The sequence below is a fragment of the Mesorhizobium sp. L103C131B0 genome (assembly GCF_000502275.1).
GTDB lineage: Bacteria > Pseudomonadota > Alphaproteobacteria > Rhizobiales > Rhizobiaceae > Mesorhizobium.
This window is the reverse complement of record NZ_AYXC01000006.1, coordinates 1-57,671: the sequence shown is the minus strand read 5'-3', so window position 1 is coordinate 57,671 and position 57,671 is coordinate 1. Positions and strand designations below refer to the sequence as shown.

Below are 57,671 nucleotides of genomic sequence, written 5' to 3'. Positions count from 1 at the left end.
GTGGAAGGTCGTGCGATGCTGGCGAAACGCTGCCGTCTGGGTACCGAGGAACTTGCCGCGCTGCTCGTCAATGCCAGGCGTCACGTTCCGTTCGTACAGGCCAATCTGATCGGCGTCGTCGAGGATGACCCTGCCCTTGTGGACTACTGGCGAACGCACCTGATCGACAACGGCGTGTGGGCCAATGAACCCGTACCGCTTTATCCATATCCGAGTTCGCCAAGCTATCGCGAGCTTTGGGGCGAACCCGACGACCTCGCCTGGGAGCGCGCCCATGATCACTATCTCGCATCATTCCAGAAGTTCAGCGACATCCAGGAAAGGCGCCCGCGTCCGCTGGCGGAACTGGAGGCGACATGTTGCGGACACTGACGCCGCGCTCGCGGCGCATCCTGATGACGGTCGACGCCGTGGGCGGCGTGTGGCGCTATGCGCTCGACCTGGCCAGGGAACTTGTCAACGGCGGCGATAGCGTGGTGCTTGCCGGCCTCGGTCCGCCACCGTCCAGGCAGCAGGCCGACGAGGCGGAGGCTTTCGCGAAGCTGATCTGGCTGAACACGCCGCCGGATTGGATGACCCGCAACGGCGGTGATCTCGACGCGCTGCCGCGGGAGTTGCATGCGCCCATGCGCGACCACGCCATCGACCTTGTCCATTTCAACGCGCCTTCGCAGGCGGCGGGATTCGACGCGCCATGCCCGGTCGTGGTGGTCTCCCATTCCTGCGTGACGACCTGGTTCCATGCGGTCAGAGGACAGGCGGCGGATGGGGCATGGGCCTGGCAGAAGGAGCGCAACAGACGCGGCATGGATCGGGCCGACGCGGTCATCGCGCCGAGCCGCAGCCATGCCGACATGCTAGAGACCTGCTACGGCCCGATCGCGCGCTTGAGTGTGGTCACAAATGGTGCCCGTCCTCTGCCGAAGGCCGAAAAGCATCAACCGCTCGTCTTCGCCGCTGCCCGCTGGTGGGACGAGGGCAAAAATGCGGCGGTGGTCGATCAGGCGGCGTCCCTGACGCGATGGCCTCTGTTTGCCGCCGGTTCGACGAACGGCCCAAACGGCGAGCATGTCAGCTTCAGCCATGCTGTTCCTCTGGGAGCAGTGCCGTCCGATGAGGTGCGTTCGTTGATGGCTCGCGCGGGTATTTTCGTATCGCCATCGCTCTACGAGCCATTCGGCCTGGCCGCGCTGGAAGCCGCCATGTCGGCTACGCCCCTGGTGCTTTCCGATATCGCCACCTATCGCGAACTATGGGACGGGGCCGCGATATTCTTTGACGCGCGCGATCCGCACGATCTCGCTGCCTGCCTCAACCGTCTCTCCAGCGATGCCGAGCTCCGGCGAGAGCTTGGCCAGGCAGCCATCCGACGCAGCCGCAGGTTTAGGCTGACAAAGCAGACAGCGGCTATGCGCGGCGTCTACGACAAAGCGGCCTTAGCGATGGCGGAGCGCTGATCATGCGCTTTGTGTTTTACACCCACTCGGTCGTTTCCGACTGGAACCATGGCAATGCCCATTTCCTGCGCGGCGTCATGCGAGAGCTGGTCCAGCGCCGGCATCAGACTATTGCGCTGGAGCCGGCGAATGGCTGGAGCCGGTCGAATCTGCTGGCTGAGAAGGGGTCGTTCGCCATCGAACGCTTCCGCAAGGATTTTCCCGAACTGATGCCGGTGACCTACGACGCCGGATTTGATCACGAAGCCTGGATTGCCGAGGCCGACGTTGTGATCGTTCATGAGTGGACGGATCCGGAGCTTGTCGCACGTATTGGCCGTGCCCGGGCCGCCGGCGGCAACTTCATCCTTCTTTTTCACGACACCCACCACCGGGCCGTGTCTGCGACCGAGGCACTCTCGGCGCTCCGGCTGGAGCACTATGACGGCGTTCTCGCCTTTGGCGAAACCTTGCGCGAGAGCTATCTGCGCGCCGGCTGGGGCAAGCGCGTCTTCACTTGGCATGAAGCGGCGGACGATCGCCTGTTCAAGCCGCACCCGGAGATCCACCCCACCTCCGATCTGGTCTGGATCGGCAACTGGGGCGATGATGAGCGGACCGCCGAACTCAAGGAGTTTCTGATCGAGCCGGTGCACGATCTCGGCCTTGATGCCGCTGTTCACGGCGTACGCTACCCCAAGACCGCACTTGCGGATCTGGCCACCGCAGGACTGCGCTATGAGGGGTGGATCGCCAATGCCGACGTGCCGAAGGCCTTCGCCGCGCATCGTGTCACCGTTCACGTTCCACGGCGCCCCTATCGCGAGAGGTTGCCCGGAATCCCGACGATCCGCATGTTCGAGGCACTCGCCTGCGGCATTCCGCTGATTTCAGCGCCATGGTCCGATGTCGAGCAGCTTTTCAGGCCCGGTGTCGACTTCCTGTTTGCCGAGAATGGCTCGCAAATGCGGCAACAGCTTCGGACGGTGTTGTCCGACGAGGACTTTGCGGCCTCCCTGGTGACCTCGGGTCTCGAGACCATCCGCTCGCGGCACACCTGCCGCCACCGCGTCGACGAGTTGCTCGGCGTGCTCACGCAATGCGCGAACCGACACACCGCCGTCCCGACAGCCGCAAAGGAAGCCGTCGCATGAAGATCGCATTCTATGGATCGAGCCTTTTGTCGTCCTACTGGAACGGTGCCGCGACGTACTATCGCGGTTTGCTCAAGGCACTTTCGCAATTGGGTTACGAGATCACGTTCTACGAACCCGATGTCTACGACCGGCAGAAGAACCGCGACATCGAAGCTCCCGACTGGTGCACTGTCGTCGTTTATGAGGCGACCCAGCATGCGCTGATGCAGGTCGCGGCACGTGCCGCCGGCGCCGACATCGTCGTCAAGGCGAGTGGCGTCGGTTTCGAAGACGAGGCGCTGCTTCGCGCCGTTCTCGACCACGCCCGCAGCGACGCGCTTGTCGTATTCTGGGACGTGGATGCGCCAGCCACGCTTGCCCAGTTGCGCGACGAGCCGGACCACCCGCTCCATCGTGCACTGCAGGAGATCGACCTCGTGCTGACCTATGGTGGCGGCGATCCCGTTGTCTGGGCCTATCGTGCCATGGGCGCCAAGGAGTGCGTGCCCATCTACAATGCGCTCGATCCCGAAACGCACCATCCGGTCGCCAGCAAAGCGCGTTTTGCCTGCGACCTGGCGTTCCTCGGAAACCGGCTGCCGGACCGTGAAGCGCGTGTCGAATCGTTTTTCCTCGATCCCGCCAGCCAGCTGCCGAAACAGCGTTTCCTGCTCGGAGGCTCGGGTTGGGGCGACAAGCCGCTCCCCACCAATGTAGGCTGGCTCGGCCATGTCGGCACCCGCGATCACAACGCCTTCAATGTCACCCCAAAAGCCGTGTTGAACATCAGCCGCGACAGCATGGCCGCCAACGGTTTTTCACCGGCCACGCGAGTGTTCGAGGCGGCCGGCGCGGGCGCCTGTCTCATCACGGATGCATGGCTGGGCGTGGAACTGTTCCTGAAACCAGGCGAGGAGATCCTGGTCGCGCGTGACGGCGGCGATGTCGCCGAAATAATGCGCTCGCTGACCCCCGGGCGGGCCAAGGCAATCGGCCAAGCCGCACTTCACCGCGTGCTGGCGGACCATACCTACGCGCTTCGGGCGGATGTGGCGGATGCCGTCTTCAAACGTCATTTCGAGCACGGGGCCGTGGAGGCAGCGGAATGACCAAGAAACTGGACATCGTCTTTCTCGGCCTGTCGCTGTCCTCATCCTGGGGAAACGGCCACGCCACGACTTTCCGGGGTCTTTTGAAAGGCTTGCACGGACTCGGTCACCACGTGACTTTTCTGGAGCGCAACGTGCCCTGGTACGCCAATCACCGCGATCTGCGCGATCCGGAGTTCTGCGCCTTGCGCTACTACGAAACCACTGCGGAGCTGCAACGCGACTACGCACAGTGCCTGGAGCAGGCCGACATCATCGTCATCGGATCCTTTGTTCCAGAAGGACGCCAGGTCATCGACATCGTCGCCTCGCTTTGCAAGGGGCAGCTCTGCTTTTACGACATCGACACCCCGGTGACCCTGGCCAAGCTTTCAGCCGACGATTGCGATTATCTGAGTTCGCGGCAAATTCCGTATTTCGATGTCTATTTCTCCTTCACTGGCGGACCAACGCTCAACCATCTGGCGCAAGACTTCGGCGCGCGTCATGCCGAACCTCTCTATTGTTCGGTCGATCCGGAACGGCATCACCCGACAGGAGATCCGATCCGCTGGGACCTCGGCTATCTCGGCACCTACAGCATGGACCGGCAGACAACGCTGAACGCTCTGCTGCTCGAGCCCGCACGGCATATGCCGAACCTCCGTTTCGTCGTGGCCGGCTCCCAATATCCATCCGACATCATCTGGCCGGACAATGTCGAACGCATCGAACATTTGCCGCCAGCCGATCACGCCGCGTTCTATAGCCGTCAGCGCTACACGCTGAATGTCACACGCAGTTCCATGATCACCGCAGGATGGTCGCCCAGCGTGCGCCTGTTCGAAGCGGCGGCTTGCGGCACGCCCATCGTCAGCGACCACTGGCCAGGGCTCGACAGCTTCTTTCCCGCATCGGCGATCCACACCGCCGCGGAGACGGACGAAGTCATCGATATCCTCGTTGGCGAGTCCGAGCGCGCACGCCTGGCCATGGCCGGCCGGGCTCGCAAACTCGTCCTCGCTTCCCACACCGGTGGGGCCAGGGCTCGCGAATTCGTGGCGGCGCTGACCCAACCAACGGCGACGGCCCTCGATCTCGACATTGGAAGTGCAGCATGAACGGCAGACAGGAGAAAACAGCGATGCGACAGACAAGAAAGGCGCACGGGGCAAAGACGGTGCTTGTTGCCGGCGGCGCGGGTTTCCTCGGTTCGCATCTTTGCGAAGTATTGCTCCGCAACGGCTGGCGCGTGATCTGCGTCGACAACTTTCTGACCGGGCGCATGGAAAACATCATCTCGATCATGGACCGGCCGGGTTTCCGGTTGATCGAGCAGGACATCTGCCGGCCATTGGATCTCGGCGAGCCCGTGGATCACATCTTCAACCTGGCCTGCGCCGCCTCACCGCCGCGTTATCAGGCCGACCCGATACACACCACGCGTACCTGCGTGATCGGAACCCTCAACCTGCTCGAACTCGCTGTCCGCAATGACGCGCGACTGCTGCAGGCCTCGACGAGCGAAGTGTATGGCGATCCGGAACAACACCCGCAAAGGGAGGATTACGTCGGTCATGTGAACTGCACCGGCCCACGCGCCTGCTACGACGAGGGCAAGCGCACCGCCGAAACGCTTTGCTTCGACTATCTAAGGGCCGGCAAGGCCGACGTCCGCGTCGCGCGCATCTTCAACACCTACGGTCCGAGAATGGATCCGGCCGACGGTCGCATCGTCTCGAATTTGATCATGCAGGCGCTCGAGAAGCGTCCGCTGACGATATTCGGCGACGGCCAGCAAACGCGATCCTTCTGCTATGTCTCCGACTTGATTGATGGATTGATGCGCCTGATGAACATCGACCCCAATCCGGGCAAGCCGGTCAATCTGGGCAATCCCGGAGAATTCACCATCGTGCGACTGGCGGCATTGGTGAAGGCGATGACCGGCACCAAGTCGGATCTGAAATTTCTGCCCCTGCCGCAAGACGATCCTCGGCGCAGGCAGCCTGATATTTCGCGTGCGAAAACGCTGCTCGGCTGGTCGCCGAGAGTGCCGCTCAACGAAGGGCTCAAGCTGACGATCGATTATTTCGCGGCGCTCGAAGGCACCGGCATCGGCGATCAGATGACAGGCCTTGCCAAAAGGAGACCCGCAGGCGGGCTGCAGAACCTTCCTGCATGACGTGGGCCGCGGCCGGACCTGCCCGGAGATCGTGCGGAACATCCATCCAACCTTGTAGTTTGGCGGGAGGGACCCGATACGGAGGATCATCCTCATGCAACCCAAGCGACCCGCGAAGGATGTCGACAAGATTGCCGAACGCGAGGCGGCTGCCTATCTGCGGCGCTCCTCGATCACCTATCTCGAGTGCTGCGTCAGCCTGATGATGACGCATCTGCAGCGCGAGGAAGTGGCCGCTATTCTCGAGCAGGAAGCAGACATGCTACGAAGGCTGGATTGATCGAAACGCTACACCTGAGAGTCGTCCAGGAACCGTATCAGCCCCGCCCTGTATCGGTCTGCGGTCGCGGCCAGCCTTGCTTTTTCCTGGCCATTTTCGGATTGCGCAGCCGTGCTCCAGAGCCCGATTTGGAACGCCAAATAGCAGGGTTCGAAAAAATCGATGTGGCCATTGTCAATATCGAGCCCCATCCCCTCGACCAATGTCGTCACATCGCTGTCGGACAGTCCATATTCGACACGGGCGCCGGCAATGTCCCACTCTATCGGCTGGCAGCCAATCAAATCGTGTGCCCGGCAATGGTCGACGGCATCTGTCTTGACCACCGAGCCGTCGGCACAAACGAGAAACTCCCACGCGTGAAGCTTTCCGTCGATTTCCACCGGCTGCAGAACATGCGCAGGGGTTTTTTTCGAGAGCCAGCCGCGCAACGTCGCCGCTCGGTTCTCGCCCAGGGCTTCAGATGTATTGGAAGCAGCCATTTCCGCGAGTGCGAGCAATGATGCACCCGGTTCGCAGGTTCGGAGATTGAGCGCCCGCCAGGTTAGATAGCGCGTCAACTCCGCGACCAGCCTTCCTCTGGGCAGCGGCGCCTGGTCCATCGTGGTGCCGTCAATCCACCGTTCGACCAGAAAGCCGTGGCAAAGCCCGACCACTTGCGATCCCAACCCGGCTTTCCCCAACATTTCCGCGGCTCGTCTCTTACGCCGTCCGGTTTCGCCGAGGCCGGCGAATTTGACGAGCCAGCGACCACACCCCGCGGACGCCAGGAATTTACGCCGCTCGATGCCGCGCGGGCTCGGCGGCCAATGCTTTTCGTCGACGTAGTGGACGCTCCTCCATTCGCCACCAGACAGTTCGGTCAGGCGTAATTCGGGGCTGCCGACCGCCTCGGCCACCCAGTCGCGCAGCGTGGGAATGTTCGAGCTTTCGGGGAAGGTGCATTCGAGCGCCGTCGCCACATGTTTCGGACAGCGCGACCATGTCTCCCTGGCCTCCCGTGACGCTTCGATGCCCGGGTCGCCAGGATGGCTGGGAAACAGGTGAATGCGGTCCATACCAATACCCAGTTCCCGCAGCCACGCGACGACGGCGTGCATCGAACTGCCGGACAGACCGGGACCCTCGTCTACAACGGCGAAGCATGCCGATGGATTGTTCTTCCAGGAAGCGATCGAGCGCGGATCGGCATTGATGTGCCTGCGGAAAGGATGGCCGACCGGACGAACGCTGAACGGCGCCGGCGCGCCAATCGCGGCAGCCACTATGGCGGCAAGCCCCAGGCCGATGCTGCGGATGCCGATCACGCATGTGTTCGCATCGAGACCTGACTCCTGCGCCGCTCCCAAATAGCTTTCGGGATAAAGCGCGTAATGCGCGTAACCCTCGGCCGAACCGGTCAGAACCTCAGCCTCGCAATCCAACCCGTCCAGCAGTTGGAGAAGTCCCGGGTCGATGCCACCGCCCACGGCGAAACCGCTTCGCCACGACTTCGCCACCTCTGCCGCAACACCAACCAGCAATCTGGCGCCTTGCTGTTGCCGCGGCGAAAAGATGTCGATGCCCCTGTTCTCGAAATCGACATCGGCAAGCGCGCGAACCAGTTCCGATACGCTGATGAATAGCCCGACCAACGCGGCATGGCGTCGGACGCCATGAGCCATGCGGTCCAGACTTTGAGCAATTTCGCTCGCAGCATCGCGAAGCCGTTCTGCGCTCTGCCTCCGCTTCTGGTCGCCGTAAACGATCATCGATCGGTTTTCCAATGCTTTGCCTTGCGGCAACGCAGCGAGCGCTGCTTCGATCCATGCTGTCTTGCGCAATTTTTCGGCAGGCCAAGGAACATTCCGGCACGCTGGTGGTTCGGCGGCAGGAACTTACCTTTGAACAGCATAGGGCGGCAGTTTCGTGGGATCGAAAAAGGTTCGTGTCGGTATCGTCGGGGTCGGCAATTGCGCATCCTCCCTGGTGCAGGGCCTCTCCTATTATCGTCACGCAAAAAGCAACGAACCAATCCCAGGGCTGATGCATGCCGACCTCGGCGGTTACCATGTCGACGACATCGAGATTGTCTGCGCATTCGACGTCGCCAGGAGCAAGGTTGGCCTCGACGTCGCTGAAGCAATCTACGCCGCCCCGAACAACACGTTCCGCTTTGCCGATGCGGCGGCAAACGGCGTTCGCGTCGAGCGCGGACCGACACTTGACGGCATCGGAAAATACTTGCGCGACGAAATCGAGGAGGCGCCGGAGCCGGTTGCCGACGTCAGCGAAATCCTGCGCAACAGCGGCGCCGACGTGCTGGTCTCTTACCTGCCGGTGGGCTCCGAGGAGGCGACGCGCTTCTACGCCGAATGCGCGCTTGAGGCCGGCTGCGCCTTCGTCAACTGCATACCCGTTTTCATCGCCTCACGTCCGGAATGGCGCCGGCGCTTCGAGCAGCGAGGGCTGCCGCTGGTCGGCGATGATATCAAGAGCCAGGTCGGGGCGACCATCGTTCACCGCCTGCTGGCCAATCTCTTCCGCGAGCGCGGCGTGCGCATCGATCGCACCTATCAGCTGAATTTCGGCGGCAACACCGACTTCCTCAACATGCTGGAACGCGAGCGGCTGGAATCAAAGAAGATTTCCAAGACCCAGTCCGTGGCCAGCCAGTTCGATGTTCCCCTGGAGCCGGGCAATATTCATGTCGGACCCAGCGACCACGTACCGTGGCTGACTGATCGCAAATGGGCCTACATCCGGGTGGAAGGGACGACCTTCGGCGGCGTGCCGCTCAACGCCGAGCTCAAGCTGGAAGTCTGGGATTCTCCAAATTCAGCCGGCGTGGTTATCGATGCGATACGCTGCGCCAAGCTTGCGCTCGATCGCGGCATAGCGGGAGCACTGACCGGCCCCTGCAGCTATTTCATGAAGTCGCCTCCCGAACAGTTCACCGACGCCGAAGCGCGGCAGCGCACGCTCGCCTTCATCGCCGGCAAGGACGAGCCTTTGCTGGATGCCGCGGAATGACGACAACGTTCTTTTTGATCCGTCATGCAGCTCACGACAATGTCGGCTCCTATCTTGCAGGACGGATGGACGGCGTTTGCCTTGGCGAGGCTGGGAAGGCGCAGGCCGCGCAGCTTGGTGGCCGAATGGCCCGGGAGCCTATTGAAGCCATCTTGTGCAGCCCGCGTGAGCGTACGCAAGAGACGGCCGTGCCGATCGCGCTTGCCTGCGGCGTCGGTGAAATCGCGATCTGCGCCGAACTCGACGAGATCGATTTCGGCGATTGGTCGGGAAAGACTTTCGACGAGTTGAATGGCGATGCCGGTTGGCGGGCGTGGAACGACCAGCGGCAGGAGGCCAGGACACCGAGCGGCGAGACCATGCTGGATGTCCAGGAGCGGATCGTCGCACTGATGAACGCAGTGCGCGAGCGGCATCCGAATCAGTGTGTCGCCCTGGTCAGCCACGCCGACGTGATCAAAGCCGCCGTCTGCAAGGTGCTTGGCTTGCCGGTCGGCGACTGCTTCCGCTTCGACATCGATCCAGCCTCGATCACGACGATCGTGTCGGGTGACTGGGGCTCCAAGCTCCTGCGAATGAACGAAGCTGCCTGACGAGGACTTTCCGGATGCAGATGGTCATTTTCGGTCTCACCGTTACATCATCATGGGGCAACGGCCATGCCACGCTCTGGCGCGGACTGATCCGCGCCCTGGGTCGGCTGGGATGGTGCATCACCTTCTTCGAACGCGATACCCCCTACTATGCCGGGACGCGTGATCTCGATCGGCTCGATGGCGGCAACGTCGTCATTTATCCGGACTGGGAAGACATCCGTCGCGTTGCGGAGCGGGCAATGAAGCAAGCGGATGTCGTCGTCGTTACCTCCTACTGTGCCGACGCCGTGGAGGCCTCGCGGCTGGCGCAGCAGACAGGTCGCGGATTGCGTGTCTTCTACGATCTCGACACTCCGGTCACGCTTGCCCGCATCGAGCAAGGCGAGCGTCCGCCCTATTTCGGACCTGAGGGTCTTGCCGATTTCGACCTCGTTTTGAGTTACACCGGCGGCTCTGCGATCGAGGCGCTTAAGTCGGTTTTAGGCGCGCGTCACGTGGTGCCTCTCTATGGGCATGTCGATCCCGACCAACACCGGCCGGCAGAGAAGCGGGCCGAATTCGCCGGTGATCTGTCCTATCTCGGAACTTACGCGGCGGATCGCCAGGCCGGCGTCGAAAAGCTGCTGGTCCGCCCGGCCGCGCGCCTGCCCGACCACCGTTTCATCATTGGCGGCGCGCAATATCCGCAGGAATTCCCATGGAGCGACAACATCTTCTTTGTCAGGCATCTTCCGCCAGCCGACCATCCGGCTTTCTTCTCATCATCTCGCCTGACACTGAACGTCACCCGGGAGGCGATGGCGCAAAAGGGCTGGTGCCCGTCGGGACGGCTCTTCGAAGCGGCCGCGTGTGGGGCTGCCATCGTCACCGATGCATGGCCGGGCCTGGCCGAATTTTTCGAACCCGGCCGCGAAATCTTGTTGGCGCATGACACCGATGATGTGGTCGCCGCATTGCGATTGCCGGAGCGCGAGCTCGACGGCATTCGAAGGCGTGCCCGCGATCGGGTCTTGGGCGAACACACTTCGGCACGGCGCGCGGCGGAACTGGATCGCATCCTGAACGAGGCCTTTCAAAGATCTCCCGGCGAACCGATGAGGGAAGCGGTCTGATGTTGGGCATCGTACCCGCTGCCGGGCGCGGCAGCCGCATTCAGCCGCTCGGCTTCTCGAAAGAGCTGCTGCCGGTCGGTAGCCGGATCGATGGACAGACCGAGCGTCCATGCGCCGTGAGCGAGTATCTGGTACGGCGCATGGTGCAGGCCGGCGTCGACAAGATTTGCTTCATCATCGGATCGGGCAAATCCGACATCCTTGAATACTACGCCGCCGGCTACGGTGACGCGGCGGCTCTCTTCGTGGTGCAGCCGAACCCCGTCGGTCTGTGCGATGCGATCTTCCGGGCGGCGCCCCTCGTCGCGCCCGACGAGGTCGTCCTGGTCGGCCTTCCCGATACGATCTGGTTTCCCGAGGACGGTTTCCGCCATTTGCCCGACGATCAGCTCTCATTTCTGCTTTTCCCGGTGGATCAGCCGGAATTCTTCGACGCCGTCGTCACCGACGTCCACGAGCGCGTGATCGAAATCCAGGTCAAACGACAGGATGCCGCCACGAACTGGGTCTGGGGTGCGTTCAAGATGCCGGGCCATATCCTGCATCAGCTTGCGGCACTCTGGCGTGAGCGCGAGCGCAGTGACGAATATATCGGCACTTTGGTCAACGCCTATATTGCGGCCGGCGGTACAGCTTTTGGTGTCAGGGCTGGGTCGGACTATGTCGATGTCGGCACTTTCAACGGCTATCGAACAGCTCTGCGGTTGCTTGAAAACGACGCCTCATCCGCGCAGCGCCGGCCCACCATGATCATGCCCGGCGCGCAGTCGCATGTACCCGTCGTTCCTGGCGAAGGAGCCTGAGCCATGCTGCATTCCCATGCCGAAATCCGCCGCCGCATCGATGCGCTCGGCCCATGGTTCCACAACATGGAACTTGCCGGCGTCCAAACCGCTCCCAACCATTTTCTGGGCAACTACCCGCTGATCAAATGGCGCAAATTTGCCAATGCCATTCCCGCTGATCTGAGGGGCAAGGCCGTACTCGATATCGGCTGCAATGCAGGATTTTACTCCATCGAGATGAAACGGCGAGGTGCTGACCGTGTCCTCGGCATCGATTTCGATGACGCCTACCTGGCGCAGGCTCGCTTTGCCGCCGAGGTTGCCGATTGCGAGATCGAATTCCAGAAGCTTTCGGTCTACGACGTCGGCTCGCTGCGCGAGACGTTCGATGTCGTGCTGTTCATGGGGGTGCTTTACCATTTGCGCCACCCCTTGCTCGCGCTCGACCTGATCCGCGAACATGTCGCCCGTGACCTGATGATCTTCCAGTCCATGCAGCGCGGCAGCGCGGATCTGCCCGAGTTGGAAGAAAACTATCATTTCTGGACGCATGACCTGTTCGACCAGCCGCAGTTTCCCAAGCTGCATTTTATCGAGCACCGCTATGCCGACGATCCCACCAACTGGTGGATTCCAAACCGCGCCTGCACCGAAGCGATGCTGCGCAGCGCCGGTTTCGAGATCGTTCTGCACCCCGAGCAGGAGGTCTATTTCTGCCGCGCAGCCGGGGACCCGGCCGGCGGCGGCGCCATCTACCCCTCGAAAGGACAGCTCCATGATTGAAGCCGCCATGATCTGGAACGAGCCCAACAACAAATCGCATTGGGACCCAGAGCTCGATCCCGATTGGAGCCGCTTTGCCAGGATGGCGATCTTGTCGGCTGACGCAATCGCGTCGGAGAACCCGTCTTTGACGAAAGTACTCGGTGGCATCTCGCCGATAGATCCGGGCTTTATCACCCGCATGAAGGAATTCGGCGTGCTGGACCATGTCGATGCCGTCGCCGTGCACGGCTTTCCGCTCGACTGGAACCTGTGGCAGATCCACGAATGGCCACAGAAGATCGGCGAGATCGCGACCGTCACCAACCTTCCCATCTGGGTCAGCGAAGTCGGCGTATCGACCTTCGGCGCGGAAGAAATCCAGGTCTGGGGGCTCAAGCGCACCGCCGAGTTGCTGATCGGCAACGCACCACGCATCCAGTGGTACAGCCTCTACGATCTTCCGCGCGAATGGGAAGCAACGACGCGGCATCGCGAGGCAGAGGGCTCTTCTTACTATCGACATTTCCACATGGGGCTGCTACGCCAGGACGGTACGCCAAAACCTGCGCTGGAGGAGTTCCTGCGCTACACGCCCGCAATGGGGCTGGTGCAGTGGTTTCATTTCGAGGACGCCCGGCTGGACGATGCCGTCGCCTGGATGAAGCGGCTGGGCGTCACCAATATGCGCACGGGGCTTTCCTGGGCAGACAGCTTCCGGCCGAACGCGCTGGACTGGTTTGACCGGCAGATGGAGGCACTCGCCGATTTCGACGTGACGGTCACCTTTTGCTTTACACCGCAGCATCGCGGAATGATGCCCCACCACACCAGCCCACCTCTGGTGCCGGAGGAGTTCGCGGAATTCTGCGCAACCATGATCCGCCGCTATGCGCCCGGCATGACGTCCGCTTCGCTCCCGACGCGGCGGGCCTCGGCAGCGTGAAAGTGTCATGCTGCCAATGCATCAGACGCCTGACACATTGGACGAATTAGCGGCATCATCGACAGGTGGTGCGGCATACGGGACCGAGGCGCAACCAGCCGCGGCGCTCACTGTCCTCAATGTCGCCTACCCTCTCGCACCCGTCGGACCCGATGCTGTCGGCGGTGCCGAACAGGTTCTGTCGATGCTCGATCGGGAGCTGGTTCGCGCCGGCCACCGCTCTATCGTCATTGGCTGCCGCGGCTCCAGCGCGAGCGGTACCCTTGTGGAAATACCGGCTGAAAACGGCGTGCTCGACGAGGCGGCGAAGAGCCGCGCGCAGCAGGCTCATCGCAAAGCGATCGCCGCTGCCCGCGCCCGATGGCCGATCGATGTGGCTCATCTGCACGGTATCGATTTTCATGCCTATTTGCCCGACGATGGTCCGACCCTGGTGAGCCTCCACCTGCCCTTGGACTGGTATCCGGCCGAGGCTCTGCGACCGACGCGCGACGACCTGTGGCTCCATGCGGTCTCGCCCACCCAGCAGCAAACGGCGCCACCAGGGGCCAGACTGGTGGCGCCGATTCCCAACGGCGTTGACATCGAAGCACTGAGCCTGGTGCAGCCGAAGCGAGACTTTGCCCTGGTTCTCAGCCGAGTCTGCCCGGAAAAGGGCATTCACCTGGCCCTGGACGCGGCCAAACAGGCGGGCGTGCCCCTGGTCATCGGCGGCAAGGTCTACCCCTACGAAACACATACGCGCTACTTTCGCGACGAGGTCCAATCCCGTCTTGATGCTCGCCGCCGCTTCCTGGGCCCGCTCGGTTTTAACGCCAAGAGGCGCTTTCTCAACGCAGCCCGCTGTCTGGTCATTCCAAGCCTCGCCGCCGAGACAAGCTCGCTTGTCGCCATGGAGGCCCTCGCCTGCGGTACCCCGGTGGTCGCATTCCCGAATGGTGCGCTTGCGGATGTCATCGAGCACGGCAGGACGGGCTTTCTCGTCAACACAGTCGACGAGATGGCCCAAGCCATTCTTGCGGCGCCCAGCCTGGACGCCGAGGCGTGCCGGGTGGAGGCGCGACGGCGGTTTTCGCTGGAACGGATGATCTCGTCGTATATGGCTGCCTATCAGGCGCTGGCACAACTTGGCACAGATTGCCGGCGCTTCGCTGCGGCACCGTGAGAAAAGCAGTGTTGCGCAGCGAAATCATCGATGACCCCGTAAAATTCGATGCCTTGACGCCGCACTGGTGGAAACTGTGGGAGCAGAGTTCCTCTGCGACGCCGTTCCAATCCCCCGCCTGGCTGGTGCCATGGTGGCGCGCATTCGCACCCGGTGAACTGGCGACAGTTGCGGTCTGGCGTGGCGGCGATCTGGTCGGGCTGGCGCCACTCTATCTCGAGCATGGAACGGCCGGTTCGAAGCTGCTTCCGGTCGGTATTTCGCTCAGTGATTATCTGGACATCCTGGCTGTCCGGGATATCGAGGCGGCGGTTGTCGCCACCATTGCCGAAACGATCTGCTCGGTCGGGTGGTCACAATGGATCTTGTCTGATCTGCCGCAAAACAGTGCCGGTCTTACGATCGCGCATCCCGGTTTAACGGTCGAGAGGCCGGTAATTCATGCAGCCTGTCCCGTGCTTGCTGTTGCCGGCGACGACACGTTGGCCGGCTGCGTTCCCGCTCGGCGCAGGCGCCAGTTGCGCCGGGCGCGCCAAGCGGCGTCCAGACGCGGCCGGCTCGCGTTGGCGTCAGCGCGGGGCGATCAGAACTTCCTGAACCAATTGATCCGCCTGCACCAGGCACGCTGGGTTGGACATGGAGGTGGTGTATTGGCCGACCCCGCCGTGCAGCACTTCCATGGGCTTTCACTTCCCTTGCTCGATGCTCACGGCCTGGTCCGATGCTGGTTGCTCGCGATCGATGGCACGACTGTCGCCGCCTATTACGGATTTCACCACCGCGGCCGCGCCTATGCCTATCTCGGCGGCCTAGATCCTGCATATGCCGAGGAGAGCCCAGGGGCGATCCTGATCGGCCACGCGATCGCGGAGTCGATCCGCGAGGATGCGCGCGAGTTCGACTTCCTGCGCGGCCAGGAGGCCTACAAATATGGCTGGGGCGCCGTCGACAGGTGGACGATGCGGAGGATCTGGACGCGGAGTTGATGTCATGAGTGTGCACGCGCAGCGCCGGACATCGGTCAGACGGGCGGTCGAAGATTGCATGGCCGATGGTGCCTGCGCCGAAGCTGTTCTCGTCAGGCTGGCGCTTCACCTGCCGCCCACAATTGAAGCGGCGGAATTGGCGGAGTTCGTGCTGAAAGTCCGTCCGGCGGATACCGGCGATGCTGAAAGACTGCGAAAGGTCGCTGGACTGCTGCGCCACAGACCGGGCGTCCTTGCCACTTTGCGAGCGACAGGCGGCGCCGTTCGGCATGAACGCGGTAACGGCGAGACGGATATTGCCGTCGTCACGCGGCTGGCCTCGAGTTTTGATGCCGCGGCAGCAATTTCGACAGCCGCAAGTGTCCAGTTAGGATCCCTTGGCGATGACGAGCGGCTGACAGCCATGACCGACGAAATCGTTGAATGGCTCGAGGCGCGAGAATTCACCGGAATTGAACGAGACATTCTCGACATCGGTTGCGGCATCGGACGTTTCGAGCGCGCGCTGTCCAATTCCTTCAAGCGGATGGTCGGCATCGACATATCATCGCGGATGATCTCTATCGCCTCCGAGCAATGCGCAGCGCTCGGCAATGTCGAACTGCGCCAAACCTCCGGTCTCGATCTGGCCGACTTCGACGACGACAGTTTCGATTGCGTGTTGGCGGTCGACAGCTTTCCCTACCTGGTCCTGGCCGGCATGGCTGAGCGGCTTTTCGATGAAATTGCGCGCGTTCTCAAACGGCCGGGCCGGCTCGCATTGCTCAACTATTCTTATCGCGGATCGCTTTCTTTGGACCGGGCCGACATCGGCCGTCTTGCGCAAGCTCACCAATTGCGGGTCGTCATCGACGGCGAGAAGCCGTTTGGGTCATGGGATGGCGACGCCTTCCTGCTTGCTGGGTGAGACGGAACATTACAGCGCGATGCCGGTTCGGGCGTCGGCACCGATCGGTGTCCTGGATTCGAAGGAGGAGATCATGGCATCCGGCGGCAAAAAGCATTTCGGCCAAGGCAGCCAAGGCAAAGGTGCCGGCGCCGGCGCAATGACCACCTTGGACAAGGACAAGATCGAAGAAAACGCGGTTTTGTCCAACCGCGACAGGAAGCAACATAGCCGAGAGCGCGGGCTGGACGGCAATCGAAGCAAGTCCGATCAATTTCAGGATCACGCCGCAAACCGGTTGCTGAAGGACTGACGCCACCGCGCCGCGTCTTGCCGCGGCACGGAGGAAAACTGTGCAAGGGCCGCCGGTGAGCCTCTCGGCGGTCGACAACGCCTTGTAGTGCCGAGCGCTCATCATCAGACTTGGATCTAGGGATGCTATCAAGAGAACGTGATGTCTCATTCGAGCGACGATACCACGGATCTGCTTGTCGAGATGGCAGTGGATCAGGAGATTGCTTCCCTGCTGGCCGCCATAGAGCAGGAAAAGATACCAGACCGCCTATCCAAGCTGGCGATCCAATTGCAAAATGCTCTCGTCGAGAAGCGTCGGCGAGACGTGAAGAGCTGATTATCTGCGGCTGTCGACCTCTATATCGAGCTGACCATCCGACAGCTGATTTCGCCTTTCTATCAATGTCTGCAACGAGCTCTCCCCGAGTAGCTCAAGGATGTTGGCGCGGGCACGGTTCAGCCGGCTCTTGACCGTCCCTACCGCGCAGCCGCAGATTTCGGCGGTTTCCTCGTAGCCCACTCCTAAAACGCCGATCAGCATCAGCACCTCGCGCTGATGTTCGGGCAGCTTTTGGATGGCGCCGTGAACTTCCTTGCTCTGAACGGTCCATTCCTGGGTAGCTTCCGAAATCGGTCTCGAAGACGCGCAGTCGAGAAGGCCTGGCGCTTCCCGTGCAGCGATCTTGATCCGGGTGTAGTAGGTGTTGCGCATGATGGTGAAGAGCCACGACTTCATGCGTGTACCAGGTTCGAACTTGTCGATGTTGGCGAGCCCTTTGGTCAACGTTTCCTGCACCAGATCGTCGGCATCGTCTGGAACGCGGCAGAAGGTGCGCGCGAAAGCCCGCAGGGCAGGTATCAGATCAACGATGGAAACGTCATTGGTTTGTTGGTCGGCCAAGAGATAGCCTCCGGATGACAATGGTCCAGCTCCCAGAAGAAAGAGTGAATGAACGAAGCCAGAGCTAAATGCATGGAAGTTTGGTTCGTTCCCGCCGTTGGAAACAACTCTTCGAAAATTCCACCGGGCGCGAACACGCCGACTACGGTCTTCCCCCAACCACGCCCACTTCAAAGGAACGAAACACCATGCCGAGCTTCATTCCCGGGAAGTCTCGCCGGTGCGTTTGGCTGTGCAGGGCATGGACCGAGTCGTGCGGCTGGTAACGCGCAAACCACTGCTGACAAACCTATTGGCGAACCACGTGGCGAACTCGGCTACCATCGATACATAGCGATAATGGTTGGCCGGAGACATGTTAGAGTCATTAATTTTGTTAACTTATTGGCGCGGGTGAAATCCAGCAATCGGTCGTAGTTGCCGGGCGGTCGGCCAACGAACATGCTCGTCCAGCACTTGCTCTATTCTGCCCTCCGATCGGGCTAAGCCGATGAAATACCGGGTTGATTCACCCCTCACGACGTCGCCGAACGGCATGCTGTCGCGTACAATCTGCAGCTGCTCTCCGAAGCTGGCTGTTGCGGTGCTGTGCAACTCGCTTTGGCGAAGATCACGGATGACGATCAGCGCTTGAGTGAGCGCCCGAACCGGTCCTCGATCCGCGACTGAAGGAACTCGAGCCCCATCGAGAGCAGCCAATAGATCATCGAGGCGGTGATGAGCATCTCGATGTGGCGGAACTCGGTCTGGCCCTGCGTGCGTGCGAGATACATGATCTCCCAGACCCCGACCACCGAGACCAGCGAAGAATCCTTCAGCATCGCAATGAACTGGTTGCCGGTCGGCGGCACGATGACGCGCATCGCCTGCGGCAGGATGACCAGGAACATCGTCTGGTTAGCGCTAAGGCCGAGTGCCGTAGCACCCTCGGTCTGGCCGCGCGAGATGCTTTCGATGCCGGCCCGGAAGATCTCGGTCATGTACGCGCCGTAGCAGAGCGACAGCGCCATGATGCCAGCCGGCACGGCGCCGATCACGTAGCCAATCTGCGGCAGGCCGAGATAGATGATGTAGATCTGCATCAGCAACGGCAAGCCACGAAACAGAGAGGTATAGAAGGTCGCCAAGCCGTAGACCACGCCGTTGCGGGAAAGTTTGGCGATGGCGCCAACGAAGGCGATGAGGGTGGCGATGGCGATCGAAATGGCCGAAATGTAGAGGGTCGTCACCACACCCTTCGAGACGAGGAAGCCGATCTTCTTGGCGATGAACGCGAAGGACAGGTCGAAGGAATAGAAAAACAACATTAGCAACACGAACAGCTCTATCCAAACTGCCACAATCTGCTGTTTGCGGCTGAGATACCGCAGCGCGTTCCAGTTCGCCACCAAGATCAATGCGATCAGCACCGCCGAGACCGCCCGCCCGACGTCCGGGTTGGCGGCGAGCCACTCGACCGACCCCGGAACGAGCTTGCCGAGCCAACTGGCTTTGATGCCGAGCCCATACAGGCCGGCGGCGATGGCGGCGAGCACGAAGAACACGCCAACGCGGCGCGCCGCGTCCGGGTGGTTGAGCAATAGTCGGCCGATCACGTCTTCGATCTCCCTGCGGTCAGCGGGCCCGCTCGCGCCACCAATCCTGCGCCTGCAGCTTCCAGTAGGTGAGTTGCGCAACCGCAAGTCCAGCCGGGCCGCCCGCCCAGGCAAGGCCGAATGGTGCAAACAGCCGGTAACGGTCCGATTGTCCCAGTATGGCTTCGGCGATCAACTTGCCGGCGATCGCCGTGGTGTTGATGCCATGGCCACCAAAAGCCGTGAGGTACCAGACGCCCGGCTGCAACGGGCCTATCTGGGGCATCATGTGCCGGGCATAAGACATGAGCCCGGACCAGGCGAGTTCGGTCTTGAGGTGTTCGAGCTGCGGATAAGTGGTGACCATCTCACGGCGCAATTGCCTCGCCAACACGCCCGATGAGGCTGCCCGGGTGGTGATGCGCCCTCCCCAGAGCAGCCGCCTGCCGCCTTCGACAACACGGTAATAATCGCCTGCGCGACGGTTATCGCCGACGGCGTCGGTCGTCGTAATCGCCTTGGCGATGAGGTCAGGCGCCTCCTCGCTCACCATAACGTAAGTGGCGATAGGCAGGAATGCCCGCTGCAGCCGGCCGACCAGTGGGCCCGTATATCCGCCGGTGGCAACTACGGCCTGGCGGGCGCGCACTTCGCCGCTGTCGGTACGCAAGATCTTTTCGGCGCCGTCAAGGTTGGCTTCAACGGCAGCCGTTCTCTCGTATATCCTGCCGCCCAGCCGCTCGATCTCGCCAGCAACGGCGCGCAGATAGTTAAGCGGATGCATGTGGAAGGCGCTGGGATCGCGCAGGCCTTGGTGGTAGCGATCCGAATGCAGCACCGCTCGCACCTGGTCGCGATCGAGATAGTCGAGCCGGTAGTCGAAATCCCGCGCCAGTTGCTCGGCATATGCCTTGAGCACGGCGCCGCCATCGTGGCGAAGCACGCTCAATATACCGGAGCGCGGCTCTGCCGCCTTGACGTCGAGATCGCGGATCGTCTGCCGCACGAAGTCGACGCCTTCGATGGACAGGCGGTGCAGTTTTTGTGCCGCGTCGACGCCGGCCATCGCGGCGATGTTGTCGGTGCCGGTGGCGAAACCGGGATTAACGAAGCCGCCATTGCGACCGGAAGCGCCGAATCCTATCCGCTGCGCCTCAAGCACGACGACCTGCTGGCCGGCGCGAGCCAGCTGCAACGCCGTCGTCAGGCCGGCCAGTCCGCCGCCGACAACGACTGTCTCGCACTCGGAAACGCCGCTCAGCGGCGGTCTGATGGTGTTGTCGGCAAGCGTGCGTCGGTAATATGTGTCAGGACATGTCATGATCAATATGATGAGGTGGCGGCACTAGAGCATTTTGCAGGCAGGCGGAGCCGCCCGGTGTCGTGGAAATGCGGCTGAAACAAAACAGATGGAGCGGGATGTTCAATTGAATGCACCCCGCTCAAGCTTTATCCACGATGCCTCTCAGTCAGAGCTGTAATCCTTGCCGTACCACTTGGTGGTCAGTTTCGCGAGGGTACCGTCCTTCTTCATCTCGTCGAGAATGCCGCCGATCTTGGCATTCCACTCGGCATCACCTTTTTCCGCGATCACCACCAGTGGCTCACGGAAGGCATAGCCGCCTTCCAGGACACGCAACGGGTAGCCGTTCTTTATCGCGTTCTGAGCCGTCTGTTCTGGTGCGATGACCGCGTTGAGGCGCACGCCGTCGCCGAGCCTCAAATCGTCGAACGGCAGCATTGAGTCAGCGAAAGTCCTGATCTCACCGGGCTCCAGCTTGTATTCGATGGGCGGCAGGCCGGGAGCATCGATCTCGAGTTGTCTACGGATGAAATCCTCCGACGTGGTGGCGGTCTCGACGCCGATGATCTTGCCGTTCAGGTCGGCGACCGATTTGGCCGGGCTGTCCTTGTGAACCACGTAAACGTAGGGGCTATAATAATAGATGCCTTCGAAATCGATCACCTTGGCGCGCGCTTTGGTCGGCGTCACCGAGCCGACACCCAGATCGTAACGTCCCTGCCAATGGCCGCCCGTCATCGTCGCCCAGTCCGGCGTATCGAAACTGACCTCGACACCGAGGCGCCTTGCGATCTCTTTCGAGACATCTATGTCGAAGCCGACCAACTGATTGCTGTCGTCGAGGAAACTCTGCGGCGGCCAACCGCTGTTTGTGGCGACCACCATTGCCTTCTTCGAGGTAACCCGGTTGATGGTTTCACCCGCCGAGGCCGCAGACGCGAACGCGAGCGTGGTAGTGGCCAAGGCCAGCCACGCGATCAATTTCCTCACTTGAACCTCCCTCTTCATCGTCATTCAGACATATGCTTCCCAGAGCGCGCTCCCGTAGAGAAACAGCAATTGAGAGCGCGGCATGAGATCGATCTCATATCAGCACACATATCGACGAGGGGATCAAGTCCTTTTTCAAGTAGCCAGTTGTCCTCCGGGGGCGCAAAGCATCGGCACCCGCACGGTGCGGCGGAACCCGCGTTTGATGTGATGCGCGTGACTTTCAAGACAGAGGAAACGAAGATCTACTTCAACCTATCACATCATTGCCAGATGGGCGGCACAGGATGGCTTGCTGTCTACGAGTTTCCGATGTTCCGGTTAAGCATGGGTGCGCGGCACACCGGCAGCAGCACCAGCAGGATGATGGCGGAGTCGACCCAGAGGACCCTGTTCACGCCCATCGTGTCGACGATCTGACTGGTCGCTAGGGTACCCACGGAGATGGCAAGATTGAAAGTGAAGCAGTAGATGGCCGTCGCGGTCTCCGCGCTTTCTGGTGCTGCACTCAGCACCCACGTCTGCAGCGTGATGGGCGCCGCGCCATACGCGAAGCCCCACACCAGCAGCAGGATGGTTCCTGTGAGCGGCGTGACCCCGAGCAACGGGAAGAGAGCCAGCGTGGCGCCGAGCCCAATGACGATGCAGGCCAATGTGCGACCGACGGATTTGGCGGCCCAGACGCCTGCGACGGCGTTGCCAATCATTCCGAGAATGCCATACCCCAACAGTAACCAACCTATGCTCCCTGCAGTGACGCCCGAGACCTCCAGCAACACCGGGCTCACGAAAGTGTAGGCACCGTAGTGGGCAGCCACCAGCAGTGCGGTCGCAACCACGCCCGACAGGAGGGCGGGATTGCGCAATTGCGCACGCAGGGCTTTCACCTCCACAGGCTGCGCCGCCTCCAGCTTCGGAAGCACAAGCAGGGCGGCGAGCAGTATGGCAAAGCTCAGGCCGGCGAGAGACCAGAACGCGCCGCGCCAGCCGACTAGATCACCGATGATCGTGCCGGCCGGCACGCCCAGCACCGCAGCGGCACTTACACCGCCGAAGACAATAGTCATGGCGCGCGGCACGGACGGTCCAGGAACAAGTCGTACTGCGATGCTCCCGGCTATCGCCCAAAAGCCACCGATGGTGATCCCAACGAGCAGCCTGGACGCGAGCAGAACGGGAAAGTTCGTTGCGAGCGCTGAAATCACGCTCGCCGCAGCCATTACCGCGAGCAGGCCCGCCATCAGAATACGCCGGTCGAGCCTCCCCACTGCCAACGGCAAACCGATAGAAGCGAACGCCGCAATTACGCCGGGTATCGTCACCGTGAGACCGCCACTCCCAATAGAGACATTCAACTCGGAAGAAATTGCCGGAATCAGCCCCACAGGGAGTTGCTCCGCAGTGATCATCGAAAAAATACCCAGCGATATAGTGAGCACGGAGAGCCACATGCGAAAAGTGGCTCCCTGTTTCTCCCGAAGGGCTGCTTTGGTCAGAGACATGATCACCTCCAGCCCGCGAGAAGGCACTCGACGCCAACGTTTCGGGCAAACGTTAGAGAGACGGATCGGGCAATTGATCCCGGCCTGGTTTCAGATAATCTGTCCACTGCGGATTGATAATCGAGGGAGATATGGATGGTGAATTCACGAAACGTGAATGAAAGAGGTGATTGCAGTTGGACCGGCTGACCAGCATGACCGTGTTTGCCAACGTCGTCGGTGAAGGCAGCTTCGCTGGAGCGGCCACGCGGATGCGACTATCGCCAGCGGCCGTGAGCAAACATGTCCAGATGCTGGAAGAGTGGCTTGGCGCACGCCTTCTCAACCGGACGACCCGGCGCATAAGCCTGACAGAGCTCGGCGCCTCCGTCTACGAGCGCAGTCTGCGCATAATCGAGGATGTCGAGGAAGTTCGTACGAGCGCGGCCGAGAGCAAGACACGTCCCACCGGCTCACTGCGTGTCAGCGCGCCGATCTCCTTCGGCGCGATGCACCTTGGGAGAGTCGTTGCAGAATATCTCGCGGTCTACCCGGAGGTGTCGGTTGAGTTGGTGTTGGACGACCGTGTGGTTGACATCGTGGAAGAGGGCCTGGATGTCGCGGTACGCATCGCTCCACTCACGGTTTCCAATCTGGTTGCTCGCCGAATCGCGCCTTCACGCGAGGTGGTCTGCGCTTCGCGCGATTATCTGGACAGACGCGGGCGTCCCACAAAGCCGTCGGATCTCCACGACCATGATTGTCTGGACTACGCGTTGCGCGCCAGCCGCGGAAAATGGCGGTTCGACGGACCAAAGGGGGAAGTGGCGGTAAAAATCACTGCACGGATGACGGCAACGAACGGGCAGCTCCTGCGCGATGCGGCGCTGGGTGGAGCAGGCATAGTACTTTGCCCCACTTTCCTTGTTGGAGATGCCATTCGTTCGGGCCAACTGGAGACAGTGATGCCCCAGTTCAAGCCGGTAAGCCGGTCGATCTACGCGATGTACCCGTCAAGAAGGCATCTTTCCGCCAAAGTTCAAAGCTTCGTGACGCTTCTCGCCGCCCACTTTGGTGAGAACCCACCTTGGGACAACTTTGGACCATGACGACTGGAATGTTGAGCCCAGAGGCCGCGCGCACTTGCACGGCCTTACTGTGCATGGGACCAGCACCCAGGGCCAAGGGGCGGTGCATATCGAGCCGTCCAGCACCTTTTCGAGACTGAAGCATCCGCTATTTGCCGACGGTCATTCGCTGAGGCTCAATCCACCGCCCATCCTAAGCGCCGCCACAGCGCAAGTTGTAGCATCTGCGGTGTCTCTGGTTCTCTGCGGCCACCGGCGGAACGGGTTGTAAGCAGGCGCGTTTCTCCAGCGTCAAGCTTGGAGAACATACCATGGATGACGAGCTGCGCCTGAAGTTACAAGAGCTGAGCCAAAGCATGCAAACGCGAGCGGCCGAACTTTCGACGCTCGGCGGCAGCGCAGACATAAGTACGGTGATGTCGGGGATCGCCGTCGCTCTGGAGGCGCTACTGGTGATTGCCGAAGAGATGAAAACGCCACGTTCCGGCCCTTCGGTCCTGCCCGACGCTACATGAACATCTCCGATCGTTTGGGAGAGGCTCCAGAGCGAGAGCGCCTACCGCTCACCAGCAAATTGCTCGCCGAGGAACTGGCTTTAATCCACATTCCGGGTTGGAGAGTGGAGAGCGCAATCTACTCGGTGGAGTACTCCAGGTGGGGTGAGCGTCGGCAGAAATGGATTTTGCACTCGACGATGCCTTTTGGGTAATCGGGGACGGCCTTAGGACGGAGGACCACGATGGCTTGGATGGCCGCAATTTGCCCGATTACAGATGAGCAGGCGCTCGTTAATTCGGAGACAGTTGGTGACATCCGGGAGTTTCGCTGTCCGAGTTGCGGCGACTTCAAAATCACGAACTCGGCCACCGCGATGTTCAAAGGCCTATCGGCAGAACAGAAGTTGGAGCGCTTCGAATACGCTAGAGCAATCGCGGGCGACAACGCGATCACAGTGACGACGGAACATGGATCTATCGATACCGAAGATCAATAGAATACCCGCCCGATAAGCCGGTTCCCAGCGCATCTCCTCACTTGCTGCCCTGAGACCATTTGACTGCCGGTCCAGGTAGTGGGCAGTTTGAAGGTAGAAGCTCACGTCAACATGGCCAGACCATTTTTACACTGCCGATCTGCGCGGCCAGCAACGCCTCTCGTGAGGGGCAAGGCATGGGCATCAAACGTCTCGGACCGGTCGGCAGCGTAAGGCTGGTTGCCTATGATCCCCTACCGGCGAATGGAACCAGATCTGCCACAGCGCGTCATAGAAGCAGATCAGGTGCGATTTAACGTAAGGAGTGAAATCGATGATCAGGCTCCTTCTCCTCCTCGCCATTGCACTCGCCTTCGCATGCGGCGGGACGGAGGCGGCCAAGCTGGACCTAGCCGCGGTAAATCAGGCGCAATTCTCCGCCGGCGATCCGAAAGGGCTCGATCCTGCCGTGCTGAAGGCGCAAATTTTTTTGGATCGTGCGCGCTTCTCACCGGGGCTCATCGACGGCCGCCTTGGAGAGAACTTCGCCAAGGCGGTCAAGGCCTTCCAGGCGTCGAACGGACTGGCGCCAGATGGCAAGCTCACCCAGGCGACTTGGGACAAGCTGATGGCAACCTCCACCAGCCCAGCTCTGATCACCTATGAACTGACCCGCAAAGATGTACGCGGCCCCTTCACCAAACGCATTCCGGGGCGCATGGTGAGGATGGCTCGCCTGAGAAGGCTTGGCTATCACGACTCGATCGAGAAGCTGGCGGAGCGCTTCCATGTGAGCGAACCATTGCTCAGGAGGCTAAACCCAGGCACCGGATTCAGGAAAGCTGGAACCACGCTGCTGGTACCAGATGTTGGCCGGGGTGAACCTCCCGCCACCATTGCCGGCGTCGAAGTCGACAAAGGCGCTCATCAGGTGCGCGTGCTCGACCCCTCCAATAAAGCGCTTGCCGTCTACCCTGCCTCGATCGGGAGCGACGAGAAGCCGGCACCAAGTGGGCAGGCAGAGATCCAAAGGGTGGTGCACAACCCGACCTATCACTACGATCCCGATTTTGCATTCAAGGGAGTCAAAACCAAGCGGCCCTTCACCATTGCTGCCGGCCCTAACAATCCCGTGGGATCAATCTGGATCGACCTCTCCATCGAAAGCTACGGCATTCACGGCACGCCCGAACCCGGCAAGATCGGGAAGACCTTCTCTCACGGCTGCATCAGGCTAACGAACTGGGATGCCGAGGACCTCGCCTCAATGGTGCACAAACATATGAAGGTGACTTTCAAGGACGAGTGACGCAAGCCGTCGCATCCCTCGATGTCGCCGAAACAAGATGTCCGTCGGTGCCCGTGACAATCGCATCCTGCGACCCGTTGGCCGATCAGCGCGTGCTTCGGGTTCGGGGTGCAACATCAAGCGGCGCCATTTGCACGGATGGCGGCGAACCAACCACCATGGCGGGGGCGCCAGATTGCTCACCACGTTGGCTCTCTAGTTCGCGGCTCATACCTTGTTGAGCAGCTTGCATCTCCGGAACGGTGAAAACCGGGACCTCGCCCTTGAAACCCTGGAGCTCAAAGGCGCCCGCCTGGACGACCGGCATCGATGCTCCTGCCGCAAAGCCGGGTCCAAGCACCAGGGGGATGCCCAGCTTCTTGGTCGTCGATTCGAGCCGTGCCGCGCGGTTCACGGGGGAGCCGATCGCGGTGTAATCGAAGCGCCGTTCGGAGCCGAAATTGCCTACCGAGCAGATGCCGGTCTCGATGGCGACGCCGATTTCGATGGAGCGATGGCCATCCGCGGTGAAGGCGGCGTCTTCGCGCCTCACCCGCTCGATAAGGGCCAGGCCCGCGTCGAGCGCACGCTCACGATGATCGGGTTGATCTAGCGGTGCGTTCCAGAAGGCCAGCACCGCATCGCCCATGAACTTGTCGATGGTGCCGTCGCGCTTGAGGATCTCATCGGTCGCAATGCCGAGGAAATGGTTGACCACCTTGGCGATCTCTTGGGTGTCGAGCTGTTCGCTCATGGTCGTGAAGCCACGTATGTCGCTGATCAAAATTGTGATCTCGCGCTTCTCGCCGGACAGGATTGCCTCGGTGTCCGAGCTTGCGAGGCGCTGCACCACGGAGGGCGACAGATATTGGGAGAACTGTCGCGTCAGGGTGGACCGGCGCTGCTCGCTGCGCCTGTAGAGGACATAGCCTTCGAAGCCCGCAACCATGATGGTTGCAAGCGCCGGCTGCAGCGGGTCATAGAGTGCACCCTGCAGGCTGTACTCGAGAGCGCCGAACACGAACGGCGTGACGGCCAGCAGCGCCAGGGAGATGGCGCCAAGCACGACACGCCCGGCGAGCACTCCAGAAAGCCCGATGAAAACGACGGCACTGAGGAGAAACCAGAGCCGCTCGAGCATACGCGCGTGCGCTGGCTCTGCCAGGAAGCGCCCGGCAAGCATCTGGCCGATCGCATCGGCGTGGATCTCCGCTCCTGGTCGCGCTGGACTCGTCGGCGTGGGCAGGTACTGCGTCAGGCCCACAGCCGACAGGTCGACAATGGCGATGGCGTCCCGCAGCCGCGGATCGCCATGGCCCGAAAGGATAGTGCTGGCAGACAGGCGAGGCGTGTCCGTGGCGGTTTCCCAGAGGCGGATGCTCCCCTCCGGCTCGAGCGGCACAATGGCGCCTGCCATCCTGAGTGCGTCGAACCCGGCTGCATTCATCCGGGCTGTGTAACCGTCCTGTCCAGCGTAAAGGCGCAGGAGCTCGAGTGCGAAAGACGGCCACAGCTGCGCGCGTTGAGGGGTATTGCGAAGCCAGAGCAGCGGCACATGGCGCAGTACGCCGTCGGGATCGGGCAAGGTGCGAATCACGCCGAGGCCTGCGGCGGCGTTCGAGAATTCGGCAAGCGAGCCGGTAAGACCGGTGAAGCCGGGAAGTGTATCGGGCACTTGCCCGACGATCGACCAGCCGGCTTTGGGTTCTGCTTCTGATACCGTCGCTTCATTGCCCAGGCTGACGGCAAGCGCCGTTCGACTTTTGGACAGCGCCGCTGCCAGGCGCTTGTCTCCGGCGATGCCCTCAGGCGAGGTGTCAGCCTCGGGGAGTACCAGCGCAAGCCCGACCACCGCCGCACCGGATTGCGTGATGCCATCGACCAGATCGGCCAAGAGGCCACGGTTCCAGGGCCATCGCCCATGTGCCTTGAGGCTGGCGTCGTCTATCGAGACGATCACGACAGGATTGCTCGTCGCCTGACGTGGGGCGAGAAACTGATAGAAGTCGTACGTCCGCTCACGCAGGCGCGACAACGGCCCGTCAAAAGCCAAATGGCAAGCGAGCAGCAGGAGCACGACCACAAGGCCGGATATTTTGCGCCTGCCGGCTTGCCGCCAATCAGCCCAGCGCCTACCGACCGAGTGGCTCATCTCGTGCAGCCAGGCCTAATCGCAGTTGTAGTAGTAGCAGCAACCCTCACCCTCACACTCGCCCCGCCGCCCCCCGCTGCCCGCAGGTGGCGTTGGGCTGTCAGGGAATTCCATGACCACTCCTGGCAGTGCGCCGTCCCTGGACCCGCAGACTTTGAGCGAGGAGCCTAGAGCGGACGCACAAATTGCGCTTACTTCCAACCCAGGACCCGGTGCGCCCGGCAGGCCAGTTCCCGCTATCCGGTCGATACTGTCCAAGATCGGGAAGGCGTCGATGCCGCCGTAGCCGGCCAGAAGCTTGCCATCGTCCGACGTGCAGGCGTAGCCCGGGTTCGTGATGACCAGCCGTTTGCCATTGATCGTGCAGGTCATACGGCCGGCGCGCAATATGCCGACGGTCTGGCCGGCTGCCACCAGCACTTCGATGATGCCGCCTCTCGCTCCGAGCACCATGTGCGGCGTCGCAACCTGCATGACGCCCCCTTTCGAAACCTGGCCGCCATAAAAACGGGCCAGGCCGCTGTTCATCCCGATGTCGATCTTTCCCGACCCGGAGCCCGGATTGTAGACGAACTCATCGATCGTCAGGCTGGTGTTTGGACCAATCTTGGCGCTCGATTCATCCCGGAACACCAGCATTCCGAGACCGGTGGGATTGCTGCGCAACTGGTCGCCGAGTTCGACGCCGGCGCCAACGTTCATCGTCCCGCCGTTATTGCGGACGATGATGGTCTGATAGGCCGTCATCGACCCGACCGTCTCAGCAGCGGATGGTGCCGCGAAGGCGAGGCAGGCGATAAAAACGACGATCTGATGATACCTCATCGCGGCCTCTTTCAATTGAGCGTCAACGTATAGCTCATGAGCATTTCGAACGATTTTCGGTCGCGGTTGGCGAGGGCGAAGTTGGTTTTGCGGTAGGCGAGATCGACGCTGATCTTCTGCGCTTCCGTCAGCTGAAAATCGCTTTCCGAGGCAATGCGCCAGAAGTCGCTCTTGATATTTGTGCCGATGCCGACGGACAGATCGGGAGTGTCGCTGTGGCCGGCCGATAAGGCGATCTGGTGCGACCATGCGAAAAAATCCGGTACGTTCATCAACAGGCCGCCATAGCGGACCTCGCCCGTATAGCTGCGGCTGATTTCGCCCGATCCGGAAGCGAAGTCATTCGAGCCGACAAAGCGCAAGCCGAGCGCCTGGCCATTGAGGAAGCGGTAGCTGCCGCCTGCCTCATAGAAGACCCTGCTATCCGCGAAAATGCCTTGCGAGGCGCTTAGATCGATGTAGCCGCCACCGGCGAAGAGCGTCGTCTCGACCGTCGGGCGAACGACGAAACGTCCACTGAGGCCGATGCCGGTTTCGTAAATGTCGCTGTCGAAACGATCCGTAACGGTAAACGCGGAAAGCAGCAGGCGCAGCGAATCGATCCCGCTGTTGGGCAGTCCCTTGTCCCAGGTAATCGCTGCGTTGCCGTGGATAAAAGTCTTCTCGCCACCCGGAACCGACAGGTCTTCCGTGAAAAGACGCTCAGTCGCGGTCAACGACCCCGAAAGAACGAGCGCGTCGGCACTTGGCGTGCCGAGGTCCCACCGCACAAAACCTTCCGCCTGCCCGTAAGGCGAGACGAAGCTGTCGTCGTCTTGCGCCCCGCCTGGCTCAAAATCGGTGAATGCGCTGAATACGCCGCCGGTCAGGGCGAGTTCCCAGGTGACGCCACGCAACGCGCGCTCGATGCGGGCGAGCAGGCGAACAGCTTCCTGTTGCTCACTTGCGGTCAGACCCCCGACTTCGATGCCGTACTGCACCTGCCGCCGGGCCAATTCATAGGACCCGACATGGTAATACAACCGGCTGGCCGCAAGCCGGGCGCGCGCATCGCGGGGGTACTGGATCAGATACTGCTCGATCGAGGAGATCGCCTGATCGTATTGCCCAGCGTTGACCGCAACCGTGACGAATTGGGCGAGCGTTCCATTGTCGGCCGGACTGGCGATGCGGGCCGCAAACGCATCGTCATAGGCCCCAAAAAGACCTTGTGCGCCGGCCGGCAACACGCCGGCACAAAGCAGCGCTGCGGCGAAGCCGAAGATCGTTCGAAACGAAGATTGCATGCCGAGAACCCACCCCAAACCCGACTAGTGCGAGGGATTTAGCACGACTGCAAGAAAAAGGCGACTGAACGGTCGCCGGACTTATGCGAGTCCTCAGCAGCTGTTGCAACTGCGCAACAAGATATCGGGTTTATTCCTATTTCGGCTGCGCTGATTGTCAAAAACTCTTCTCAACATTGCTGCACGTGATTGAAGTATTTGGCCCAAGGCTTAACAAAATCAAATCTCATCAGTAGTGGATCGCACAGCCGACAAGATTAATATTGGGTGGGCGATCCTGCGTATCTGGTCACCAGGCTTCAAGGTCACCCACGGCTTCTCCAAAGGCCTTCCGTCGCGTTTCGCAAGGGACGGAGAGCTGCCGGAGGTGCTTCTCACGAGGCGTGTGCGATTCGGCCCGGGTCTTGCAATTTCTTTGAACGCGAGGTCAGCTCATTGCCTCAACGCCCAGGGACGCGTCACCGCACGCAGCTTGCTACAGCACGAGCATGGTGGCCAGCCCCAGCATCAGGCCCATGCCTACAATATCGGTCACGGTGGTGAGGAAGATCGCCGAGGCGACCGCCGGATCGGCGCCTACCCGGCGCAGGCCCAACGGGATCAGCACGCCGGAGATGCCGGACATGAGGCACGATCCGGACATGGCAAGCAGGATCACAAGTGCCAGCATCGGCGCCTGCGCCGCCGACGCCGGTTGCCTCGAGGCATAGAACCACATCGCCGCAGCCGCAACAACGCCGACGAGCACGCCGTTGGCGGCCGCGAGCGCGCCCTCTCTCATCACCAAGTGCAGCTTCGGTCGTTTGTCCACATCCCCCAGGGCAAGGCCACGCAGCGTCATAGCCAGTGCCTGGCAGCCGGTGTTTCCGCTCTGCCCGGCCAAGACCGGGAGAAACGCCGCCAGAGCGACGATCTTCTCGATCGTGCCTGTGAACGAACTGACCACGAATGCGGCCATGAAGGCCGTCAGGAGATTCAACTGCAGCCACGGATGACGCTTCAGGAAGGCTGAAAACAGCGGCGTAAAAGAGCGCTCCTCCTTCTGGAGGCCTACCATCTGGCCAGACTGGGCGGAAATCTCGATGATTTGCTGCTCGAACAATCGCCAGCCGCGAACCTGCCCGAGCAGCCGGTTCTCCGCATCCACCACCGGATAGACAGGATAGTGACGCCGTACCGCCGCCTTGCATGCGTTACTCAAAGAGAGACCGACATCAAGAGCGAACGGCCTGGGCAGCATGATGTGATCGACAATCGCGTCGGGTTCGCTCAGCATCAGATCGCGCAGGACCGCCAGGCCAACCAGTCTATTGCCCTCGTCCGTGACGTAGAGATAAGTGAGCTCGGTCGGCACCTGGGCGCCTCTGACAGCTTCCACCGCGGCAGCAACCGTCGTCCCGACAGGAACGCTGGCGGGGATCGGGTCCATCACGTCGACGAGCGACTCGGGGATCGCGAAACCCATCTCACCGTCATGAGAGCTGATGGGCCGCATATGCAGTGGCAAATGCTCGGCCACCTTACGGGCGTGCCCGTCCGGCAACAGCTTTAGTGTGTCGCGGATGAACTCGGGAGACTCTCTAGCGAGCAATTCAGCTGCGTCATCAGGTGCTCGAGCACGCAGCGTGCGCACCAACTTCTGAACGCCGGTCTCTTCGTTCATTTGCTATGGCCCCCCAATTGGAAAGTGAAAAAGTTGTGAAGTATCGGATCGCACCGGGGCGGAAATACGACAGCTTCTTCCGGCCCCAGCAGTCCGCCTTGTGGTTGTCGCAAGCGCCGCCTGCACACTCCTAGCTTGAGAAGGCAAAGCAGACGTCTACATTTTGGGCGTGCCTTCGGTCAGGTCAGCATGGGAGTGTCCGCGCTACTTCCCTCGCTTTTCAATCTTTAGATTTGGGAGGTCGGCTCGCTTGGATACCACACCGGCCTCCTTCAAGGCTGTGTATCCAACCTTTTTGAGGAGCTTCTCTGTTTTGGCGCGCTCCTTGTCCAGAGCGGTATCACCTTTGACCTTGGGCATCCGTCCTCCATTTGGTCGTTGTCGTTCGCCGGTAAATGAGATTGCCGGAAATGTCCCGCAGTGTCGTGCTTTGACCCGCGGCCGAGGACTGAATTGAGGCGCTTTGCCGCCCGGCAGCCTTTGGGCGGGAAGCGGACGGGCGGGCTATTCCTGCTGGAATTGACAGGGCCAATCTTCTGGCCTCGTCATGCCAGAAGGCAACTCGGTCCGGGCGTCTCCACAAGCCATGTTGAGCTGCCACTGGGACAGACCCGCCGAATTGGATAGATCGAGGCCCTCGATACGGGTCAGAAAGAAAAAAGCGCCGTCAAAGTCTATCGGTGCGGTGAACTTCGCTCCTCGGAAATCCGCCCGCGCGAGATTGGCAAACGAAAAGTGGCTGCCGCTGATATCGGCGTCATGGAACTGTGCACGCCCCAATTCCGCCTTTGTGAAATCAACATTGACCAGATTGGCGTTCTGGAAATTCGAGCGCTGCACTTCCGCGCCCGTAAACACAGCGCCCTGCGCGTCCATCTGGCTGAAGTCGGTCCTGTACGCCTCGATTTTGTCGAACCGGGCGCCTTTGGCGGTCGAGCCGGCCAGGGAAGCGCGCACAAGCGTTGCCTTCTCAAAATTTGCCGCAAGGAGATTGCTGTTCCTGAGGTCGGTCGAAGTGAAATCAACACCGAACAGGTTTGCCCCGCTCAGGTCCTGTCCTTCCAGGATGAGAAGCTTTTTGTCACACTCCTGCCAATTGACGCCAGGCGTCGCGGCTGCGTAGCAATCCTGAGCGGCGGTGGCGTTTTGCCAAGCCAATACAGTGCAAACCGCCAGAACCAAGCCGGATCCGCCGTAAGCTCTGGTTCGTCTCAAAGTCATTGTTGCTGGACCCCTCTGCTACTCGTCGACAATCAGCCTTACCACATCTGCTGACACTCGAGCCACGGTAACGACCGCCGTCACAGTTGCGCATCAACGATCCGCCGATAGCCAGCGGCAGCTTGCGAAATTATCGAGAGGTGGGGAAAAGCTTTGACGGTAGAGTGCTTTTTCGCGGATGCGATCACAAAACAAAGAGTTCGGCGTAAGCCGTGAGTTATTGGTGGGCCCGGAGGGCGAACGGAAATTGTTGATTTTGCTGGATTTTGGTGGGCCAAATCTGAAAGGTCCCGTATCATCCCGTATGCTCCCGCGACCCCAAACTGCCGACCATAGCTGACCTCGTTTTGCAAACGTTGGGAGACAGGGTCCAGAACGGCGGAAATGGGGACGGTTGCAGATCGGCAGCTGTGGCAACAGCGCGCGACCAGCTGACGGTCTAGCGCCTCGATATGGCCGATGAGACTTGGGAAGTAACAAACAAGCGGCAGCTTGCAGGCAGTTGTGATCGGTGGAATGGATTTACGAGTCGAGGCGCCGGACCAGGACCGGCTCACTTGCCTCGAAGTTCAGCCTGTTGGAATGGCGCGGAGGAACGAGTAGTGGTATCTAACGAGCCGGCGGCCCTCGATGTTTGACCGCGCTCGTCCTGCAACTCTCGTATGTCGTCCCGCAAAGTGGTGGCGCAACCGACCACTTCGTTCCGCATTGTTTAAACAGCGTATGACTCAATTCCAGTCAGATTTTTTTCTGAGCTGCGAAAAGGCGGACACTAACCGTCAAAAAAATTGCGCTTTTGATTTTAACGGAAAATCGCCGCAAGAACTATTTTGAGGTTTCACCAGCTATCGGGTTCAATGGAGCGATTTTTGGACCTTGCGGCATTCGATGGCCTACAGAACCGCCTCAAAAAGTACCGTCACCTCTTCGGTTGACCGAGTCGTTGATCGGCCGTCATATGAGCCCTATGCTGGCACGCTGGCCAGTGAAGCAGTTGTCGGCCTTTATTCGCCGGCTCAGGGATTTATGCCCACGCTTCAGGTCGAAGAAAGACCGGAGTGTCGGTTCCAGGCTCTGGCAAGCGGGCTAAGATTATCCTGCCGATTGTAGCCGCCAACCAAGATGTTGTCGGTCACCTCGCTGAAAAAATACACCCAGAAATAGTCAAGCTATCAGGAGCAAATAGGTCGTAAGGTGGCCTTGTGGTCCTCCTTCCCGGAGCGGTTTCGCTTGCCTGTTCAAACTCGGACGGCTGTTACTCAAAAACCGCAGTGGGTATTTTATGTGCCATTTTTGCGACATTCTATAGAATTTTGCTTGAATTTAGCGTTTTAGCGGTCACTAAATCAATAAGTGCTCCCATATTTTGCAAATTTGTGAACAATCACGGTTGAGTTGTAACGCCTGGCAATAATGGCGCAGGGGAACGTTGGGGTGGGGTGAAATGAATACGACATCTATGTCGGCGATAGGCAAGCGCCTCGGCCTGCTGACGACGGTCGCCATATTGAGTTGTGGGAATGCTCACGCGCTCACTCTCCAGGAGGCGATGGCGGTTGCGGTGGAGTCCAACCCCGAAATTGGCCAAGCGATCGAAAACCGCGAAGCAATCGAATTCGAGCTACGCCAAGCGAAGGGACTTTATCTTCCCAGCGTCGATGTCGAGGCGTCGGCGGGGGTTCGTCGTCTCGACAATTCCTCCCGGCGTTCGCTGTCCATAGAGGATGACGCGCTCTATCCGGCGGAAGCCGATGTCGTTGTCACGCAGACGCTTTATGACAGCGGCGCAAGGCGGGCGGAACTGAACCGTCAGGCGTCGCGGGTCGACGGCGCATCGTTCCGGGTGCTGGAACGGTCTGAATTCATTGGACTGTCTGTCGTCCAGGACTATCTCGAATACATGCTGCAGGCTTCGATCGTTTCGGAAGCGAAGAAGAATCTGGGCTTTCACCAGGCAATCCTCGGCGACATCCGGCAAGGTATTGCAGGCGGCGCGTTGAACGAGGCTGATCGCCAGCAGGCCGAGGAGCGGCTGTTCGCTGCCAAGGCACGTATGCAGGAGGCGACCGAAGAACTGGAGGCTTCCAAGATACGGTTCTTCAAGACGGTCGGTAAGCCGCTGACCAACGCGTCAAGGCCAGGCGATGTCTCGAGCGCGCTGCCAAGGTCGCTCGACGACGCGCTAGGGCTGGCGCGACAGAACAATCCGCGCGTCCACATGGCCAACAGCGATATCGACGCCGCCGCCTCCCTGGTGGATGCGGCGCGGGCGAAATTCGGGCCCTCCGTCATCGCCGAAGGCCGCGCCCGCGGCGGCTATGACATCGACGGCGACGATGGCGACGCCAGCGACCTGCAGGCGCGGCTGGTGCTGCGCTGGAACCTCTATCGCGGCGGCATCGACAAAGCCAACGAGCAAGAGCAGGTCCGCCGCACCAGCGAGCAGCGCCTTGTGCTGCACCAGGTTCTGCGCGAGATCGAGGAAGCCGTCCGTACGTCATGGGATCGCCGCTTCCGGCAGGCCGATCTGGCAAAGACATTGAAGCTTCAGGCTGCCGCCAACGAAAGGCTGGTGGCGTCCTATCGCGAGCAGTTCAAGGTCGGACAGCGCTCGCTGCTCGACGTGCTCGACGCGCAGAACACGCGGTTCAACACAGCTACGCTTGCCGACACCGCATCCTACGCGTCGCTTTTCGCGCAGTACCGGCTGCTGGCGGCAACCGGGCAGTTGCTGAAGACCATGAATCTTCAGCCGGCAAAACAGGCCACCGCCTATGCCAAGGCCGAGTTCAATGCGCCTGAAACGGCCGACACCGAAACCTATGCGCGCACGCCGTCGGAGCAGACGAACGATCTGCCTTTCGACATCCTCGCACCGGTAAGAAAGAAGTAGGAAGGTCAAGGACGAACGATAGTCCTGCGGGCCGATCGTGAACCCACAACCCAAAATCCTCTCCCCAAAAGAGGCATTCAAGGCCTGCTTCTCCGCTGTTGCCGGGTACCTCGGCAGGCCGAGTTCCGAGACCGTGCTGTTTGCCGGCGTGCCGCTGTCAGACACCCGCATCGATATCGACGCCATCCGGCATCTTGCCGAACGCATCGGTCTTGAAATCACGGAATTCAGCCATCGCGACTTTCTTCGCGGACGCATCGACCTTCCCGCCATTCTGTTTCGCGTCAGCCAGTTGCCGGTTGCGCTGCTTGCCCAGACCGAGGACGGTGGATTTACGACCGCTCCCCAGGAAGACGGGCGCACCACAATTAGCAAATCCGAGTTTTCCGGAAGTTATATTAGTGGCGGCGTTTCCTTCTCGATAACCTATGCCAACGCAGTAGAGGCGATGAGCGTCGGTTCGGCGGCCAAGATCGAGCGGCGACATTGGCTGACCGGCACGATGGGGCCGTTCTGGCGCACCTATTCGAAGGTCATCCTGTCGGCGGTATTCATCAATCTGCTGGCTCTTGCCTCACCGATCTTCACCATGAACGTCTACGACAGGATCTTGCCGAACAAGGCGATATCGACTCTCTGGGTGCTGTCGATCGGGATCGGCGCGGTCATTCTGTTCGACCTGCTCTTGAAGACCGCCAGAGCGTCACTGATCGACTATGCCGGGCGCAAGGCCGATCTTCGCATCTCCTATATGCTTTTCGAGAAGGTGCTGAACTCGTCCTTGTCGGCAAGGCCCGGCTCAACCGGCGAATATGCAAATCGGGTGACCCAGTACGAGTTCGTGCGCGAGTTTTTCACGTCGAACACCATCAGCGTCTTCATCGACACAGCCTTCGTCTTCGTCTTTCTTCTTGTCATCTATGCGATAGGCGGTTGGCTGGTCGTCATACCGGCCATTGCCTTTGTCGCCTCGGTGATCGTCGGGCTGATCACGCAACGGCGCATCGGCAAACGCGTTGCCGCTTCCATGAACGAGGCTTCGCAGCGCCAGGCCCTGCTGGTGGAATCCATCTCCACGCTGGAAACGATCAAATCGCTGCGGGCAGAGGCGTACCTTCTGCGAAAATGGGCGGAGCATTCCAAGAACGCATCTAACACGTCCGAGAAGATCAAACAGCTTTCGGCTGCCGCCGGCAACATAACGCAAGCCATCCAGCAGATGGTCACCGTCGCTTTGATCGTGGCCGGCGCCTATGCCTTTTCGGAAGGGCATGTCTCGACCGGCGCCATCATCGGCACCGTCATGCTGGCGGGCCGGGCGGTGGCCCCGCTTGGGCAGATTGCGATCACCTTGTCCAGACTTCGTCAGGCGATGCTGTCCCTGCGAATGGTGAATTCGATCATGGCGCAGCCTGAGGATCGGCCGGACACGGTTGGTTTCGTCAACCGCCCCATTCGCAACGGTGCAATGGCATTCAGGAATGTCGGCTTTGTCTACCCGGGTTCCGAAAACGAAGTGCTGACCGGCCTGAATTTCTCGGTGAAGCCCGGTGAGCGGATTGGCATCATCGGCCGCATAGGCTCGGGAAAGACGACCATGGGGAGGCTGATCGGCAGGCTTTTCCTGCCGACCTCCGGCGAGCTGCTGCTGGACGGGATCGACATCCGCCAATACCACCCATCTGAGGTTCGCGCCGCGGTCGGGATCGTCGCGCAAGCCAACGATCTATTTTCCGGCACCATCAAGGAAAATCTCCTGATGGCGTGCCCGGAGGCGACCGATGAGCAGATCGTCGACGCGGCCAAGGCTGCCGGCGTCGACGACTTCGTCTCCCGCCATCCGCGAGGTTACGACATGAATGTCGGCGAGCGCGGCACCAATCTCTCGGGCGGTCAGAGGCAGACAATGGCAATTGCCCGCCTGTTGCTGACCAAACCGAAAATCGTGTTCCTGGACGAGCCGTCCGGCTCGATGGATCTGGCTTCCGAGCGCCAGCTGATCAAGCAGCTCAAAGTGGCTTTCGATCGCAACACGACGCTGATCGTTTCGACGCACCGCTTCAGCATGCTCGAGCTGGCCGACCGCCTCATTGTCATCGAGCAGGGCAAGATCGTTGCCGATGGACCGAAAGACCAGGTGATACAGGCGCTGCAGAAAACAAGCGCCTGACCGAACAGAATTACTGAGTTAGTTCAACACATTGGGGCGTTGGAAATGCTAGCCAGGGAAGACCGTCCGCCGCTTTTTGCGTCGGCTTCGATATTCATTATCGGAGCGCTTTTTGCGAGTTCGGTAGCCTGGGCATCCTTCGCCGAGGTCGATGAAATCGCACGCGGCGACGGCAAGATCATACCGGCGTCGAAGACCCAGATCATCCAGGCCAGCGAGCCGGGCGTGGTTCAGGAAATCGCCGTGACGATCGGTCAGGTCGTCAAGAAGAATGACCTCATCATTCGTCTCGACAACACCTTCAACACTTCCAGCCTTGGCGAGCAGCAGGCCAAGGCGCGGGCATTGCAGACGCGCATTGCACGGCTCAAATTCGAACAGACCGGAAGTCTAGAGGGCGCGTTTCCCTGCCCGCCCGAGATTCAGAAGGTGGCGCCGGAAATCTGCGACAACGAGCAGAAGCTGCTAATCGCGCGGCGCGACAACTTCGAAGTCAAACTGTCGGTTCTCAAGGCGCGCCTCGATCAGCGTGAGAAGGAACTCGACGAAGCCAACGCCAATGCCGATCGCCTCACCAAGAACCTGGCCGTCAGCGACCAGGAGGCGAAGCTGGTCGAAGCGATGGTCAAGAAGGGCCTGATGGCGCGAACCGAGCAGCTCCGCGTCGAGCGCGAGCAGACCGAGCTCAATGGTCAGCTGACGCTTGCCGGAGAGACCATCAAGAAAGCCAGGTCTGCCATCACGGAAGCCAAGCTTCAGGTCGACGAACTTGGCCTCCAGCTGCAACAGGAAGCGCTCAGCGATCTGACGCAGGCGCTGGCCGATCTCTCGGTGGTGGACGAGACGATACGCGGTGCCACCGACAAGGTGGCGCGTACCGATATCCGTTCGCCTGTCGATGGTATCGTCAACACGCTTGACATCAACACGGTCGGCGCCTTCGTCCAGCCCGGCGCGGTCGTCGCGGGTATCGTGCCGACGTCCGAGACCCTGCTGGTCGAAGCCCGGGTCTCACCGCGGGACGTCGCCTTCATCCGGCCGGGCCAGGATGCCCTGATCAAGGTGACCGCCTATGACTTCTCGATCTTCGGCGGCATCGAAGGCAAGGTGTCGAACATCACTGCCGACAGCCTTGTCGACCAGAAGACCGGCGAACCGTACTATCAGGTGCGTGTCGCCACCGACAAATCGACCCTGACACGCGACGGCAAGACCTATTCGATCATCCCCGGCATGATCTGTTCGGTCGACATCAAGACCGGACGCAAAACGATTCTCACCTACCTTCTGAAACCAATCAACAAGGCGCGGGAGGAGGCAATGAGTGAGCGATAGTGCGATCTCCCGCCCGGTCGATCGCGACCGGCTGCTGCCACCGCTGGCGAGTGAGGATTTCGGCCTCGAGTTCCGGGTTGTGGCGCGTGGCGGCACGCGCCGCGGCATTCGTCTGGAGAGGGCGTTCTGGACTTCGCTGAAGCAGATGGCGGAAAGCCGCAAATGCACCATCGGCACACTGATCGAGGAAATTGCAGAGAGCCACGCCAACGCCGGAAACCTTACATCGGCAATTCGCGTAGCCTGCATGCGTGGATTGGCCGACCAGAACCTCATCTTGCAGAGGCTCGCGTCGATCAAGACCATCAACGCCATTCTCGTCGCCTGTCCCTCGCCGGCCTTTGCCCTGGCATCGTCGAAGAAGATCCTGACCTTCAATGCGCCGTTCCAGCAACTGGTGCGACGTCAATTGCCGGTGGCGCCGAACGAGGACGCGCGCCATGATCTCAAGCTGGCGCTGGACCTCAATGTCGCCGACATATTCGCCAGGCTCGACGCCAATGGCGAGACGCCGGTCGCGACCGGTTTCGTCATAGGCGCCGGCGACCGCCGCTACCGTGGTCAACTGAGCGCGGTGCGGGCGCCGGTGGTCGAGCCGGAACTGCTGATGGCGTTCGTCTTCGGCGGCTAGAGCAATTCCGGGAAAAGTGTGAGCAGTTTTCCGGGGAAAGCGCGTAGCGCTTTCCCTTGGGAATTGCGTCAAACAATGAGATAGAGCGCTCAAGACTCTCTGATGGGAGCTTACGGCTGCATACCTTCACCAGGCGCGACCGTCGAAAGGCCGCCCTTGATATCGGCTATTTGAGCAGAACCGGTCTTCGCGCCATGGATCCACGCGCGATCGGTGCTGAACGAATACAGCGGCACGTAGGTCGGCAGGTCTGTGTCGCGGGAAACTACATTGCTCAAACTGTCGAGAATGAAGACGCCGCTGCCGGTGCTGACCGACAGCACGGCATGAAAGAAACCGCGCTTGCGATCCTGCAAGACGACCAGCGACATGCTCTGCGCCGGGATGCCTGCATGCAGCAGCGCGGCCATCTTGAGGATGGCGAAATCCTCGCAGTCCCCTGCCCGCCGCTCAAGGATTTCCCGGGGCTTGGCCCAGTAGTCGAGCTTGCCGTAAACCACGCTGTCCTTCTTGTAGGCGATGGCGCGATTTATACTTGAGTTGACGAAGGACAACTTATCGGTGAAGCGCTTGTTCCCGGCTGCCTTGACGATCTCGGCAAAGGCGCTGTTCTTGCGTTCGCACGCGCTGCTCGCGGTACAGTCGACAATTGCCTTGTAGACCGGCGCCCAGCGCGCCGAAACGGGGAAATTGCGCATCGACAGGGCAACAGAACCGAACACGCCGGGAATGATCGCCGCCGTCTGGATCGGGTCGATCCCGGCGGCGGGCGGCGCGATCGAAGAACCACGCTTTTCATCAACGGCAACAGGACCATAGCTGCTGAAAATCATGCCGATCCAGTAGGCTGGAACCGGCTGCCATGGCTGCGGCCGAGCCAGCGAAACGCCGCCGAGACTGGAAGGGGTTTCGACCGCCGCCAGAACTCCAGCGGCAGCGCCGGCATTCACGGTAATTGCTTTCGCGGATGATGGCTGCGGCAGGCTTGTGATCGCCATTGCCAGCAGGATGAGCCTGAGCCCGGTTATTCCCAGGGCAGATTTTTCTTTTTTCATAACGCCCACCTCTTGACTGTGGACGGTACCAATCTTGTCTCAAATTACTGGAAAGGAAGGTGGATAAGTTTCCTTCAATCGGGAATACCCATTTTGTGTAAAATTTTATTCAAATTTATACTTCTGTTTACCAATCCAGCTCAGCCGGCGGATATCAAACGAGGCGCGGCGCGGCCAATGCATATCAGATTATATCTCCGCGTTTACCACGCGTAAAAAATGCCGAGACTTGCATACCAGGATATATGAAATTGATTGCGGGACAGTTGCAAAGCAGAAGTCGTCACTGTCTCTATCCAGGAAATGCCGGAGGGGTTTGGCTATGACGACGAGTAACGATTTGGATACCGTCTCGAATTCTTGGGACGAGCACTCTTCACATGAACATGGCGGCTCGCCATCGCAGGCAGGCATCCAGGTAGCGCAGGCCGCTCAGGCGGCGCCTGCCGAGCCGGTGCCGGTCGATGTCGGCAGTGGCGCACCCGTTCAGCCGGCAGCACCCGCGGAGGCGAAAGCGCCGGCGGCAGCCGCGCCGCATGAATACGTGGCCGACGCCAGCAACATCGTGAAACTTCCGGCGGACGTCTCCATCGACAACATCAAGGTCGACGGCCACAATCTGTTGCTGGAACAGGCCGACGGTTCAGTCATCCTCATCAAGGATGGCGCGCTCAACGTGCCGACCTTCATCATCGGTGATGTCGAAGTTCCGCGCGTGGCCTTGCTGGCCGCTCTTGAAGCGAGCCACGTCGATGTCGCCTTCGGTGCCGATGGTTCGATCTCGGCCGGCCCGGGCGGCGCCCCAGGCAGTGCCGGCGGCGACTTCACCATTCCCCCAGGTGGTATCGGCGACGGCTTCGATCTTTCCGCATTGTTGCCGCCGACGGACCTGCAATTTGGACGGCTGGAGCCGCGTGAGCTGACGATCGGGGTCAGGGAAGAAGATACGACGCCGACAATCGACATTGGCTCCGGATTTGTCGTCAACGAGGCCGCGCTTTCCGACGGGACGGACCCGGCCAGCACCGCCGAGCAGGTTTCAGGGACCTTCAACATCGTCTCGGGTGATGGCATCGGGACGCTTGTCATTGACGGTGTGGACGTGACCAACGGCGGCAGCGTTGCCGGGCAATACGGCACGCTCGTGGTCACCGGCAATCCTACGAACGGCTATAGCTGGATTTATACCCTTGCCGACAACACTCTTGATCATCACGACAAGTCATCGACCGGAACGACCGAGGGGGTTTCCGACAGCTTTGCCGTCGTGGTTACAGACACAGACAATGATCCGGCCACCGCGACCCTCAATATTGGTGTGCTGGATGACGGCCCTACGCTTTCGGTCCAGGCAACCGCGCAAGCGGCACAGTTGCTTTCGGTCGAGCTCGACGAGACGGTCGGCGGCGACCGCTATAATGCCGGCGAGACCGAAGATGCCGGCGGCAACGCCAACACCGATGACGGCGTTGGCCTGGCCCAGGTGACGACCGGCCTGGCGGGTGGCCTTTCTTCGCTGTTCGCCGTTGGCGGCGTCTACGGTGCCGACGGGCCAGGCAGCACGACCGCGCAGTTGGCATTCACCGGCATTCCGGCCGGTGGCCTTGCCACGAATCTCATTGCCACGGACGGCGGGGCCATTACGCTCTTCCTCGAAGGAGGAGAGATTGTCGGCCGCGACACGCAGGGTGATCAGGTCCTGACCATTGCGATCACCGGCGCGCCCGGCGCAGAGCAGTTGCAGACCACGCTCTACGAAGCGCTCAACCATGGCGCCGACGGCAACAAGTTCGATTCCGAACTCAATCTGTCGCTGACCAATGGCGGCCAGGTTCAGCTGCAATATGAGGTAACGCGCCAGGANGTTCGATTCCGAACTCAATCTGTCGCTGACCAATGGCGGCCAGGTTCAGCTGCAATATGAGGTAACGCGCCAGGACGGCGACGGCGACACCATTACCGAGAAGGCGACCGTCGACCTGATCAACGGCCAAGGCTCCGCATTCTCCTTCGACGACGATGGGCCAAGCCTAACGGTCGGCGCCCACGATGGAGCGGCTGGCCTGCTTTCCGTCGAGCTTGACGAGACGGTTGGCGCGGATCGCTACAATGGCGCTATCGGCGAGACCGAAGATGCCGGCGGCAACGCCAACACGGATGATGCCGGTCCGGGCCTGGCGCAGGTCAACACCGCGGTAGCAGGCGGACTGACCAATCTGTTCACTGTCGGCGGCAGCTATGGTTCGGACGGTCCTGGTACCGTTACCGGGAATCTGAGCTTTACCGGCATTCCGGCCGGTGGCCTTGCCACGAATCTCACCGCCACCGACGGCGGCGCCGTCACGCTCTTCCTCGAAGGAGGAGTGATCGTCGGCCGCGACACGCATGGCGATCAGGTTCTGACCATCGCGATCACCGGGGCGCCTGGCGCCGAGCAGCTGCAGACCACGCTCTATGAGGCACTTAACCATGGCGCCGACGGCAACAAGTTCGATTCCGAACTCAATCTGTCGCTGACCAATGGCGGCCAGGTTCAGCNTTAACCATGGCGCCGACGGCAACAAGTTCGATTCCGAACTCAATCTGTCGCTGACCAATGGCGGCCAGGTTCAGCTGCAATATGAGGTAACGCGCCAGGATGGCGACGGCGACACCATCACAGAGAAGGCGACCGTCGACCTGATCAACGGCCAAGGCTCCGCATTCTCCTTCGACGATGACGGGCCGAAGGTTACTGGCACCGCCCAGGTCACCGCGAATGTCGACGAAGACGGTCTGCACAACAGCCAGTCCACCGGGAATGTCGACAATGCCCAGCCCGACGGCGAAGTGACCGGAACAAACTCCGCGGTTGCCATCGGTGCTGCCGGCGCATTGAATGCAATCGTCGACTTCGGCTCTGACGGCCCGAATGCGACCTCGGCCTTCGGCCTTGTCACCCAAACCACCCCATCGGATTCGGGATTTGATTCGAAAGGCGGCAACGTCCTCATCGTCTCCGACGGCACGACCCTGACCGGCTATGTCGATGTAGGCGCCGGCGCCGGCTATCAGGCGGGCACGGATCGTCCCGTTTTCACCCTGACCGTCGGTGCGGACGGCTCCTATGTCTTCACCCTGATCGACCAGATCGATCATCCGACTCTGGATACGCTCCCGGGCGATAACACCGAAAATACGCTTGCCAATGGCGGTATCGATCTTTCGGCCTTCGTCATCGCCATGGACGGTGACGGCGACACCATCGGACTGGCGGCTGGTACGTTCAAGGTCCAGGTGCTCGACGACGTTCCGCAGATCGTCGCGCGGGATGCGGGCACGACAACCACAACCACGACCGAAACGATCGTCTATACGCTGCAGGCCGGCAACACCGATGTTCGCGGCATGGATGGCGCCGGCAATCACGACATCAAGCTCAGCGGCATCGACATCAACGAAGGCGACAATTCCGTCAACACCACCGGCACCAAGATCGGCGTCGGCGACGGCCAGATCATCGACGGATACGAAACCCATCCGCATTTGACCGGCCCCGAAATCGTGACGATGGACTTCGTCAATGATCTTGTGATCACACCCAACGGTCCGAATCCGCCAAGCGTCAGCGACAGCGGCTCGTACGATGTCGCCTCGGTCAAGTTCACGATCGATGTTGCGGAAGCCCAGGGTGTCGAAGCCGCCGTGATGTTCATCGGCGCCAAGGACGGTGGCACATTCGAACCGTTCACCGTGAGCATCAACGGTGTGCTGACCGCCGGCACGGCTGTCTTCGAAGGCGGCGCGCAGGTGGGCTATGCCTTCGCCGGCGTGCCGGATGGTGCGACTGTCGAGGTCATTGGCAGCACCCCGTTCGACCAGCTCAAGGTGGGCAACTACAACGATTTTACCTTCGATTCCAACGCTGGCGGAACCGATGCGACCTTGACTGGCGGCAACCCGTTCAAGATCTTCGGCATCGAAGCCAAGATCACCACCGTCACCACGCAGACGGAGGTCTTCAGGGTCAGCCACGACGAATCCGCCGGCGTCAACAATGCCGCGGATCCCAATCCGGCCAACGACACCGCGCTGCCCCCGCCTGCCCTGGTCACCGAACCAGACGCACTAGGTTACGCAAAATCTTCAGCCAGTGCACTCGGCCTGTTCAATGCGTCGGTTGGCGCGGACGACGACGCGACGTTCTCCTTTGCGGTGACGGATGCGAACGGCAACCCGCTGGCAAACATCGATTCGGGCCTGAAGACACTCGACGGCCTGGCAATCATGCTCTCGACAAATGCGGACGGCGTTCTCGTCGGCTCTGCCAACGGCGTCGACGTCTTCAAGGTTTATGTCGATCCAACCGGAGCGGTCTGGATCGGGCAGTATCAGCCGATCGCTCACAACGTCGACGGTTCAAGCACCGCAGCCTTTGACGACATCGCGACCGTCACCGCCGACCTGCACGTCAAGGCCACGATCACCGATTTCGATGGCGACACGAGCACCGCCGTATCCCATGTCTCCTTGAGCATCGAATTCCAGGATGACGGTCCGGTTGCGGTCAACGATCAGGACTCGGTCACCGAAGATGGGCCGCTGACGGCAGATGGCAATGTGATCACGGGGGTCGGCGGCGCCGACGCCAACGCAACCGACGGCCACGCGGATCACCCCGGCACTGACGGCCTGGGCTCGATCACCTGGGACGGTGCCGTTGCCAATCATGTAGCAGGAACCTACGGCGAGCTGACGGTGGGCGCCGACGGCAGCTACACATACGTGCTCTACACCCAGGCCCAGAACCCGGCCGGGTATGCCGCGGTACAGGCGCTGGATGCCGGCCAGACCGTGGCCGAGAGCTTCGACTATGCTGTGGCGGACGGCGACGGCGATACCGCTCTGGCGTCCCTGACCATCACAATCAACGGCACCAACGACGTGCCGCAGATCGTCGTCGACCAAGGCAACCCGGCCGGCGCGCACGACCTGGTCTATGAAGCCGGCCTTGCGGCGGGCTCGGCGGCCGGCAACGGCAGCACGGTGGCGACCGGCACCTTCACGGTATCGGACCCCGACGGCCTCGACGACGTCCAGAGCGTCACCATCGGCGGCACCACGGTTGCCATCGGCAGCCTCAACGGTTCGACCTTCCCGGGCGACCAAGGCACGCTGCTGATCACCGGCTACAACGCGGTAACCGGCGTAGCGACCTACCAGTACACGCTGACCAGTCCGACCACGGACGTTCCCGCCGTCACCGAGACCGAGACCTTCTCGCTCACCGTGTCGGACGGCACCTCGTCCTCGGCTCCGGCGGCGATCGTCATAGACATCGTCGACGACGTGCCGACGGCAGTCTCGAACAGCAACAATGCTGCCGAGGGCGCCATCGTGACCGGCAACGTGCTGACCAACGACGGGGCCGGCGCCGACGGCTTTGCCGCCGGTGGCGGGGTTGTCGGCGTAGCCGCCGGCAGCAACACCGCAGNCCGGCAACGTGCTGACCAACGACGTGGCCGGCGCCGACGGCTTTGCCGCCGGTGGCGGGGTTGTCGGCGTAGCCGCCGGCAGCAACACCGCAGTGCCGGTGAGCGGCGGGCTTGGCGGGGCGGGCATTCCCGGCACCTATGGCACGCTGACGCTGAACGCCAACGGCACCTACAGCTATGACGGCCTGCCCAACGTGGTCCCGGTCGGCGGCGCGACGGACACCTTCGTCTACACCATCATGGATGGCGACGGCGACCTGTCGACGACGACGCTCACCATCAACCTGTCCGACAGCGGCCTGGCCGCTTCCAACGACGACCTGACGGTCAACGAGGCGGCGCTGCCGATCGGCAGCAACCCGTCGAGCACCGCCGAGACCATCGCCGGCACTGTCGTCGACAATGTGTCGGGCGGCACCGGTCCCTACACCTACGCACTGCTGAGCAGCGCCACCGGCGTGCACGGCACGCTGACCTTCAATGCCAATGGCACCTACAGCTACACGCTGACCTCGCCGGTCGACGGCGTCGACGCCAACAACGGCACCAACACCGTCAACAACGTCGAGAGCTTCACCTACCAGGCCACCGACGCCAACGGCAACACGATCACCAACACCATCACCATCGACGTCACCGACGACGTGCCGACGGCAGTCTCGAACAGCAACAATGCTGCCGAGGGCGCCATCGTGACCGGCAACGTGCTGACCAACGACGTGGCCGGCGCCGACGGCTTTGCCGCCGGTGGCGGGGTTGTCGGCGTAGCCGCCGGCAGCAACACCGCAGTGCCGGTGAGCGGCGGGCTTGGCGGGGGGGNCCTACCAGGCCACCGACGCCAACGGCAACACGATCACCAACACCATCACCATCGACGTCACCGACGACGTGCCGACGGCCACGAACGACACCTGGGCTCCGACCATCACAGGTGCAACGGTTCTCGCTGGTCTCTTGGACAACGACAAATTCGGAGCCGATGGCGTCGACACCGACAACAATCCGGTCAGCGGCCAGGTGACCGCCACCAACGGTGCTCACGGCACCGTCACCTACAACAACGATGGAACGTTCACCTACACGCCGACGGGCATCTATATCGGCTCGGACTCTTTCACATACACGATCAAGGACGGTGACGGCGACACTTCGACGGCCACGGTGACCCTGAATGTGCAGACCAACACCGTTCCATCGGGTGGCGGGACAGCGTCGTTGACATTGAACGAAGCCGCGCTCGACACCACGCTCGATGCCTCGGCGCCCGCGGATCTCCAAGCTGGGGCCGTGACCGGCACCAATCCGAGCAGTCGCGGCGAGACGGCGCAAGCAATCAGCGGCATCACCTTCACCACGACCGGCGAAGCCATTAATGTTGCATTCGCCAACCCGACCGGCGATCCAAACTGGGTGGCGCCGACTGTTTCTGGCCTAGCCTCTGGATACACAATCAGCTGGGCGCTCGTCGGCAACCAACTCGTCGGCAGTCTGATACAAACGGCCGGCAGCGTGAACCTCGGCGCATTCGTCTATCTGGCGCTGTCAAACACAAGCGCCGGCGCCAACAGTTCGTTGACACCCGTCGTTACCGCGACACTGACCGACCAGCTCCAGCATCTTGCCGGCTCGGGCAACGTCACCATCAACGGGCTTCAGGTGGTGGCAACCGACACCAGCGGTGATCATGTTTCCGGATCGGTCAATCTGACGGTCCTGGACGACGTTCCGCTGCCATTCAAGCCGGATGGCATCTTCGTGGAAAACACCACGCATACGGTGCTGACGGAGAGCATCAATTTTGCCGCGAGCGCCGGTGCTGACGGCGTTGGCAATGTCGTGTTCAACGTGACCGAAGGCGCGGCCGTCACATCAGGCAGCACAAACATATTCCTGAATGGCGAGCAGGTCTTCTTCCACGTCGTCGATACGCATACTGTGGAGGGACGGACCTCGGCCGCGAACGGCAGCGACCTCGCTTTCACGGCGACCCTGAACCCGGCGACAGATACTTGGACATACACCCAGGCCGCGACGATGTTTGCCGGCAACCAGTTCAATACGGCGAACTTCTCGCCAAGCGGCGGCAACAACCAAGCGATTGTCCTGGACTCCATCGGCTCAACCAGCGACCTGCTTGCAACCGCCAACAGCCCCAATTTCGTGAACACCAGCACAGGCAGTTGGGGCGTCGATGGCGGAAACAGCATCAGCCCTGGTGAGAAGATCCGCTTCGATTTCGTCAGCAATGCAACCACCGACGGCACCATCGCCGGAACCCCCGCGGGCATCGGGGCGGGAACCCACTATACGGATCACTACGAGGTGGCTAGCTATACACAGGGGATTGGCAATGTCTCGGGACCGGGCCTGGTTTCGATAACGATCCGCCCGGTCAACGCCGACTATGATAACACCTACATAGGTGATGTTACCGGCGAAAGCACGGCCCTCGGCGCCTTGGTCACTGTCGTCAACGGCTCCGGCGGAGCTACTCCGACCGCAACGAACAATGGGGACGGAACGTGGACCATCACCGGTCTCGCGCAAGGCGACACCTTTACCGTGGTTGCAAATTCGGACCCGTTCAGCGCAATCGAAATTTCGGCCAATGTAGGCTCGAATGACTTCAAGCTAGGCCCGGTCACCTACACGACCGCCAACGCCGTCACACCGTTCGACATCTCGATCCCGGTCACGGCGACCGACGGTGACGGCGACCCAATTGCCGGGTCAGTGACGGCACACCTTTCGCCCGATCTCAGCACCTGGCAAGGAACTTCGGGCGTGGACACTCACACCACGACCGCGACAGAAACCACGCTGCTCGGCGAGGACGGTAACGACACCCTCAATGGACTCAATCTCCAGGCTGATATCCTCTCCGGCGGACGCGGCGATGATACCTTGTCGGGCAACTCCGGTAACGACACGCTTTACGGCGGCTCGGGAGCGGACATATTGTTCGGCGGCGACGGCAACGACCTGCTGATCGGCGGTTCCGGTCAGGACACGCTCACCGGTGGTATAGGCGTCGATACGTTCAAGCTCGAGCACCTCGACATCAAAGATCTTATCGCTGACTACAGCGGTGTCGGCGGCCATGGCGACATCATCGACCTTACCTCACTGTTCGATACAGCCGCCGGAGGGGCCAATGTCGGCGACTTCGTGAACTACAATGCGGGAACGAACACTCTCAGCGTCGACGCCGACGGTTTGGCCAACGGCGCCAATTTCGTGGACGTGGCCACCTTGACGAACGCACCCGTCGCCAACACGATCACCCTGCTCTACGATGACGGAGTGACGCAGCATACGACAACGGCAAACGTGGTCTAGGAGCATGGTGCGGGGCCACGCGACTATGCTATGTATTAGAGATTAGGAATACAGAGGGGATCTCATCATGAAACGTTCCGTAAGACTGTTGGTTTCCGCTGCGACGCTGTTTCTGGCAGTCGGATCGACGGGCTATGCCGCCGACATCATCGACGGGCCGGTGGCCGACTATTGCCGGACCGTCGGCACATCGAACCTGGTGTTGAACGACAACATCGTCGATCTCAAGGTCCAGGTGGTCAAGCTGATGGACGAGTCGGTGGCCGTCGCCAACAGCTCGGAATGGATCAATTCGTCCCGCCCCGCCTTCGTCTGGGCGTCGGAAGCCAAGGTCGCCTGCGGCATGGCCTATGGCTACCTCAAGACGAACTACAAGGACGAGGACACGCTCAACAAGTGCGAGTGCTTCCACGACCGCATGGTCGAGTACATGAACTGACCGAAAGGGATCCGGCAGTGCCGGTTGGCTGACCCGATGGTCGGCGGACGATTGACGAGGGCGATCGCCGGAGCGATCGCATTGACCGGTTTTGGCCAGCTTGCCACTCAAGCCTGCGCCAACTGGCTGGAACGACCTAGCCTGGAGAGACCAGCACCGTTCGGCTTGAGGCGGCCGGTTCGCTGCGACACCGCCTCCGAATGGACGCGCGCGACATTCAAGGCGTTTGCGACATGCCAGGCATCGCTCTACGGCCTGGAGCCGGTGCTGGCGCACGCGGTGATGGAGATCGAAAGCGGATTCGATCCCGATGTGCACGGCGCCGATGGTGAGGTCGGGTTGATGCAGGTAATGCCCGCGACGGCCCGAATGCTGGGCTTTCGTGGCTCGCTCGACGAGCTTGGCGCGCCGGCGACCAACATCGCGCTCGGCGTCAGATATCTGGCGCAGGCAAACAGCCTTGCCGCAGGCGATCTCTGCACCACCGTCATGAAGTATCGTGCCGGGCACGGTGAAACCCGGTTCTCCGAACTTTCGGTCCGCTACTGCCGGCGTGCGCGTGCAATCCTGGCGAGAGAAGGTTTTGCGGTGGCCGGGCCATTGCCGGTGGCGACGTTCGGATTCTCCGCATTCCCGACAGCAGGAGACGATGGTGCCCCTGCCCCGGCGAGGCGGATTTGTGTGCGCCGCCTGTTCGTGCCGGGCCCGCGATACATGAAATGCACGGACTATCGAAGCGCCGGGCAAGCCAGAATGATCAAGGCGCTCCGGGCAAGACTTTTCGACGGCTGAGCCATAATCCAGCAATTGCAAAGACGGCGAGGCAAGTCTGCCGTAAGATGAACGGATGAGACCGGGACAAATACCCGGCGGGATATGAGGGAGGCATCATGGATTCTGGCCGGCAGCGACACGGTTCGTGGACGTGGGCGATCGTCTTTGCGTTCGCGGGCATAGTGTCGGGCTGCCAGTCGAAGGGCAGCGTCTCGGACGCGCTCGACCCGGCGGCGATCGCCGCACCTGGAGCGCCGGTCACCGGCGCCGTTGCCGGTCCCGCCCAGGCGACGCAATCGCTCGGCACCGGGTCGACGAAGGTCACGATGCTGCTGCCTTTGTCGGCCCCGGGCAACGCCGGCGAAAACGGCCGGAAGATGCTCGATGCGACCAAGCTGGCAATGGCCGACCTTGGCAGCGCACTGCTCACGGTTACGGTCGAGGACACCAAGGGCGACAGCGCGCACGCCAGCGAATTGGCTGTGAAGGCGATCACCACTGGAACCAAGATCGTCATCGGCCCGGTCGAACTCGCGGCCGCGCAGCACATAGCCAAGCTGTCGGGATCGGAGCGGCCGCCGGTGCTGGCGTTGGCCGACAATTTCGCCGGCGGCCCGGGCGTCTATGCGGTGCGCCTCAACGAGGCCGACAGCGCGGCCGCGGGCGCAGCCGGCCTGGCGGCCAAAGGCAGCAAGAAGTTCGTGTTGCTCGTTGCGGCGGGCCCGAATGCCAGCGTGGTGGAAAAGCGGGTCGCCAACAGTCTCAGCATCTATGGCGCGACGCTCGCCGTCACCGTTCCGTATCCGGCCGGCGACGGCGGCACCAAAGTGGTCGATGATGTGGGCTCGCTGGTCGAGGCTCCCGACGCCATCATCATCGCCAGCGGCGACGACAATCCGGCGCAGATCCTTGCGGCGCTCAAAACGAAAGGCATTCCTGGAAAAGCAATTGCCGTCGTTGGAACCAACCGCTGGCTGGAACATCCGATGGAGCCGCTGTTTGAGAGCTCCTACATCGCCACGCTCGACCCAACCGAAACCGGCCCGATCGCCGACCGCTTCAAGACGACCTACAATTATCCAGCCGACGCCAATGTCGCCTACGCCTATGATATGGTCGCCCTGACAGCAGGAATTGCAAGTTCGGCCGGGCCTGACGGCTTCAGCAAGCAGGTGCTCGAAAATCGGAGCGGATTTCGCGGATCGACCGGCCTGTTCCGGTTTCGGGCGGATGGCTCCAGTGAGCGATCCATGCCCTTCTACCAGGTTCGAAAAGGTGCACTCAAGCTGGTCGCCAAATCGACATCGGGGTATTGAGGGGCAAGGAACCTTGCTTGAGTTGATGGGCTGGCTGAGGCACAATCGCTTGATATTGCTCGGAAGCCTGCTCCTCCTGGCCGGGGTCTTGTTGATCATGCGGGCCGCCGATCTGCTTCCCATCGATCGGCCGATACCAGCGTCGCGTCAATCCATCGACGATAGCCAGCCACTGCGACCAATTGCGAGCGCCGCCAATACGCCATGGCGAGGACGGGCACGCAAGATTGCTCAGGACCTTATCGCGCCGCCACAGCTTGATCCGGCGCAAATCGAACGGGTCGAGCCGCGCCCGCCGCTCAGCGACCTTGGTCTGGCTTCGCCTGCAGGGATGCGGATGCCAAAGGATTGGAAAGAGGTCCTGCTGTACCAACCGGTTGCCACCTCGTCGGCAACCTTCGAATCGATGGGGCGCAAGGTAGCCATCAGCGGGATCCAAGGCATTGACCTGGATGAGACCTGTTCCTTTCGTGGCATCGCCTGGCCTTGCGGCCAGCGTGCGCGCGCGACGTTCAATTCCTGGCTGCGCGGCCGGGCGCTGAAATGCGTCGTGCCGCCGGAAATCGATCGTTTTGCCATTGCGGCACCGTGCAGCTTGGGCAAGCAGGATGTCGGCGCCTGGCTTGTTTCCAATGGCTGGGCGACGGCCCTGGCGAGTGGCATCTACGGCAAGGCGGAGGCAGTGGCCAGAGACGCGCAGATGGGGATATTCGGCCCGCCGCAATAGCCGATAATTCGGTGTCGTCGCTTTTACCGCCGTAGCCTTGCTTTTGAAGGCCTGATTTCGGGCCGATGGTAGGTGATTGCGCCATTACTAAAATTGTATGTTTCCTCGAAACTGAAAGTGCAGCACCTTGGCCTTATGACAGCCGATCAGGCGGGAGATTGGCTAATGATGACACCAATGGCGAATAGCTCGCCCCGGCAATGGAAAGATATCGCATGGCTGACTGCCCTGGGATCGGCGGGAATTCTGCTCCTCTCGGTTGGCCTAAATTATCTGCTTCTGTTCTCGGAAGCCTTGACGCCGTTCGGCCGCAGCATGGTCACAGCGATCCTGTTGCCGGTCATCGTCGGTGGCCCGCTTTTGCTGTTCATTGGCCTGCAGCGGACCGAGCTCGTCCGTTATCGAAGAGAACTCAACAAGTCGGCGACCTTTGACAGCCTGACAGGCTGCCTCAACCGGACAGTCTTCACGTCGATGGTCGAAAGGAGAGCAACCAGGCCGAAATCGTCTGGTCCAAGATCTGGCGCCTTCCTGGTCATTCATCCCGAACACATCAGGTCCATCAATCTGCGCTTCGGCCTTGGCTGGGGTGACGAAGCCTTGCGGCTCATAGCCTCGACCATCCAGTCATCGGTACGCAAGGAAGATCTGGTGGGCCGGATCGGAACCTCCATGTTCGGGGTCTTTCTGCCCGGTGCGACAGAAGAAGACGCCAGGGAGATCGGCGAGCGTATCCGGGCGCGCGTGGCCCAAGCCTATTTCGCGCCAAAAGGAACCGCGGACACGCTGACCATCAGCGTCGGCGGCGTGGTGTTTGAAAACGAGTTGGAATTCGAGGACATGTTCCGATCGGCGGAATCGCTGTTATCCGGCATGGAGCACCAGCCTGGACTTCAACTGTCGCACCTCCACAACTAGCTGGGACGATTCGTTGCCGGAGGAACACCGCCGCAAATATGTCTTGCCGCACGGCTGCGACAGCGATCATCTTGCCCTTGTTGCCAAACCGGACTGACCTGAGACCCTGAAGCTCCTCCAGTTTTTGGTAGAGTCTGTCCCGCTCAAGGAGACGGACGAATGAAGCGTTCACGGTTCACGGAAGAACAAGTCATCGCGATTTTGAAGGAGCAGGAGGCGGGCATGAAGACCGCCGATGTCTGCCGCAAGCATGGGATCTCGGAAGCGACCTTCTACAAATACAAGGCCAAGTTCGGTGGCATGGACGTTTCCGATGCGCGCAAGCTGAAGGCTTTGGAAGAGGAGAACGCCAAGCTGAAGAAGCTGCTGGCCGAGCAGATGCTGGACAATGCCATCCTGAAGGATGTCGCCGCAAAAAAATGGTGACGCCCGATGCCAAGCGATGCGCTGTGGCCCACGCCTGCGATCGGCATGGGGTGAGCCAGCGTCGGGCGTGCAAGGCTCTTTTCGTCGACCGCTCAAGCGTTCGCTACACAAGCATCCGGTCGGACGATGCCGCCGTTCGAGCCGCGATGAAGACGGTGGCTGCCGAGCGCCGCCGCTTTGGCTACCGGCGCATCCACATCATGCTTGAACGGCAAGGGATCGTGATGAACCAGAAGAAACTGCGGCGGCTTTACCGGGAGGAGAAGCTCCAGGTCCGCAAACGTGGCGGCCGCAAACGGGCCTTGGGAACAAGACGGCCGATGATCGCGCCGGGTCGGACGAATGAGCGCTGGAGCCTGGACTTCGTAAGCGATGCCTTCACGGACGGACGCCGGTTCCGGGTTCTGGCCGTCGTCGACGACTTCACGCGCGAGTGCCTGGCGCTGGTCGCGGATACATCGCTGTCGGGCGCCCGCGTCGCTCGGGAGCTGGATGCCATCCTCGCCCGCCGCGGCAGGCCTCGCACGATCGTCTCGGACAATGGCACCGAGCTAACGTCGATGGCGATCCTCAAATGGTGCCAGGAAGGCGGCGTCGAATGGCACTACATCGCGCCCGGCAAGCCGATGCAAAACGGATTCGTGGAGAGTTTCAACGGCCGATTTCGCGACGAATGCTTGAACGAAACGTTGTTCTCCACTCTCACGCAAGCACGGGCAGCAATCGATCTATGGAAGGAGGACTACAACCAGAACAGACCACACTCAGCCCTGGGCAACATCACGCCCATCGAATTCGCCATCAAAATGGCTCTGGAAAACAGGCCGCATGAGGCCAGAAATGAAACTCCGGACTCTCCATTGAACTGGAGGGAACAAGGGTCCCAGGTCACCCGCGATATCAAGGGCAACATTTCCACCAGTACCGATGAGCGATTTATCACGTTCCAGGGCAGGAGCATTACTGGAAGACGACGATCAGTTTCAGTACAGCGAGCGCTGGCTGTGCAGCGAGGCAGAGGCATGGGCCGCCGGCTGGCGCAAAGCAAGGCGGTAGCGCGGTAGCCACCACCATGTGCAGGCCCACCAGCCCGTCATCATGGTCCGAACCTGATCGCACCCGCCGACCTTGGTCTCAACGTCCTTGATTGGCACTGCCACGCGGCTTTCCTTCATTCGCATGGTTCGCAGAGATTAGCACGATCGCATACTCTCATCATCCGGCGTCGTCTCCCTCACAAAGCAGCGCCGGTAAGGCTCGGCGCCCTTCTTGTTTGTCCCGTGTGCCAAAGGAGGTCGCCGGGCCTGCCGTTGCTCATCTTTGCGGGTTGCTCCTGATGGCTCCGCTTGGCGCCGTGGCCCTGCGTCTTCCTTCGGGTAAGGCCGGCGAGGCGCTTGTCAGACGGCCTGGCATGTAGAATTATGGTCCTCGTTGCGGCGACGCCCTCAATGGAGAGCGCCAATGGCCAGAACAAACCTTCCGAACAGCTTTCCCGGGCTGAAATCGAGCGCTTCCTGGCGGCAGCCGAAGCGCTGCACAAGAGCATCGCCGGGCCGCTCCTGGCGTACCACAGGGAGCACTGCCAAGCTCTACCCGAGGCCCATGGACCCCTGTTGAAGTCGATTGAGACGGTCACCGGTCAGAAGGCGCAGTTCATCCGCTGGAACGGGACAGGACCGGCACAGCCCCGGAGAAGCCTCCGGGCTGGTTCTCCTCGCGCAACTCTCGCGCCGCATCACCTCTAAGAGCAGTTCGAAGACGCTTTCGATTTCGCCGTTGATTTGGTCGGCAGGGATGCCAGGCTTCTCGGCCGCTGTCGTCAATTGGTCTGCTAAGTCGCTGGCGGCGATCGGATCGCCCCGCGTCACAATCGCGGCGCGGAGGGGTTTTATTAGCTCCCCCTCATCTTGACGCCGGCGCCGGCTGCTCCAAAGTCTTGGGCATGGCTCGGGGAAGTATCAAAGTTGGCGACGAGGTCGCAGTCACGGCGATTGTGCGCGGCCGGGTGACGCCCGATCGCATAAGCGTGACNTCATCTTGACGCCGGCGCCGGCTGCTCCAAAGTCTTGGGCATCGCTCGGGGAAGTATCAAAGTTGGCGACGAGGTCGCAGTCACGGCGATTGTGCGCGGCCGGGTGACGCCCGATCGCATAAGCGTGACGATCCCCTCCTACGACTTCCCGCATTCTGTTGTCGATTCGACTTGGAAGGCTGTAATTGGCCAGCATATGGAATTGATCGGCCCTGTCACACGCATCGACGGGGACAAGGTAACCGTCAGCCTCCGGCCATTGGTGACTGTCGAGGCCGAGAGATCGGAAGAGCGTCGTGNATTGGCCAGCATATGGAATTGATCGGCCCTGTCACACGCATCGACGGGGACAAGGTAACCGTCAGCCTCCGGCCATTGGTGACTGTCGAGGCCGAGCACGTGCGCCTTGTCGAAAGACATGTGGCGCTTCCACGCGGGCGAAAAAAGTCGCTGGTTGACAAGGCTTAAACTTCGTTGCCGACCCCAGGAACAGCCCACTGAAACTTTCTCCTTCACATCGGCTCTGGTCGCCTCCCGCTAGCTGCCGGCGCGTTGCGATATCGGCACAGTAGACGGGTTGGCATTTTCCGAACTTTCCGCCATGTCGTCGCGATGACGTTGGCGAAGGCGCTTCAGCAGATCGCGTGAGGCTTGGATCGCCCTGCGCGATTGATCCATGTTCTGGCGAAACGTGGCGCGTTCCTCCATGGACTTCTGCCACTTCAGCA

48 protein-coding genes and 3 pseudogenes (1 of these 51 running past the window's edge) are annotated in these 57,671 nt (G+C 61.1%); 37 read left to right on the top strand and 14 right to left on the bottom strand.

The features are described from left to right. From X730_RS150975 to X730_RS151005, 7 genes are all read left to right on the top strand, one after another. Positions 1-372: the final stretch of a TIGR04295 family B12-binding domain-containing radical SAM protein gene (locus X730_RS150975; RefSeq protein ID WP_023725527.1), read on the top strand. It extends 921 nt beyond the left edge of the window; the window shows 372 of its 1,293 coding nt (coding positions 922-1,293); its start codon lies beyond the left edge, outside the window; its stop codon occupies positions 370-372. Further along, positions 357-1,457 carry a glycosyltransferase family 4 protein gene (locus tag X730_RS150980; protein WP_023681099.1) on the top strand — a complete coding sequence of 367 codons (1,101 nt, stop codon included), beginning with the start codon at positions 357-359 and terminating at the stop codon, positions 1,455-1,457. Before X730_RS150975 ends, X730_RS150980 begins: the two co-directional genes overlap by 16 nt. Before the next feature lie 2 nt (positions 1,458-1,459). Further along, positions 1,460-2,590, top strand: a complete 1,131-nt coding sequence (locus tag X730_RS150985) for a glycosyltransferase (RefSeq protein WP_023681098.1) — start codon at positions 1,460-1,462, stop codon at positions 2,588-2,590. Next, positions 2,587-3,681 carry a glycosyltransferase gene (locus X730_RS150990; RefSeq protein WP_023667985.1) on the top strand — a complete coding sequence of 365 codons (1,095 nt, stop codon included), beginning with the start codon at positions 2,587-2,589 and terminating at the stop codon, positions 3,679-3,681. Before X730_RS150985 ends, X730_RS150990 begins: the two co-directional genes overlap by 4 nt. Beyond that, positions 3,678-4,781: a glycosyltransferase gene (locus X730_RS150995; RefSeq protein WP_023826378.1), complete on the top strand. Its 1,104-nt coding sequence runs from the start codon at positions 3,678-3,680 to the stop codon at positions 4,779-4,781. Before X730_RS150990 ends, X730_RS150995 begins: the two co-directional genes overlap by 4 nt. Before the next feature lie 23 nt (positions 4,782-4,804). Next, a complete protein-coding gene (locus X730_RS151000; protein ID WP_031196939.1) occupies positions 4,805-5,845 on the top strand; it encodes a UDP-glucuronic acid decarboxylase family protein in 1,041 nt (346 codons plus the stop codon). Between the two features lie 94 nt (positions 5,846-5,939). Continuing rightward, a complete protein-coding gene (locus X730_RS151005) occupies positions 5,940-6,125 on the top strand; it encodes a hypothetical protein (RefSeq protein WP_023667982.1) in 186 nt (61 codons plus the stop codon). 8 nt (positions 6,126-6,133) lie between these two features. Here X730_RS151005 and X730_RS151010 read toward each other — a convergent pair whose 3' ends face one another. Further along, positions 6,134-7,948 carry a hypothetical protein gene (locus X730_RS151010; RefSeq protein ID WP_245261360.1) on the bottom strand — a complete coding sequence of 605 codons (1,815 nt, stop codon included), beginning with the start codon at positions 7,946-7,948 and terminating at the stop codon, positions 6,134-6,136. 85 nt (positions 7,949-8,033) lie between these two features. Between X730_RS151010 and X730_RS151015 the strand changes: the two genes are divergently transcribed. From X730_RS151015 to X730_RS1000000166205, 11 genes are all read left to right on the top strand, one after another. Beyond that, positions 8,034-9,137 (top strand): myo-inositol-1-phosphate synthase, encoded by a 1,104-nt coding sequence (locus X730_RS151015; RefSeq protein ID WP_023681094.1) that lies wholly within the window; start codon positions 8,034-8,036, stop codon positions 9,135-9,137. Further along, the gene (locus X730_RS151020; RefSeq protein ID WP_023826375.1) at positions 9,134-9,730 is read left to right on the top strand and encodes a histidine phosphatase family protein; all 597 of its coding nucleotides are present in this window, start codon (positions 9,134-9,136) and stop codon (positions 9,728-9,730) included. Before X730_RS151015 ends, X730_RS151020 begins: the two co-directional genes overlap by 4 nt. Before the next feature lie 14 nt (positions 9,731-9,744). After that, positions 9,745-10,845, top strand: a complete 1,101-nt coding sequence (locus tag X730_RS151025; protein WP_023826374.1) for a glycosyltransferase — start codon at positions 9,745-9,747, stop codon at positions 10,843-10,845. Further along, positions 10,845-11,648, top strand: a complete 804-nt coding sequence (locus X730_RS151030) for a sugar phosphate nucleotidyltransferase (protein ID WP_023667976.1) — start codon at positions 10,845-10,847, stop codon at positions 11,646-11,648. Before X730_RS151025 ends, X730_RS151030 begins: the two co-directional genes overlap by 1 nt. A gap of 3 nt (positions 11,649-11,651) precedes the next feature. Beyond that, the gene (locus X730_RS151035) at positions 11,652-12,413 is read left to right on the top strand and encodes a TIGR04290 family methyltransferase (protein WP_023667975.1); all 762 of its coding nucleotides are present in this window, start codon (positions 11,652-11,654) and stop codon (positions 12,411-12,413) included. Beyond that, a complete protein-coding gene (locus X730_RS151040) occupies positions 12,406-13,338 on the top strand; it encodes a beta-xylosidase (RefSeq protein WP_023691448.1) in 933 nt (310 codons plus the stop codon). The genes X730_RS151035 and X730_RS151040 overlap by 8 nt, the downstream gene beginning before the upstream one ends. 7 nt (positions 13,339-13,345) lie before the next feature. Beyond that, positions 13,346-14,503 (top strand): glycosyltransferase, encoded by a 1,158-nt coding sequence (locus X730_RS151045; protein WP_023667973.1) that lies wholly within the window; start codon positions 13,346-13,348, stop codon positions 14,501-14,503. 8 nt (positions 14,504-14,511) lie between these two features. Further along, complete coding sequence (locus tag X730_RS151050) at positions 14,512-15,489, top strand: GNAT family N-acetyltransferase (protein WP_023667972.1); 978 nt, start codon at positions 14,512-14,514, stop codon at positions 15,487-15,489. Between the two features lie 4 nt (positions 15,490-15,493). Beyond that, a complete protein-coding gene (locus tag X730_RS151055; protein WP_023691450.1) occupies positions 15,494-16,396 on the top strand; it encodes a class I SAM-dependent methyltransferase in 903 nt (300 codons plus the stop codon). Between the two features lie 73 nt (positions 16,397-16,469). Next, the gene (locus tag X730_RS0133765) at positions 16,470-16,688 is read left to right on the top strand and encodes a hypothetical protein (RefSeq protein ID WP_031196937.1); all 219 of its coding nucleotides are present in this window, start codon (positions 16,470-16,472) and stop codon (positions 16,686-16,688) included. A gap of 141 nt (positions 16,689-16,829) precedes the next feature. Beyond that, entirely contained in the window at positions 16,830-17,006 is a 177-nt protein-coding gene (locus X730_RS1000000166205) for a hypothetical protein (RefSeq protein WP_023667969.1), read from the top strand. Here X730_RS1000000166205 and X730_RS151060 read toward each other — a convergent pair whose 3' ends face one another. The 5 genes from X730_RS151060 to X730_RS151080 form a co-directional block, all read right to left on the bottom strand. Beyond that, entirely contained in the window at positions 17,007-17,570 is a 564-nt protein-coding gene (locus X730_RS151060) for a sigma-70 family RNA polymerase sigma factor (protein WP_023667968.1), read from the bottom strand. 623 nt (positions 17,571-18,193) lie between these two features. Continuing rightward, positions 18,194-19,165: an amino acid ABC transporter permease gene (locus tag X730_RS151065; RefSeq protein ID WP_023687785.1), complete on the bottom strand. Its 972-nt coding sequence runs from the start codon at positions 19,163-19,165 to the stop codon at positions 18,194-18,196. Positions 19,166-19,184: 19 nt separating this feature from the next. Next, positions 19,185-20,465 (bottom strand): FAD-binding oxidoreductase, encoded by a 1,281-nt coding sequence (locus X730_RS151070; RefSeq protein ID WP_023687784.1) that lies wholly within the window; start codon positions 20,463-20,465, stop codon positions 19,185-19,187. Positions 20,466-20,609: 144 nt separating this feature from the next. Further along, positions 20,610-21,437, bottom strand: a complete 828-nt coding sequence (locus tag X730_RS151075; protein WP_023691453.1) for a transporter substrate-binding domain-containing protein — start codon at positions 21,435-21,437, stop codon at positions 20,610-20,612. A gap of 299 nt (positions 21,438-21,736) precedes the next feature. Beyond that, a complete protein-coding gene (locus X730_RS151080; protein WP_031196936.1) occupies positions 21,737-22,939 on the bottom strand; it encodes an MFS transporter in 1,203 nt (400 codons plus the stop codon). A gap of 176 nt (positions 22,940-23,115) precedes the next feature. Here X730_RS151080 and X730_RS151085 point away from each other — a divergent pair, with 176 nt between their 5' ends. The 4 genes from X730_RS151085 (at position 23,116) to X730_RS151105 (ending at position 26,288) form a co-directional block, all read left to right on the top strand. Next, positions 23,116-24,027: a LysR family transcriptional regulator gene (locus X730_RS151085; protein WP_155922450.1), complete on the top strand. Its 912-nt coding sequence runs from the start codon at positions 23,116-23,118 to the stop codon at positions 24,025-24,027. A 290-nt stretch (positions 24,028-24,317) separates the two neighbouring features. Continuing rightward, complete coding sequence (locus X730_RS151090; RefSeq protein ID WP_023667962.1) at positions 24,318-24,521, top strand: hypothetical protein; 204 nt, start codon at positions 24,318-24,320, stop codon at positions 24,519-24,521. A 224-nt stretch (positions 24,522-24,745) separates the two neighbouring features. Beyond that, a complete protein-coding gene (locus X730_RS151100; RefSeq protein WP_023699977.1) occupies positions 24,746-25,000 on the top strand; it encodes a hypothetical protein in 255 nt (84 codons plus the stop codon). A gap of 313 nt (positions 25,001-25,313) precedes the next feature. Then, complete coding sequence (locus X730_RS151105; RefSeq protein ID WP_023754492.1) at positions 25,314-26,288, top strand: L,D-transpeptidase; 975 nt, start codon at positions 25,314-25,316, stop codon at positions 26,286-26,288. Between the two features lie 85 nt (positions 26,289-26,373). Here the strand turns inward: X730_RS151105 and X730_RS151110 are convergent, their stop codons facing one another. The 6 genes from X730_RS151110 to X730_RS151130 form a co-directional block, all read right to left on the bottom strand. Beyond that, positions 26,374-28,419 carry an adenylate/guanylate cyclase domain-containing protein gene (locus tag X730_RS151110; protein ID WP_081731580.1) on the bottom strand — a complete coding sequence of 682 codons (2,046 nt, stop codon included), beginning with the start codon at positions 28,417-28,419 and terminating at the stop codon, positions 26,374-26,376. A 15-nt stretch (positions 28,420-28,434) separates the two neighbouring features. After that, entirely contained in the window at positions 28,435-29,259 is an 825-nt protein-coding gene (locus X730_RS151115) for a FecR domain-containing protein (protein WP_031196935.1), read from the bottom strand. Then, the gene (locus tag X730_RS151120) at positions 29,256-30,473 is read right to left on the bottom strand and encodes a tetratricopeptide repeat protein (RefSeq protein ID WP_196814825.1); all 1,218 of its coding nucleotides are present in this window, start codon (positions 30,471-30,473) and stop codon (positions 29,256-29,258) included. The genes X730_RS151115 and X730_RS151120 overlap by 4 nt, the downstream gene beginning before the upstream one ends. A gap of 532 nt (positions 30,474-31,005) precedes the next feature. Next, the gene (locus X730_RS151125; RefSeq protein WP_023736095.1) at positions 31,006-32,193 is read right to left on the bottom strand and encodes a magnesium transporter; all 1,188 of its coding nucleotides are present in this window, start codon (positions 32,191-32,193) and stop codon (positions 31,006-31,008) included. A 204-nt stretch (positions 32,194-32,397) separates the two neighbouring features. Continuing rightward, positions 32,398-32,553 carry a hypothetical protein gene (locus tag X730_RS1000000167525; RefSeq protein ID WP_023826368.1) on the bottom strand — a complete coding sequence of 52 codons (156 nt, stop codon included), beginning with the start codon at positions 32,551-32,553 and terminating at the stop codon, positions 32,398-32,400. A gap of 144 nt (positions 32,554-32,697) precedes the next feature. Next, the gene (locus X730_RS151130; protein ID WP_023687777.1) at positions 32,698-33,414 is read right to left on the bottom strand and encodes a pentapeptide repeat-containing protein; all 717 of its coding nucleotides are present in this window, start codon (positions 33,412-33,414) and stop codon (positions 32,698-32,700) included. A gap of 1,444 nt (positions 33,415-34,858) precedes the next feature. Between X730_RS151130 and X730_RS151135 the strand changes: the two genes are divergently transcribed. The 4 genes from X730_RS151135 to X730_RS151150 are packed head-to-tail and all read left to right on the top strand — an operon-like array spanning position 34,859 to position 40,443. After that, the gene (locus tag X730_RS151135; protein WP_023681072.1) at positions 34,859-36,307 is read left to right on the top strand and encodes a TolC family protein; all 1,449 of its coding nucleotides are present in this window, start codon (positions 34,859-34,861) and stop codon (positions 36,305-36,307) included. A gap of 37 nt (positions 36,308-36,344) precedes the next feature. Next, positions 36,345-38,477, top strand: a complete 2,133-nt coding sequence (locus tag X730_RS151140) for a type I secretion system permease/ATPase (RefSeq protein WP_023687775.1) — start codon at positions 36,345-36,347, stop codon at positions 38,475-38,477. A 45-nt stretch (positions 38,478-38,522) separates the two neighbouring features. Then, positions 38,523-39,812, top strand: coding sequence for an HlyD family type I secretion periplasmic adaptor subunit (locus X730_RS151145; RefSeq protein WP_023826367.1), 1,290 nt, complete (start codon positions 38,523-38,525; stop codon positions 39,810-39,812). After that, complete coding sequence (locus X730_RS151150) at positions 39,802-40,443, top strand: ribbon-helix-helix domain-containing protein (protein WP_023826366.1); 642 nt, start codon at positions 39,802-39,804, stop codon at positions 40,441-40,443. The genes X730_RS151145 and X730_RS151150 overlap by 11 nt, the downstream gene beginning before the upstream one ends. A 110-nt stretch (positions 40,444-40,553) precedes the next feature. Here the strand turns inward: X730_RS151150 and X730_RS151155 are convergent, their stop codons facing one another. Continuing rightward, positions 40,554-41,498 carry a transglutaminase-like cysteine peptidase gene (locus tag X730_RS151155; RefSeq protein WP_023826365.1) on the bottom strand — a complete coding sequence of 315 codons (945 nt, stop codon included), beginning with the start codon at positions 41,496-41,498 and terminating at the stop codon, positions 40,554-40,556. 322 nt (positions 41,499-41,820) lie between these two features. Here X730_RS151155 and X730_RS1000000168650 point away from each other — a divergent pair, with 322 nt between their 5' ends. The 11 genes and pseudogenes from X730_RS1000000168650 to X730_RS151210 form a co-directional block, all read left to right on the top strand. Next, positions 41,821-43,422, top strand: coding sequence for a DUF5801 repeats-in-toxin domain-containing protein (locus tag X730_RS1000000168650; RefSeq protein WP_155922448.1), 1,602 nt, complete (start codon positions 41,821-41,823; stop codon positions 43,420-43,422). After that, complete coding sequence (locus tag X730_RS1000000168645; RefSeq protein WP_348633123.1) at positions 43,382-44,041, top strand: DUF5801 repeats-in-toxin domain-containing protein; 660 nt, start codon at positions 43,382-43,384, stop codon at positions 44,039-44,041. Before X730_RS1000000168650 ends, X730_RS1000000168645 begins: the two co-directional genes overlap by 41 nt. After that, a complete protein-coding gene (locus X730_RS16010; protein WP_023826362.1) occupies positions 44,019-47,153 on the top strand; it encodes a VCBS domain-containing protein in 3,135 nt (1,044 codons plus the stop codon). Before X730_RS1000000168645 ends, X730_RS16010 begins: the two co-directional genes overlap by 23 nt. 58 nt (positions 47,154-47,211) lie before the next feature. Beyond that, positions 47,212-47,628, top strand: a pseudogene (locus X730_RS1000000168640) (VCBS domain-containing protein); the annotation flags it as partial. Between the two features lie 232 nt (positions 47,629-47,860). Further along, the gene (locus X730_RS151175) at positions 47,861-50,311 is read left to right on the top strand and encodes an Ig-like domain-containing protein (protein ID WP_196814824.1); all 2,451 of its coding nucleotides are present in this window, start codon (positions 47,861-47,863) and stop codon (positions 50,309-50,311) included. Positions 50,312-50,378: 67 nt separating this feature from the next. Then, positions 50,379-50,750 carry a hypothetical protein gene (locus X730_RS151180; RefSeq protein WP_023704351.1) on the top strand — a complete coding sequence of 124 codons (372 nt, stop codon included), beginning with the start codon at positions 50,379-50,381 and terminating at the stop codon, positions 50,748-50,750. Positions 50,751-50,786: 36 nt separating this feature from the next. Further along, positions 50,787-51,542, top strand: coding sequence for a transglycosylase SLT domain-containing protein (locus tag X730_RS151185; protein WP_023826359.1), 756 nt, complete (start codon positions 50,787-50,789; stop codon positions 51,540-51,542). A gap of 98 nt (positions 51,543-51,640) precedes the next feature. Next, a complete protein-coding gene (locus X730_RS151190) occupies positions 51,641-52,840 on the top strand; it encodes an ABC transporter substrate-binding protein (RefSeq protein ID WP_031196930.1) in 1,200 nt (399 codons plus the stop codon). A 13-nt stretch (positions 52,841-52,853) separates the two neighbouring features. Next, positions 52,854-53,567: a thermonuclease family protein gene (locus tag X730_RS151195; RefSeq protein WP_245261359.1), complete on the top strand. Its 714-nt coding sequence runs from the start codon at positions 52,854-52,856 to the stop codon at positions 53,565-53,567. Between the two features lie 165 nt (positions 53,568-53,732). Further along, on the top strand, positions 53,733-54,485 hold the full coding sequence (locus tag X730_RS151200) for a GGDEF domain-containing protein (RefSeq protein WP_023725559.1): 753 nt from the start codon (positions 53,733-53,735) through the stop codon (positions 54,483-54,485). Between the two features lie 159 nt (positions 54,486-54,644). Further along, positions 54,645-55,711, top strand: a pseudogene (locus X730_RS151210) (IS3 family transposase); the annotation flags it as partial. Positions 55,712-57,480: 1,769 nt separating this feature from the next. Here the strand turns inward: X730_RS151210 and X730_RS01000000164460 are convergent. Then, positions 57,481-57,671: pseudogene (locus X730_RS01000000164460) on the bottom strand (hypothetical protein); the annotation flags it as partial.

Bases quoted from the DNA above. Each gene is read 5' to 3' on its own strand.
- X730_RS151110 (WP_081731580.1), bottom strand. From the start codon at position 28,419: ATGAGCCACTCGGTCGGTAGGCGCTGGGCTGATTGGCGGCAAGCCGGC.
- X730_RS151100 (WP_023699977.1), top strand. From the start codon at position 24,746: ATGGCTTGGATGGCCGCAATTTGCCCGATTACAGATGAGCAGGCGCTC.
- X730_RS151105 (WP_023754492.1), top strand. From the start codon at position 25,314: ATGATCAGGCTCCTTCTCCTCCTCGCCATTGCACTCGCCTTCGCATGC.
- X730_RS150995 (WP_023826378.1), top strand. From the start codon at position 3,678: ATGACCAAGAAACTGGACATCGTCTTTCTCGGCCTGTCGCTGTCCTCA.
- X730_RS1000000167525 (WP_023826368.1), bottom strand. From the start codon at position 32,553: ATGCCCAAGGTCAAAGGTGATACCGCTCTGGACAAGGAGCGCGCCAAA.
- X730_RS150985 (WP_023681098.1), top strand. From the start codon at position 1,460: ATGCGCTTTGTGTTTTACACCCACTCGGTCGTTTCCGACTGGAACCAT.
- X730_RS151025 (WP_023826374.1), top strand. From the start codon at position 9,745: ATGCAGATGGTCATTTTCGGTCTCACCGTTACATCATCATGGGGCAAC.
- X730_RS151040 (WP_023691448.1), top strand. From the start codon at position 12,406: ATGATTGAAGCCGCCATGATCTGGAACGAGCCCAACAACAAATCGCAT.
- X730_RS151090 (WP_023667962.1), top strand. From the start codon at position 24,318: ATGGATGACGAGCTGCGCCTGAAGTTACAAGAGCTGAGCCAAAGCATG.
- X730_RS1000000166205 (WP_023667969.1), top strand. From the start codon at position 16,830: ATGTCTCATTCGAGCGACGATACCACGGATCTGCTTGTCGAGATGGCA.
- X730_RS151030 (WP_023667976.1), top strand. From the start codon at position 10,845: ATGTTGGGCATCGTACCCGCTGCCGGGCGCGGCAGCCGCATTCAGCCG.
- X730_RS0133765 (WP_031196937.1), top strand. From the start codon at position 16,470: ATGGCATCCGGCGGCAAAAAGCATTTCGGCCAAGGCAGCCAAGGCAAA.
- X730_RS151125 (WP_023736095.1), bottom strand. From the start codon at position 32,193: ATGAACGAAGAGACCGGCGTTCAGAAGTTGGTGCGCACGCTGCGTGCT.
- X730_RS151070 (WP_023687784.1), bottom strand. From the start codon at position 20,465: ATGACATGTCCTGACACATATTACCGACGCACGCTTGCCGACAACACC.
- X730_RS151080 (WP_031196936.1), bottom strand. From the start codon at position 22,939: ATGTCTCTGACCAAAGCAGCCCTTCGGGAGAAACAGGGAGCCACTTTT.
- X730_RS151145 (WP_023826367.1), top strand. From the start codon at position 38,523: ATGCTAGCCAGGGAAGACCGTCCGCCGCTTTTTGCGTCGGCTTCGATA.
- X730_RS150980 (WP_023681099.1), top strand. From the start codon at position 357: ATGTTGCGGACACTGACGCCGCGCTCGCGGCGCATCCTGATGACGGTC.
- X730_RS151055 (WP_023691450.1), top strand. From the start codon at position 15,494: ATGAGTGTGCACGCGCAGCGCCGGACATCGGTCAGACGGGCGGTCGAA.
- X730_RS151190 (WP_031196930.1), top strand. From the start codon at position 51,641: ATGGATTCTGGCCGGCAGCGACACGGTTCGTGGACGTGGGCGATCGTC.
- X730_RS151180 (WP_023704351.1), top strand. From the start codon at position 50,379: ATGAAACGTTCCGTAAGACTGTTGGTTTCCGCTGCGACGCTGTTTCTG.
- X730_RS151045 (WP_023667973.1), top strand. From the start codon at position 13,346: ATGCTGCCAATGCATCAGACGCCTGACACATTGGACGAATTAGCGGCA.
- X730_RS151000 (WP_031196939.1), top strand. From the start codon at position 4,805: ATGCGACAGACAAGAAAGGCGCACGGGGCAAAGACGGTGCTTGTTGCC.
- X730_RS151200 (WP_023725559.1), top strand. From the start codon at position 53,733: ATGATGACACCAATGGCGAATAGCTCGCCCCGGCAATGGAAAGATATC.
- X730_RS151185 (WP_023826359.1), top strand. From the start codon at position 50,787: ATGGTCGGCGGACGATTGACGAGGGCGATCGCCGGAGCGATCGCATTG.
- X730_RS151130 (WP_023687777.1), bottom strand. From the start codon at position 33,414: ATGACTTTGAGACGAACCAGAGCTTACGGCGGATCCGGCTTGGTTCTG.
- X730_RS151035 (WP_023667975.1), top strand. From the start codon at position 11,652: ATGCTGCATTCCCATGCCGAAATCCGCCGCCGCATCGATGCGCTCGGC.
- X730_RS150990 (WP_023667985.1), top strand. From the start codon at position 2,587: ATGAAGATCGCATTCTATGGATCGAGCCTTTTGTCGTCCTACTGGAAC.
- X730_RS151155 (WP_023826365.1), bottom strand. From the start codon at position 41,498: ATGAAAAAAGAAAAATCTGCCCTGGGAATAACCGGGCTCAGGCTCATC.
- X730_RS151020 (WP_023826375.1), top strand. From the start codon at position 9,134: ATGACGACAACGTTCTTTTTGATCCGTCATGCAGCTCACGACAATGTC.
- X730_RS151005 (WP_023667982.1), top strand. From the start codon at position 5,940: ATGCAACCCAAGCGACCCGCGAAGGATGTCGACAAGATTGCCGAACGC.
- X730_RS151135 (WP_023681072.1), top strand. From the start codon at position 34,859: ATGAATACGACATCTATGTCGGCGATAGGCAAGCGCCTCGGCCTGCTG.